Source organism: Saccharopolyspora sp. NPDC045941 (assembly GCF_056431445.1).
On record NZ_JBWKKU010000008.1, the window covers coordinates 172647 to 214667 of the forward strand.

39 protein-coding genes (1 of these 39 cut by a window edge) are annotated in these 42021 nt (G+C 68.1%); 23 read left to right on the forward strand and 16 right to left on the reverse strand.

Features of this window, described 5'->3' with window-relative positions:
- Together AC07FN_RS09030 and AC07FN_RS09035 are read left to right on the forward strand one after the other, a co-directional pair.
- Positions 1-510: the 3' portion of an EamA family transporter gene (locus AC07FN_RS09030; protein WP_478395133.1), read on the forward strand. The gene continues 360 nt to the left of window position 1, outside the view; the window shows 510 of its 870 coding nt (coding positions 361-870); its start codon lies beyond the left edge, outside the window; it ends in the stop codon at positions 508-510.
- A gap of 349 nt (positions 511-859) precedes the next feature.
- Positions 860-1945 (forward strand): DUF4185 domain-containing protein, encoded by a 1086-nt coding sequence (locus tag AC07FN_RS09035; RefSeq protein ID WP_478395134.1) that lies wholly within the window; start codon positions 860-862, stop codon positions 1943-1945.
- A 37-nt stretch (positions 1946-1982) separates the two neighbouring features.
- Here the strand turns inward: AC07FN_RS09035 and AC07FN_RS09040 are convergent, their stop codons facing one another.
- From AC07FN_RS09040 to AC07FN_RS09050, 3 genes are all read right to left on the reverse strand, one after another.
- A complete protein-coding gene (locus tag AC07FN_RS09040; RefSeq protein WP_478395135.1) occupies positions 1983-2642 on the reverse strand; it encodes a mechanosensitive ion channel family protein in 660 nt (219 codons plus the stop codon).
- Positions 2643-2892: 250 nt separating this feature from the next.
- On the reverse strand, positions 2893-3975 hold the full coding sequence (locus AC07FN_RS09045) for a M20 family metallopeptidase (RefSeq protein ID WP_478395136.1): 1083 nt from the start codon (positions 3973-3975) through the stop codon (positions 2893-2895).
- 13 nt (positions 3976-3988) lie between these two features.
- A complete protein-coding gene (locus tag AC07FN_RS09050; RefSeq protein WP_478395137.1) occupies positions 3989-5098 on the reverse strand; it encodes a LacI family DNA-binding transcriptional regulator in 1110 nt (369 codons plus the stop codon).
- A 52-nt stretch (positions 5099-5150) separates the two neighbouring features.
- Between AC07FN_RS09050 and AC07FN_RS09055 the strand changes: the two genes are divergently transcribed.
- The 5 genes from AC07FN_RS09055 to AC07FN_RS09075 all read left to right on the forward strand — a co-directional run bounded on the left by AC07FN_RS09055 (position 5151) and on the right by AC07FN_RS09075 (position 9154).
- A complete protein-coding gene (locus AC07FN_RS09055) occupies positions 5151-5891 on the forward strand; it encodes a glutamine amidotransferase (protein WP_478395171.1) in 741 nt (246 codons plus the stop codon).
- Positions 5892-6019: 128 nt separating this feature from the next.
- Entirely contained in the window at positions 6020-7027 is a 1008-nt protein-coding gene (locus AC07FN_RS09060) for a DMT family transporter (protein ID WP_452615418.1), read from the forward strand.
- Positions 7024-8067 (forward strand): phosphotriesterase family protein, encoded by a 1044-nt coding sequence (locus tag AC07FN_RS09065; protein ID WP_478395138.1) that lies wholly within the window; start codon positions 7024-7026, stop codon positions 8065-8067. Before AC07FN_RS09060 ends, AC07FN_RS09065 begins: the two co-directional genes overlap by 4 nt.
- A gap of 207 nt (positions 8068-8274) precedes the next feature.
- Positions 8275-8559: a hypothetical protein gene (locus AC07FN_RS09070; protein ID WP_478395139.1), complete on the forward strand. Its 285-nt coding sequence runs from the start codon at positions 8275-8277 to the stop codon at positions 8557-8559.
- Positions 8543-9154: a TIGR03086 family metal-binding protein gene (locus AC07FN_RS09075; protein WP_478395140.1), complete on the forward strand. Its 612-nt coding sequence runs from the start codon at positions 8543-8545 to the stop codon at positions 9152-9154. Before AC07FN_RS09070 ends, AC07FN_RS09075 begins: the two co-directional genes overlap by 17 nt.
- Before the next feature lie 161 nt (positions 9155-9315).
- Here the strand turns inward: AC07FN_RS09075 and AC07FN_RS09080 are convergent, their stop codons facing one another.
- The gene (locus AC07FN_RS09080; protein WP_478395141.1) at positions 9316-9537 is read right to left on the reverse strand and encodes a hypothetical protein; all 222 of its coding nucleotides are present in this window, start codon (positions 9535-9537) and stop codon (positions 9316-9318) included.
- Positions 9538-9639: 102 nt separating this feature from the next.
- Entirely contained in the window at positions 9640-10521 is an 882-nt protein-coding gene (locus AC07FN_RS09085; RefSeq protein WP_478395142.1) for a LysR family transcriptional regulator, read from the reverse strand.
- Positions 10522-10677: 156 nt separating this feature from the next.
- Here AC07FN_RS09085 and AC07FN_RS09090 point away from each other — a divergent pair, with 156 nt between their 5' ends.
- Positions 10678-11406, forward strand: a complete 729-nt coding sequence (locus tag AC07FN_RS09090) for an SDR family oxidoreductase (RefSeq protein ID WP_478395143.1) — start codon at positions 10678-10680, stop codon at positions 11404-11406.
- A 391-nt stretch (positions 11407-11797) separates the two neighbouring features.
- Here the strand turns inward: AC07FN_RS09090 and AC07FN_RS09095 are convergent, their stop codons facing one another.
- From AC07FN_RS09095 to AC07FN_RS09105, 3 genes are all read right to left on the reverse strand, one after another.
- Entirely contained in the window at positions 11798-12346 is a 549-nt protein-coding gene (locus AC07FN_RS09095) for a hypothetical protein (protein WP_478395144.1), read from the reverse strand.
- 158 nt (positions 12347-12504) lie between these two features.
- Positions 12505-12753: a hypothetical protein gene (locus tag AC07FN_RS09100; RefSeq protein WP_478395145.1), complete on the reverse strand. Its 249-nt coding sequence runs from the start codon at positions 12751-12753 to the stop codon at positions 12505-12507.
- A gap of 276 nt (positions 12754-13029) precedes the next feature.
- Positions 13030-14187, reverse strand: a complete 1158-nt coding sequence (locus tag AC07FN_RS09105) for a hypothetical protein (RefSeq protein WP_478395146.1) — start codon at positions 14185-14187, stop codon at positions 13030-13032.
- Between the two features lie 147 nt (positions 14188-14334).
- Here AC07FN_RS09105 and AC07FN_RS09110 point away from each other — a divergent pair, with 147 nt between their 5' ends.
- Positions 14335-16098 carry an outer membrane protein assembly factor BamB family protein gene (locus AC07FN_RS09110; protein ID WP_478395147.1) on the forward strand — a complete coding sequence of 588 codons (1764 nt, stop codon included), beginning with the start codon at positions 14335-14337 and terminating at the stop codon, positions 16096-16098.
- Between the two features lie 349 nt (positions 16099-16447).
- Positions 16448-18181, forward strand: coding sequence for an outer membrane protein assembly factor BamB family protein (locus AC07FN_RS09115; protein ID WP_478395148.1), 1734 nt, complete (start codon positions 16448-16450; stop codon positions 18179-18181).
- A gap of 57 nt (positions 18182-18238) precedes the next feature.
- Here AC07FN_RS09115 and AC07FN_RS09120 read toward each other — a convergent pair whose 3' ends face one another.
- Positions 18239-18676, reverse strand: a complete 438-nt coding sequence (locus tag AC07FN_RS09120) for a MerR family transcriptional regulator (RefSeq protein ID WP_478395149.1) — start codon at positions 18674-18676, stop codon at positions 18239-18241.
- Positions 18677-18701: 25 nt separating this feature from the next.
- On the opposite strand from AC07FN_RS09120, the gene AC07FN_RS09125 reads away from it, so the two are divergent.
- From AC07FN_RS09125 to AC07FN_RS09135, 3 genes are all read left to right on the forward strand, one after another.
- On the forward strand, positions 18702-20240 hold the full coding sequence (locus AC07FN_RS09125) for an MFS transporter (protein ID WP_478395150.1): 1539 nt from the start codon (positions 18702-18704) through the stop codon (positions 20238-20240).
- A 313-nt stretch (positions 20241-20553) separates the two neighbouring features.
- Positions 20554-20991 carry a cupin domain-containing protein gene (locus tag AC07FN_RS09130; protein ID WP_478395151.1) on the forward strand — a complete coding sequence of 146 codons (438 nt, stop codon included), beginning with the start codon at positions 20554-20556 and terminating at the stop codon, positions 20989-20991.
- A gap of 64 nt (positions 20992-21055) precedes the next feature.
- Entirely contained in the window at positions 21056-21790 is a 735-nt protein-coding gene (locus tag AC07FN_RS09135) for an SDR family oxidoreductase (protein ID WP_478395152.1), read from the forward strand.
- A 53-nt stretch (positions 21791-21843) separates the two neighbouring features.
- On the opposite strand, the gene AC07FN_RS09140 is transcribed toward AC07FN_RS09135, so the two are convergent.
- The 7 genes from AC07FN_RS09140 to AC07FN_RS09170 form a co-directional block, all read right to left on the reverse strand.
- A complete protein-coding gene (locus AC07FN_RS09140; RefSeq protein WP_478395153.1) occupies positions 21844-22404 on the reverse strand; it encodes a GNAT family N-acetyltransferase in 561 nt (186 codons plus the stop codon).
- Between the two features lie 137 nt (positions 22405-22541).
- Positions 22542-23306 carry an SDR family NAD(P)-dependent oxidoreductase gene (locus AC07FN_RS09145; RefSeq protein WP_478395154.1) on the reverse strand — a complete coding sequence of 255 codons (765 nt, stop codon included), beginning with the start codon at positions 23304-23306 and terminating at the stop codon, positions 22542-22544.
- A gap of 126 nt (positions 23307-23432) precedes the next feature.
- Positions 23433-24410 (reverse strand): alpha/beta hydrolase, encoded by a 978-nt coding sequence (locus AC07FN_RS09150; protein ID WP_478395155.1) that lies wholly within the window; start codon positions 24408-24410, stop codon positions 23433-23435.
- A gap of 409 nt (positions 24411-24819) precedes the next feature.
- Positions 24820-24963: a hypothetical protein gene (locus tag AC07FN_RS09155; RefSeq protein WP_478395156.1), complete on the reverse strand. Its 144-nt coding sequence runs from the start codon at positions 24961-24963 to the stop codon at positions 24820-24822.
- Between the two features lie 710 nt (positions 24964-25673).
- Positions 25674-26129, reverse strand: a complete 456-nt coding sequence (locus AC07FN_RS09160; RefSeq protein WP_358497382.1) for a VOC family protein — start codon at positions 26127-26129, stop codon at positions 25674-25676.
- Between the two features lie 184 nt (positions 26130-26313).
- Positions 26314-27678, reverse strand: coding sequence for a phenylacetate--CoA ligase family protein (locus tag AC07FN_RS09165; RefSeq protein ID WP_478395157.1), 1365 nt, complete (start codon positions 27676-27678; stop codon positions 26314-26316).
- 78 nt (positions 27679-27756) lie between these two features.
- On the reverse strand, positions 27757-28725 hold the full coding sequence (locus AC07FN_RS09170) for a chitinase (RefSeq protein ID WP_478395158.1): 969 nt from the start codon (positions 28723-28725) through the stop codon (positions 27757-27759).
- A gap of 629 nt (positions 28726-29354) precedes the next feature.
- Between AC07FN_RS09170 and AC07FN_RS09175 the strand changes: the two genes are divergently transcribed.
- The 10 genes from AC07FN_RS09175 to AC07FN_RS09220 all read left to right on the forward strand — a co-directional run bounded on the left by AC07FN_RS09175 (position 29355) and on the right by AC07FN_RS09220 (position 41872).
- Complete coding sequence (locus AC07FN_RS09175; protein WP_478395159.1) at positions 29355-30440, forward strand: Gfo/Idh/MocA family protein; 1086 nt, start codon at positions 29355-29357, stop codon at positions 30438-30440.
- A complete protein-coding gene (locus AC07FN_RS09180; protein ID WP_478395160.1) occupies positions 30437-31546 on the forward strand; it encodes a DegT/DnrJ/EryC1/StrS family aminotransferase in 1110 nt (369 codons plus the stop codon). Before AC07FN_RS09175 ends, AC07FN_RS09180 begins: the two co-directional genes overlap by 4 nt.
- Positions 31543-32454: a hypothetical protein gene (locus AC07FN_RS09185; RefSeq protein ID WP_478395161.1), complete on the forward strand. Its 912-nt coding sequence runs from the start codon at positions 31543-31545 to the stop codon at positions 32452-32454. The genes AC07FN_RS09180 and AC07FN_RS09185 overlap by 4 nt, the downstream gene beginning before the upstream one ends.
- On the forward strand, positions 32451-34061 hold the full coding sequence (locus AC07FN_RS09190; RefSeq protein ID WP_478395162.1) for a lipid II flippase MurJ: 1611 nt from the start codon (positions 32451-32453) through the stop codon (positions 34059-34061). Before AC07FN_RS09185 ends, AC07FN_RS09190 begins: the two co-directional genes overlap by 4 nt.
- On the forward strand, positions 34058-35506 hold the full coding sequence (locus AC07FN_RS09195) for a hypothetical protein (RefSeq protein ID WP_478395163.1): 1449 nt from the start codon (positions 34058-34060) through the stop codon (positions 35504-35506). The genes AC07FN_RS09190 and AC07FN_RS09195 overlap by 4 nt, the downstream gene beginning before the upstream one ends.
- Before the next feature lie 82 nt (positions 35507-35588).
- Complete coding sequence (locus tag AC07FN_RS09200) at positions 35589-36194, forward strand: sugar transferase (protein WP_478395164.1); 606 nt, start codon at positions 35589-35591, stop codon at positions 36192-36194.
- Positions 36191-38230: a GNAT family N-acetyltransferase gene (locus tag AC07FN_RS09205; RefSeq protein ID WP_478395165.1), complete on the forward strand. Its 2040-nt coding sequence runs from the start codon at positions 36191-36193 to the stop codon at positions 38228-38230. Before AC07FN_RS09200 ends, AC07FN_RS09205 begins: the two co-directional genes overlap by 4 nt.
- Before the next feature lie 104 nt (positions 38231-38334).
- Positions 38335-39597 (forward strand): nucleotide sugar dehydrogenase, encoded by a 1263-nt coding sequence (locus AC07FN_RS09210; RefSeq protein ID WP_478395166.1) that lies wholly within the window; start codon positions 38335-38337, stop codon positions 39595-39597.
- A 239-nt stretch (positions 39598-39836) separates the two neighbouring features.
- On the forward strand, positions 39837-40319 hold the full coding sequence (locus AC07FN_RS09215) for a cytidine deaminase family protein (protein ID WP_478395167.1): 483 nt from the start codon (positions 39837-39839) through the stop codon (positions 40317-40319).
- 650 nt (positions 40320-40969) lie between these two features.
- Positions 40970-41872, forward strand: a complete 903-nt coding sequence (locus AC07FN_RS09220; protein WP_478395168.1) for a S1 family peptidase — start codon at positions 40970-40972, stop codon at positions 41870-41872.
- Positions 41873-42021: the final 149 nt, after the last annotated feature.

Sequence of the window (42021 nt, forward strand, 5' to 3'; positions counted from 1 at the left end):
CGGGTGCGCCTCGTGGCGGGTTTCGGTGGCATCGTGGTCGTGGTTCTGACGGCGCCGGGTAGTGCGATCGGCGGGGCGCCGTGGGCGGTCGCGGCTTTCTGCGTTGCGCCGATCCTGTGGGCTGCGGGGAGCCTGTTGATGGCGAACGTCGCCGGGACGGTTGATCGAGTGGTCGCCAGCGCGGTTCAGCTGCTCGCCGGTGGGACCGTGTTGCTGCTGATTGCGTTGTCGCTCGGTGAATTCGCCCCGGCCCGGTGGTCGGACGTCAGCTGGGCCTCGGCTGGGGCGGCGGTGTTTCTGCTCGTCTTCGACTCGCTCGTCGGTTTCATGCTCTACACGCGCCTGTTGGAGAGCGCACCGGCCCCGCTGGTCAGCACCTACGCCTACATCACGCCGCTCGTCGGCGCCGCGATCGGCGCGACCGCGTTCGGCGAGTCGCTCTGGGCCGGTGCGTTCGTCGGGGGCGCCTTGGTGCTCGGCGCGGTCGCGCTCGAACTGCGCGGGAGATGAGCCGAGACCGTCGACCCGGGGCGCTCGGCGATCCAGTCGAGTGCGCCCACATGCGGCCATGCCGACGAGCGGGCGCCACAAGGCTTCGCCGACCTCGGCCTTTCACCGTCATGACGTCCTGACCGAACTACTCAGGCGTAGGCAGAACGCAGGCCCTTTCCGAGTCACTTGGCTCCCACGCAGCTGGCGCGTAGGTGTCATGCGCCGAATCCGGCAGTCGAGCACGCCGCGGCGGCCGTCGCACCCCTCGCGGTGTGGCACCTACAGTCGGAGGTGGGTGCGGCTGCCGCGGTGTCGCGGAGGTGCGCACGGATCGGCCGACGGACTGCGGGATGAGGTGCGAGCGCTGGTGCGCAAGGTGAAGGATCTGACCGGGCCGGGGCTCACGGACGGTTTCGGGATCGGGGGTACCGACCTCGGGGTCACCGCCGTCGCGCCGGACGGGCGGCTGGTGTCGGTGTTCGGCGACACGTTCGAGCGGGCGGGGGTGGGCGGGCCCGGCTGGCGGTCGCCAGTCGTGCTGTTCGGCGATCCGCGGACCGCCACGTCGGGGATCAGGTGGACCGGTTCGACCGGCGCGCACCCGTACGCCGAACAGGTGCTGCCGTACCGCCACGACTCGATGGTCCGCGGGCGGCGCGTGGGCACCGTGATCCCGACCGACGTCATCACCATCGGCGACGAGATGTACCTGCACGTGATGGTGTGCGAGGGGCTCGGCAACGTCCACTGGACCGAGGTGCACCGCTCGACCGATAACGGTGAGTCCTGGGCGCACACCGGTGCGTGGTGGCCCGGCGACCACCACGGCGGTCTGTTCCAGATGTTGACCTGGGAACTGGGCGACGACGGCTACGTCTACGCCTTCTCGACCGGGTTCCAGCGGGACAAGGGCCTGGTCCTGCAACGCGTCCCGGCCGACCGCCTCACCGATCCCCGTGCGTGGGAGGGCTGGGGTTTCCGCGATGGCGTCTGGGCGTGGGGAAATCCGCCGACCATCGCGCTCACCGGTGCCTACGGTGAACTGTGCCTGCGCCGTGTCGACGATCGTTGGTTGTTGTCGTTCTTCGATGCCGGCAACTACCGCATCGACGTGATGAACCTCGACGGGCCGACGTCGAATCTGTACGAAGCGGTCCGCAGCACTGTGCTGCAGGGCTGCTCGTGGCACGGCGAGAACCACGGCAGCGGGCATGTCGCGCAGCTCTACGGCGGTTACATCGTGCCCGGCTCGACGCTGGACGATCTGCACCTGGTCGTCAGCCAGTGGAACACCGAGCAGAACTGGCCGTACCGGGCGATGCAGTTCGCGGGTAGCGCTCCCCGCCCTGGGGCTCGCCCGCTCCCCGGGGCGGAGGAAACGGGCGGCGGTACCGGTCGCCGGATCCTGAGGGCAGCCCATGACCTCGTCCTGCGCCGATCTCCTCGCCGTTGAACGGCATCGGGGCCTCGCCGTTCTCGCCCTTCGCCGATCACGACGACTCCCCGCATCGGCACGGTTCCGATCTGCTTGCGCTTCGTTCGGTGTCGGTGGAGGCGTTCGGCCGGTCGGTTCGCGGCGCATGGATCCCGTTGTTGGGCGCGATGGCGGAGTTGAGGACGGCGGTGTTGGGCAGCTTGATCATGCCGTCGTCGCTTTCCAGCGTCAGGTAGACGAGGCCCACTTCGGCTACGCGGCCTTCCAAGGGCCCACCGAGCGTCCCCGAGTGGACGATCAGGTGGTCGCCGACGTTGAAAGGGCGCGCGGTGGCGAGCATCAGGCCGGCGAACACGTTGCCGAGCGACTGCTGTGCCGCGATTCCGATGATCACCCCGGTGACGGCGCCGCCGAGGAGGAGTTGGTCCACGCGCACGCCCAGCTCTCCCAGCGTCAGGACCGCGACGAGGGCATAACCGGCCAGGGAGATGACCAATCGGATCGCCCCGGCATGGCTTGCGCTGAGCCGAACCCTGGCGCGGCGGCCCGCTTCCCTCGCGAGGCTCTGCACGGCGACCGATCCCAGCGCGACGAACACGATCGCACCCCCGATCGCAGCGGCTTTGTACAGGGGCTGGCCGTCGCGGAACAACGCGGCAGGATCGATCAGGGTTGCCGCCACCAGCATCACCACGGCGAACAACGTCGCGCCCACGCCGCGTTTCGTGTCGGCGGTGAGCTGTCGTGGCTTCAGGGCCAGCCGGATGTTCCGCCGCCGGCTGCGGTTACCGGTGTCGGGGTCGCTGTTCGGGGAGTCCATGTGTTTCGATTCTCAGGGAGTCAGCCACAAGATCAAGGGTTCGGCCGCCCTGGATTGCGGAATCGACAATCCCAGCGAGCACTCGGCGACCACGGCGATGTCGTGCTCGGACGAGAAATTTCGCAGCCGCACGGTCCATCGCGACCTAGCGCCACGTGGTGAGCAGCCGGGTCAGCGCCTCGGTCGCTTCGCGGATCGCCGTGACGGAGCACGTCTCGTCGGTGACGTGCGCCTGATCGGGGTCGCCCGGGCCGTAGATGACGACCGCGGGCGAACCGAGGGCGGTGGCCAGCACCGAGGCGTCGGTGAAGTACGTGGCGTACTCGGGGCGTCGGCCGGAATCTGACGGGCGCAGGGCGTCGATGATGGTGCGCGCCAACGGGTTCTCGGGGTCGGTGGCGACGCCGGGCAGGTCCAGCTCGGTGGCGAAGTCCGTACCGGGCAGCGCGAGCTCGCCGATCGCGGCACGTGCTTCGGCGGCGGTGAACTCCGGCGTGGTGCGGATGTCGAGCACCAGCTCGGCCCGGTCCGGGACCAGGTTCGGCTGCACACCGGAGCGGAACGCGCCGACGTTGACCGTGGCGGGGCCGTGCGTCGGGCTGGTCGGCCAGCCCGCGTGCCGGTGGATGCGCACGGCCGTTTCGGCTAGTGCGGCGAGGGCGTTCTCGCCGAGTTCCGGGCGGGATCCGTGGGCGCTGCGGCCGTGCGCGGTCAGCCGCAGCCACAGGACTCCCTTGTGCCCGAGCACGATCCGGTTGGCGGTCGGCTCGGCGACCAGCAGCGCGGGGCTGGGCGCGAGCCCGGGGAGCAGCGCCGCGCCTTCGCAGCCGGTTTCCTCGCCGAAGGTGAACACCAGCTGCACGGCCAGGTCGTCGGGGCTGGTGCGGGCACAGTGCATCGCGGCGGCGGCGATCGCCGCCACGCCGGCCTTCATGTCGCTGCTGCCGCGGCCGCGCAGCCGGTCGCCGTGGATCTCGCCGCTGTGCGGGTCGAACGACCACGTCGCCGGGTCGGCCGGCACCGTGTCGAGGTGTCCGGTGAGGGTGATCGGGGTGCCGGTGCCGAACCTGGCGACCAGGTTGGCGCGGTCGGGGCGCGGTTCGTCGACCGCGACCTCGAAACCGGCCGACGTCAGCATCGGGGCGAGCAGGTCGGCGGCGGCCTTCTCGCCGGCCGCGCGGGTGTCGAGTCGGACGAGCTGCTGGGCGAGCGCGATCGGATCGGTCACGGGTCCTCCGTGGTCAGTGCTGGGGCGGGGTCGCGGAACCGCGGATGACAAGTTGCAGCGGGAGGGTCCGCCGCACGGTGCCGGTCTCCGGTTCGGCGATGCGGGCGTGGACCAGTTCCAGGGCCCCGTGGGCCAGGTCGGCGACGGGCTGCTGCAGGGTCGTGAGCTTCGGGCGCAGCCATTCGCCGACCCGGATGCCGTCGCAGCCGATCACCGACAGGTCCTCCGGGATGCGCAGGCCGTGCAGTTCGGCGGCGCCGAGGACGCCGACCGCGGCGATGTCGCTGCCGACGAACACTGCGGTGGGCGGCTGCGCGGCGCCGGTGAGGTACGGGAAGGTGCTCGCGCCGAACTGCTCGGTGTAGGGGCCGTGCAGGATCAGGTCCTCGTCGACCTCCAGGCCGGCGTGCAGCATCGCGTCGCGGTATCCGCGGAGGCGGTCACGGGTGGTGGAGAGCTCCCGCGGTCCGGCTATGTGCGCGATGCGCCGGTGTCCCAGCTGCGCCAGGTACGCCGTCGCCTGGTAGGCGCCGCCGTAGTTGTCGACCCCGATGGTGTCCACCCCGGCGGTGTCGGCGATCTCCTCGTCGAGCACGACCACCGGTAGCCCGTCGGCGATGGCCTGGAGCAGACGCGGGTTCTCCCGGTGCATCCCGACGTAGATCATCCCGTCGATGTCCTCGGCGCCGGCGACGAAATCGCTCACCTTGGCTTCGCGCTGCGCCTGTCGCCCGGTCACGCCGATGACGAGCGAGGCGCCGCTGACCGCGGCGGCCGTGGCGATCTCCTCGGCCAGCGCCGCGAAGAACGGGTTGACCAGTTCCGGGACGATCAGCGCGATGACCGGCCCGTGGTCGCGCGCGGCGTCCGGGGATGCCGACGGGCGCACCTCGTAGTGCAGCTCCCGGACTGCGGCGTCGATCCGGGCAGCGGTTTCGGACTGCACCTTCAGCTGGCCGCGCAGGTAGCGCGACGCCGTCGAGGTCGACACTTGCGCAAGTTGCGCAACGCGCGTCAACGTCATCGCCGCCCCTTTCGTCGAGTGCTCGACCGCAGTGTATCGGCAAGTCTTCGGGGGTCGCTCTTGACGCGCCGAACAGGCCCGCTTATGTTTGCGCAACATCGAGCGCAAAGTTTGCGCAACATACTTTCACCAGGAGGCGGAATTGAGTCGGGTGCTGTTGGCCGGGGAGTCCTGGGTCGCCCGGACGACCGACGTCAAGGGCTTCGATGCCATCGACCGGGCCCAGCTCGAGATCGGCGCCGAGGTGTTGCTCGCGGCGTTGCGCGCCGAGGGGCACGAGGTGGTGCACCTGCCGTCGCACGCCGTGGCGACCGATTTCCCCGCGTCGACGGCGGAACTGGACGAATACGACGTGGTGATCCTGTCGGACATCGGCGCGAACTCGCTGCTGCTGCACCCGCAGGTGTTCAACCAGGGACGCCCCTTCCCGAACCGGCTCAAGGTGCTGGCCGAGTGGGTGCGGGGCGGCGGCGGGCTGGCCATGGCCGGCGGCTACCTGAGCTTCCAGGGGTTCCAGGCCAAGGCGAACTTCCACGGCACGCCGATCGAGGACGTGCTGCCGGTCGAGATCCTGCCCTACGACGACCGGGTGGAATGCCCCGAAGGCGTCGCCGGTGAGCTCACCGGAACCGCGCACCCGGTCACCGAGGGCCTGGACGCGCAGTGGCCGATCCTGCTCGGTTACCAGCGGCTGATCGCCAAGTCCGACGCGACCGTGCTCGCCACGGTCGAATCCCGGCCGCTGCTGGCCGTGCGCGCCGAAGGAGCCGGCCGGACCCTCGCCTTCGCCTCGGACATCTCGCCGCACTGGGCGCCCACCGAGTTCATGGAGTGGCCGGGGTACCGTCGGCTGTTCCACCAGGCGGTCACCTGGTTGGCCGGCGACCGGTAGCCCGGTCCGCGCCCCGCCGGGCTGCCCACGTCACCCGCGGTGTGCCTCGGCGCGACAACGACGTCCAAGCCTTGCCCCCGTCTCACCTGATCCGGTGCACCACGGACAACTAGGGAGTGCGCACCGCCATGACCAATACACCCGCCCCTCCGGTGGCCCCGCCGGCGACGTCCGGCCGGGCGGCCCGCGGCGTCACCACGACCGCCCTGGTCATCGCCACGGTGCTGGCCGGCATGCTCAGCCCGCTGCAGTCAGCGGTCAACGGCGCGCTCGGCGAGACCGTCGGAGACGGCAACAGCGCGGCCGTGATCTCGTTCGGCAGCGGCTTGCTGCTGATGCTCGTCATCGTGTTCGCGCGGCCCGGCACGCGCCGGCAGGCGCTGGGCATCCCGCGCCTGATCCGCAGCCGCCGCATCGGCTGGTGGAACTACCTCGCCGGTCTCTGCGGCGGCGCGGTGGTGCTCTCCGAGGGCGTCTCGGTCGGGGTGCTCGGGGTGGCGGTCTTCCAGATCACCCTGATCGCGGGTCTGATCATCTCCGGGGTCATCTGCGACCGGATCGGCGTCACCGCCACGGTCAAGCAGCCGATCTCGGTCGCCCGCGGGCTCGGCGCCGCGCTGGCCGTCGCCGCCACCGCGGTCACGATCTCGCCGAACTTCCACGTGCCGCACGCGATCGCGCTCGCCGTCCTGCCGTTCGCCGCCGGGCTGCTCGCCGGGTGGCAGCCGGCGGGCAACGCGGCGGTGGCGCGGGAGAGCGGCTCGATGCTGGTGTCGATCACGTTCAACTTCCTGGTCGGCTTCGTCGTCCTGCTGGCGGGCCTGCTGGTCCGGCTGGCGATCGGGACGGCGCACTTCTCGCTGCCGCCGACCTGGTGGATGTACACCGGCGGGGTGCTGGGACTGCTGTCGATCGGATTCATGGCGCTGCTGGTGCGGGGTCTCGGCCTGCTCCTGCTCGGGCTGGGTTCGGTGGCCGGGCAGCTCGTCGGTTCGCTGCTGCTCGACCTCGTCGTGCCCGCGGTCGGCCACCCCATCCACCTCGTCACCGTGATCGGCACCGTGCTCGCGCTGGTCGCCGCCGGGATCGGGATGATCCCCTCCCGCCAGGCCGGCGAACCAGGAGCCGCGCGGTGACCGGCGGGTTCGTGCAGACCGTCACAGGTCCGGTGCCCGCGGGCGAACTGGGGCTCGTCCTGCCGCACGAGCACCTCTTCAACGACCTGTCCGGGGTGCTCGACCCGCCGAGCTACCGGTTCACCGAGTTCCTGCCCGGTCGCGCCGTCGACGCATCGGCGGCGTGGGCGCTCCGGCAGGACCCGTACTGCTGCGCGGACAACCTGGCCGCCAAGCCGGTCGACGGCGTGGTCGACGAAGTCGCGGCCTTCCAGGCGGTCGGCGGCCGGACCATCGTCGACGCCACGTGCAGCGCGGCCATCGGCCGCGACCCCGACAAGCTGGTGGAGGCGGCCCGCCGCACCGGCCTGAACATCGTCATGGGCTGCGGCGCCTACCTGGAGAAGTTCGAGGGCGAGCGCATCACGGCGAACTCGGTCGAGGCGCAGGCCGCGAGCATCGGCGACGAGCTCGCCCGCGGCGTCGGCGAGCACCGGGCGCGGCCGGGGATCATCGGCGAGATCGGTGTTTCCCCGGACTTCACCCCGGCGGAGTCGGCCTCGTTGCGGGCTGCCGCGCTCGCCCAGCGCGAGCATCCCGAGGTGGCGCTCATGATCCACCTGCCCGGCTGGCAGCGCCGTGGGCACGAGGTGCTCGACATCGTGCTCGACGAGATCGGCGTCGACCCCGGCCGGGTGGTGCTGTCGCACATGGACCCGTCGGCAGCGGACACCGCCTACCAGGTCGGCATCGCCGACCGCGGGGTCTGGCTGGAGTTCGACATGATCGGCATGGACATCACGTTCCCGAAGGAGGGCGAGGCCCCGGCGAGCCGGGTGAGCGCGGCGGCCGTCGCGGGGCTCGTCGAGGCCGGCCACGGCCACCGGGTGCTGCTCAGCCACGACGTCTTCCTGAAGCAGATGTGGACGCGCCACGGCGGGAACGGGTTCGCATTCGTGCCAACGGTTTTCGCCGAGATGCTGCGAGTGCTCGGAGTCGGCGACGACTGGATCGAGACGCTCACCCGGACCAATCCGGCCCACATGCTCAGCGGGCGGTAACAGGCCGAAACCACTGGGCATCGCTCGTGAGCTCACCGGGAAGGAGCAGCGGATCGCTTCGTCGATGAACTCGTCCTGACGGTTCTCTCCGAAGATCATCCCTTGTGGACTGTTGAGTGCATTGGCGCTGGAAACCTCAGCCCGGGCAAGGCCCTGCGGGGTTCGCCCGGGCTGTGGGCGTCGAGGACCTTGTGCGCGGATGCGGGATTGGCGTTGCTGTTCGGAGAAGAACTCCGCCGGTGGGAGGTCGGCGACGATCTTGCCGCCGTCGACGAAGACGGCTCGGTCGGCGACCTTGCGGGCGAAGCCATCTCGTGGGTGACGACGACCATGGTCAGATCAGGATGCCTGATGCTGCTCCGGCCGCACCCTGAGGTGATCACCCACAATAGTCAAGACCTGTGGATGAAGATCTTCTGGGCGCGGCGTCGGATTCCCGCCAGCGCTGACTGTCCGGCGAAGCCATTCTCGGGTCGTGGACGAGAACGTTGAATGGTTCGTCGTCGCTAGCGCGGCGTTTGAGTGGCGATTGCGACTGGTGAGGCCGCATCAATGGACATCTCCGACCCCGTGCCCGGAATGGGACGTGCTCGGACTGGTCAATCACATGACCCGCGGCAACCTCAACTACGTCGGCCTGCTGGCCGGCGGCACCGCCGCGGAATTTCTGCGGTTGCGCGACGTCGATGCGACAGGGGACGACCCGGTCGCCGCATACGTCGCGTCGGTTGCGGAGTGCGCTGCGGCGTTCGGCGCACCAGGAGCCTTGTCCCGCACGGTCGACTATCCATTGGGTCGGATCTCCGCAGCGCAGGCGCTCGCCGTGCGCACCACAGACACCGCCGTTCACGCCTGGGATCTTGCACGGGCGCTCGCCGTCGACGACCGCATCGACCCTGACGTGATCGCCTGGGTCGACGACAACCTTGAAGCGACCTACCGTGACCTGGCGGAGACGCCGCTGGCGGCCGGGTCGACACACCGGTTCTTCGCCCCTCCGCCGGGAGTGCTTCGTCCGGGGGCCAGCAGGCAAGACCGGCTGTTGCACCGCATGGGCAGGAACCTGTACCAGTACGACCTGCGGTAGTGGCAGCAGGCGACCGGTAGGAGCGGGCCTTGACGTCGACAGACGTGACTGTGCCCCCGGAGGAATCCTCATCGGGAGGCCGGGCATCTCCGTTCGCAGAGGAATGCTGGACGTGAATGGGTGGTCCCGGGGGGAGTACCCGAAGTCCGAGAGACTTCCGCTCATCGTGAAGAGGGGCTGCCATGCGAAGGCGAGAGCATGGGCAGGAAGGCGAACGCCAGCAGGGCCAGAGCGAGGTTGATCATCAGGCCGCCGACGAAGGAGTCGGTGGCGGCATGGACGGTGCCCAGCAGCGCCGGCCCCAGAGCAGACCCGACCTGGATGCCGGTCTCCAACACGCCGGAAGCGGAACCGGCGTCCCGTTCGGGCACACCGGTCAGCACGTCATGGCCATCTCCTGCGACCAGGGGTTGACCGTCGCCCCGACCTGCAGATCGGCCCTGCCGATTTGCTCTGAGCGCAGCAGTCCCGGTGAGTGTGCCGGGTCATGCGCTGGCGGCGTAGAGGACCTGGCGTAGTCGGTGGTCATCGGTGCGACCGGACCGCCAGATCAGGCGAAGCACGAGTGGCGGGATCTCGGCGGCGAGGTCGAGGCGGATCAGCCCGGCCGGAGCGAGCTCGGTGTCCAGGAGGAAGTCCGGGAGGACGGCGATGCCGAGTCCGTGGCCGGCCCATGCCCGCACGACCGTGATGCTGTCGAGTTCGGTTCGCGGTCCGTCGGGGCCGAACACGTGATCTGCGGCCATGCGGAACGAGCATCCGGGTGGTGCGACGAGCAACTGGTGGGCAGCGACCTCCGCGCGGGTGAGATCTCGTCGGCGGGCGAGCGGATGGTTCGTCGCGGCGGCCACGGCGAGCGGGACCGATTCCAGGTCGTAGTGCTCAAGTCCGAGCGGCGCGGCAAAGCCCAGTGCCCCCAGGGAATCGCCGGTGTCGAACAGCAAACCGGCGTCGAGTTCTCCCGTGTCGAGTCCGGCGAAGACCTCCTCCCGGGAACGCAGTGCACGGACGGTGACCGCGATGTCGGGTCGACGCGTGGCGAGTCGGGTCAGGATGCTCGGCAGGCGCGTGGCTGCCAGGGTTTCCAACGCACCAAGCCTTACCGCCTCCTGACCACCCGTGACCTCCCGGCGCGCCTGATCGGCTTGCTCGAGCAGACGTTCGGCCCACGGCCGCAAACGCTCACCTGCCTCCGTTGGCCGCATCCCGGCGGAGGTGCGTTCGAACAGCACCACCCCGAGGTCGCTTTCCAAGGCCCGGACCTGGGCCGACACCGAGGACGAGGCCAGATCGCGGGCCAGTGCCGCCGCGGTGACACCGCCGCCACGGCAAACGGCCAGGAAGGTCTCCAACTGACCGAGGTTCATCGTGTCAGCGTAAGCGGGCGGCGTTCGGCTTTCCCGAACGCCTCGTTCGGTGTCGCCGGTTGAGCCGGACGAACCTGCACGGCGATCGTGATCAAGAACCCGGCGATCGGCACATCGTCTTGATCGCCGAAGATCCCGCACACCGAGGACGAGACCATGAGGCTGAAGGATCAACGCGTCATCGTGGTGGGTGCGAGCTCCGGCATGGGGCGAGCCACCGCGGCATTGTTGCACCGCAACGGGGCACACGTGGTCCTGTCAGGACGGGACCACCAACGCCTGCAAGAGTCTGCCGCCGGTTTCTGCGCCGATGACGACCAGGTCACCTGCGTGGCAGCCGACATGACCCGGCCGGAGGGACGCGAACTGCTCTTCGCCTCGGCGGGCGGTGTTGATCACCTGGTCGTGACTGCGGCCGATCTGGTCTACCGCGATGTCCAGGACGTCACCGAACAGGACGTGGACACCGTCCTCCGCTCCAAGGTCGTCGCACCGTTCTTCCTCGCCCAGCGGGCCGCGGCGACGATGCCAGCGAACGGGAGCATCACATTCGTCTCCGGCATCGCCGCAGAGCGGCCCCTGTCTTCTGGAGTGCTCACAGGTACCGTCAACGGGGCTCTCAACGCCATGGTCCGAGGACTGGCGGTCGCGCTCGCCCCGATCCGGGTCAACACGGTCTCCCCGGGCTGGGTGGACACGCCCCTGTGGCGGCACATCACCGACGCCGAGGGCAAACGCGCCGCCTTCGAGGCCATGGCGGCCAAGATTCCGGTGCGCGGTATCGGTACGCCCGACGACGTCGCCGAAGCGATCCTCGCCGTCATCACCAACCGGTTCATCAGCGGATCCACGCTCTACGTCGATGGTGGCCAACAGTTGGTCTGATTCGGGTGCGGACACGGCCTTTCCAGTTCAGGAACACCGCTAGATGTCCATCGGCACGGCGATGAACGGAGGGTGTGTCGTATTCCAATGGCGCGCCCACGGCATCTGTGGGCCGGCGATGGATCGAATCCGGATATCCACTGTAGACCGACCCGGCGACACGCCGCGGCGGCAGTTCCGCTTCACGACGCGGCGGGATCGGCGCCATGTTCATCTGCCGATGTGATCGCGTTGCCGACGACTAGCCCACCGCGCGCGCCGTACCAGATCGGCGGCGATGGCGGTTATCGACGCGTGCCACTGGTCGAACAGGGGCGTGCGACGCCCGCTCGGGCCCTCGGTCGCGGCCAGGGCGAGCGGACGGATGGTGCCCGGCGGAATCAGGAGCTTGCTATTGCCATCGAATCGGGTTGTTGCCGTAGTGCTGTGCGGGCTGTGGTTCACCGGTGTTGAACTGCACGCCGCTGTACGTCGCCGTGACCGTCGCGGTCGGGCTGACCATGATCATCCTGCAGACCTCGTACTCGGCGCCCCGAACTGCGAATCCCGTGGCTCGTCCGGGGATGCACTTGCCTTCGATGACGCCGGAGTAGTGCGCGGTTTCGGAGTTGTCCGACGGCTGCGCGCCCAGGAAGGTCTCGGCGTCCATGTCCTCGAATGCGGCATCGCTTTCATTGCTGATCACGGCGTGCAGGTAGTACGGCACTCGGCCCGTCCGGCTCTCGGCACCCGGATCCGGTCCGAGGTCCGCACGGTCACCGCGGACGATGGAGGTGACGGTGATGCCGATCGTGCCGTGCTGGTCTCCGTCGGTGTAGTCGACGAGTGCTTTCGTGCCGATGGGAAGCACGGTCCCGGGTGGAGCCGGGCGCCCGGGCGTGTCGTCCTGTTCGGACGAGCACGCCGCCAGCATGCACGCGCCCAGCACAAAAACCGGCAATCGTCGCAAACCGTTCGAAGTCATCATTCCCCGTTCGTGGACAGGAACCTGCTCAGGTGCGACTCGTGGCCCGTGACCGGTCACGGTCGCCCGCGAGAGGGCGGTCTCGTTCCTGAAATCGTCATGGTTTCTGCAGCCCCTCCCGGGCTGTGCAAGCCTCAGCAGGAACTGGAACTGTCGCCGCTGGACGAACTGCTGCCGCCGCTATCGCTGCAGCTGAATCCGCCGAAGTCGGAGCCGCTGCCCGTATCGCCGTAGCTCGTCGAGCCGCTGCCGATGTCGCCGCCGAACGTCGAGGAATGCCCGGAGCGCCGGGTCTTTCTCCTGCGCGCCTGCACGATGTTGACGATCAGGATGAGCGCAACCCAGGCCACCCAGAACGTCTGGAACTCACCGTGATCAAACACTGGTCTTGCCCTCCTAGGCCGTCTATCCGCAGTCGCCGGTTGGACGTGGAGAATCCGCAAATCGTTCCGGGTCACGCCAAGGAGTGCACTGTTCGACATCGCAGCGGCAAGAACGCGTGTTTCGCTCGCATCGACGAACCGGAACGGGAACCCATCGGCGACGATGATGTCCAGGGCCGTAGCGCCGCATCGATGTCCAATATGGAGGCTGTCGTTCCTGGCTGGTGCGGGTGGACCGGGCGAAGGTGACCTGGCGCGCACAGATCTTGCCGGGCGTCAGGTGGGTGGAAGCTTGGCCTTCACCTGCTGCGCGAAGCCGACCGCGCTCGCGCAGGGGTCGATCTGGGCCGGACTGCGGTTGGTCGCGACCACCACGACCTTCTCGATCGCGAACCTGCTTTCGTCCGGTGGCTGCCGGTGTTCCCACTCGACCTGGCAGGAGGCATCCGGGGGGTCCGGGATGACCGATGCGGGCTTCCCGCCGATGTCGACAGGCAGCCCGCTGGGGTCCTTGGACCCGTCGTCGAACGACACGTCCATCCGGACACCGCTGGGCAGCTCCCAGCCGCACTCGTAAATTCCTCGCGGCTCGGGCTTGGCGGTCACGCCCACCTGCGGATCTTGGCCTGCGAGCGGATCGAACAGGACGCACGGATCGATCCCGGCCAGCTCGTCCGCCGACCGAATCGCGATCGGCGGGTCCGTCCGCAGCTGCTCCACCACCTCGGTCATGATCTGCACCGCCGGGGAGCAAGTCTCTGGGAGCTCTTGGCTTTCGACCCTCACCCGCACCGTCCGTGGCGTGTCCTCTGCTCCGCCGCCCTGATAAACGACGTGAACGTCGCATCCGCCCGAGTCGCTCCTGATCAATGCGGGCAGGCCGCCGATACGATTCCCGGCTTCCACGAACGCGGGATAGTCCATGGCCACCGCGATGTGCAACACCCCACCGCTGTGGGCTGTCATGCGAATCGAGCACGACCCGAGTTCGCCCCCGAACTCCTCGGTGATGGGAACGCCGTACCTCAAGAGGTTGGTGCCGTGCAGCAGCGGACATGGGTCCACCGTGCGCAACTTGGCCGCGGTGAAGCCGCCGAAGAACTCGTCGCCCTCCAAGTCGTACTTCGCCACCGGCGCAGTCCTGCGCGGCGAGAGTGACTTTTCCATCCCGGTCGAACAGCCGGCGACCAACAGGACGGCGAGCACAGTGACGATCAAACGCTTGAGCCGGTACACGATGATCACGCTATCCCAGCGAAAACCCGGTGTGGGCCGAAACCTCGGATCGGCGAAACGGCCGCTTGCGCGAGCAGACGAGATCCGAAGTTCGCAGTTACCTGGACATTTGCCGCCGCACGTACCGCACAGCGATCCAATAGCGATCAAAGCCTGCGCCGCGGCGGTGGCACTGCGGTATCCGCCCGAGTAGAGCATGGCTGAGGCTGCGTCGATCAGCCCGGGGGCGTTGCGATGGAGCCGCCGACAGTGATCGCAATCCGGTGGAACGGTTCGGCCCGGCGCGGCGTCGGATCATTGAATTCCCACGAGGAAGGCTGTTTTGCAGTGACCAATGGTTCGTCGGTGTCCCAGCCGGTTGTGCGGGATGGTTTGCAGGGACGGTCGGCGGGGCGAACGTCGATCGGCGTCGGGTTGCTCGTCGGCTCTGTCGTTCTGGTGCTCGTGACGTGGTTGTTCGGCGATCCGGGCGGGGTGCCCGTCAACGCGGGCGAGCCCGGCGGGGACCGCTTCGCCCCACCGTTGATCGTGGTCGTGGCTTGGATTTTCATCCCGGTGTGGACCGCGCTGCTGGCGCATGTCCAGTGGCGGGCGCGCCGTGGGAGTACGCCGGCGGGCGGTGGGCGTCGAGTCGATGCTGTGGGCCTGGTCGGGCTCGGCTGCTTGGCCGTGCTGGTCGTGCTGCTGGCGGTTTCCGGGCTGTACCGGGAGGGGCGCCCAGGAGACCAGTCGTTCCTGACGCTGGTCGCGACCGTGGGGGCCGCCGTGGGAACGTTCCTGGCCACGCGAGGCGACCGAGTGCCGAGGGTCGATCTCCGAACGCGGCGAGCGGCGGTGTCCATCGCCGGCGGACTCTTGGTGGTGGCGATCGCCGCGAGCTCGGTGGCGTTTGTGCTGTCCGAGGTGAAGCACGTCGACGCGACCACCGCCGAGCCCGGGGTCGCCGCGCCGCTGCCCACCTCGCACCTGACCGAGAAGTGGCGTTGGCGAACCGGGGACGAGCTCTTCGACGTGATGTCGGCCGGGGCCGGGCCAGTGCTGGTGACCGGTTCCGGGATCACCGCGCTGGACGGAGTCACCGGCGCCGAGAGATGGCACTACCGTCGCGACGACCTCGACGTCGTCTACGAGGTGTTCGCATTGGACCACGGTCGCACCGTCGTCGTGACGCTCCGGCTCGAATCGGGGGACGAGCACGTCGATCAGCACCGCGCCTTCGATGCCTTTACCGGCGAGGAGCTGTGGCAGTACGCCTCGGCCCCGTACGACGGCGGGCTGCCGCCGTTGAGCTCCAAGTCGACCGCCAGCGAGACGACTCTGATCAGCCGGGACGACAACGGCGACGAGGCGCCGCACGTGGTCAGGGACTCGCGCACCGGGAACGTCCGGTGGAGTTGGGCGCGGCCGCCGGAATGCCCGAACTCCGACGTTCGACCGCACGCGACCGCCGACGTCGTGTTCGTGCCACTGACATGCGGGAGCGACGGCAACGTCCGTGGAGTCCTGGCGCTGGATGCCCGCACCGGCACCGAGCTGTGGCGGCAGGACAATGCCAGGGCCGTCACGTCGAACGGCGCGGTCATCCTGTCCAGTCCAGATGATCTGTCGTTCGCCAGGGGCCGGTTCGTGGACGCCCGCACCGGGCGGGAAACGGGCCCCAACCCGGGTTTCACGGAGTTCTACGCGGACCCGAGCGGCCCAGCCGTGGCGGGCGAATTCGGGTACGAAGAACGTGGTGGGCTCGGTCTGTTCCAGCCCGGCGAGGGCTTGCGGTGGAAGGCCGACGGCCCGCGGTCCGGCTTGGCGTCCGTGCCCGAAGGCAAGCAGGCTCTGACATACCTGCCGGATGCCGTCGCCTTGGTCAACGACGAGTTCGCCTCGGGCAACGACGAATCCGGCGGGCGGTACCGTGAACGACTGGTGCTGCTCGACCGAAACACCGGCCTGGAACTGCGCGAGCTGCACAGCACGCCGTGGTACGACGTGGAGGGGAGAACGCCGGATCGAATTCGGCTCAGCGTCGTAGCCGCCCCGGGAACGCTGATCGTGATGCGATCCCCCCTCGCGAGCCTCACTCCCGGCACGACCGAGCTCATCGGGTTCGGATGAGCGCGAGCCCGCAGCGGCGGGCGGCGGAATCCATCGAGCACGACGGCAGACCGTCGAGCGCACGAGGATTGGCCGGGCATCTCGACCGCGTGTTGGTCTGGTGTGGACGGTGCGGTCGTGTCGTATCCCAGCCATTCTTCGAGGCGAGCGCTGAAGATGTTGGCGACGCGTCGAGCAGGCGGTGCGGCTTCGTCGGCTTCACCCGTGCGATTGGGTGGAACCAGAGCGTGGCGTTCCTGCGTCAGACCCGGCGATGGATCCGGCGAATGCGGGAGCTCGTGTGACGGATACGACCAAGCCAACGACGAGGGCCTGCGAGTCCTCGGCCCGGCGCACTTCTGGGGACCGGGTGCGGGGATGGCTGGCGCTGGTGGGTGCGGGGCTGCTGATCGGCGCGGCCGGGCTCATGCTGTTCGCGTGGCTGGGTGGCGATCCGGGCGGGCGTCTGCGCACCGCCGATTCCGGCGGTTCCGCCGATCTCGCCGCTCCGTCCGCGGCGCTGCTGGCAGGGTGGGTACTGGTGCCGCTGCTGGCGGTGCTGGTGACCGTCGCACTGCGGCGGTGGTCGCGCCTTCTTGCCGTGGCCGCTGTGGGAGGCGTGGTCTGCGTTGCTGTCGTGCTGATGCTGCTTCTGGTCTCCGGTCATACAGAGCCTGGTTATGCGCCGGGCAATCAGGCCGCGCTGGCGCTTCCCGCCTTGATCGGTGCGGGCCTGGGGACCGTGCTTGCGGGGATCGGCGCCTACAGCGCTCGGCCACGCCCGGTGTCCAGCATGACTTTGCCGGTCGCCGGGCTCGCGGTCGTGATCGCCGCCGGTGTGCTGGTGGATGTTCGCATCGGGGACTCCCGGCATGTTGACGCGACCACCGCTGCACCTACTGCGCCCGCCGCCCTGCCGACATCCCACCTGCGACCCGCATGGCAACGAACATTTCCAGGCGAGGAGGCGTACGAGATTCGTGCCGCCGGCGCCGGTGTCGTCGTCTGGCTTGATTCCGGGATCGTCGCGCTGGACGGCACAACCGGCGGCGAGCGTTGGCACTACCGACGCGATGACATCGAATCCGTCACCGGTGTGCACGTTTTCGATTCCGGCCGAACGGTGGCATTCGGCTTCACGACGTACACCGGCTTGGTGGACGACCAGCCCCACGATCGACCTGGGTACCACCATTCTCTCGTGGCCTTCGACGCCTTCACCGGCGAACAGCTCTGGCAATCCACCGACCCCGTATACGGCGTGGAAAGCCAGATCACGACGACCGAGACCGCACAGGCACTCATCATCGCGCGTGTGAACAATTATGAGCCAGCCAGTGTCGAGGCCCGTGACCCGCGCACGAACGCGCTGCTGTGGCAGCGACCGATCACTGCCAGTTCGTGCGAGAGCGGTGGGCATCCGGTGACGACCTCCGATGTGGTCGTGATGCGTTGCGACGCCGTCGCGGTCAAGGACTGGGCAGGCTCCAGCCAACAGGGGCCGACGCCCCCGGGCGTCACCGTCGCGGTCGATGCCCGGGACGGCCGCGAACTATGGCGGCTGATAGCAGCTCCCGGGAGCACAGTGATCACAGGAACGGAAAACGGGTTCATCGGGGTCCAAACCCCGCAGGGCGAGTTGCGTGCGTTCAACGCGCGAACCGGGATCGAGATCAGCGGCCCACCCCGCTTGGGAGCCGGCTACTCGGATCCGCACAGCTCGGACGTGCTCGTCGGCGACCAACGAGCAGACCAGAAAACTCTGAACCGGTTGGAATCGCAGGGGCCGTGGCATCTCGTCGATGTCAACGGCTCCGTGCGCTGGACGAACGAAACCCTTGAGTTGGCAGAGACCAGTGGCTCGCCCTTCGCCTTCCTTCCGGACGCCATCGCCGCGATCGCGGCAGGCGACGGCTACCACGACGGCGAACTCCTGCTGCTCGACCGCGCCACTGGCACCGTTGTGCCCAATCCTGAACTCGACGACTGGAACCGCGTACATGGGAAGCCGTGGCAACTCGCCCCGGTGGCGGCACCAGGCAGCCTTGTCGCCGCACAATTCGCCGACAGGTTCGACAGCACCACCATCACCGGCTTCCGCTGATGATCACGACCCTCGCTGGTCGTTGCGAAGTATGGCGATGACGGGATGGGTCGCTCGTCAGCGAGGCGCCCACAGCTTGTCGGCATCTCCGGCGTCGAGGCGGCCTCGGTAGACGTCGATCTTGTGGCCGATGAGCTCCAGATTCTCTTGGAGATCGGAGATCTGGGCGAGCACTTGGTCGCGGTGCGACTCGAGCAGGTCCAGGCGGTCGTGCTCGTTGCCCCTGCCGGCGGCCACGAGCTGGGCGTAGCGGCGGATGCCTCTGATGGGCATGCCGGTCGCGCGCAGCCTGGTGCAGATGGTGATCCACTCGAGGTCGAGCCTGTGGTATCGGCGGCGGCCTCCGCGGGTGCGGTCCACCGGAGTGACGACCAGGCCGGCTCGCTCGTAGTAGCGCAAGGTGTGCGCGCTGACGCCGCTACGACGCGCGGCTTCGGCGATGCTCAGTCCCGCCTCGGGGATCGGATCCGGCACGTCTCGGTTGACTTCGAGCACGCTCTAAATCGTAGCGTTCCTCCACATGAATCTCCCGACCCCGTTCTCGTCGCCGAAGAGGGGTACCGATCAACGGCGCCGACTGCTGGTTCTCGCGATCTGCTGCGCCAGCGTGATCGTCGTGGTGATGGACATCTCGATCGTCAATGTCGCGCTGCCGGCCATTCGACGCGACCTGGCTGCGTCGGCGGCTGGTCTTCAGTGGACGGTCGACGCCTACACCCTGGTGCTGGCGAGTTTTCTCGTTCTGGCGGGCTCGATGGCCGACCGCCTCGGCCGACGACGTGTATTCCTCGTCGGACTCGCTGTCTTCGGACTCGGGTCACTGTTGTGCGGGCTGGCGTCGACAATCGAGTGGCTGATCGCGGCGCGAGCGCTCCAGGCCGTCGGCGGCACCATGCTCAATCCGGTGGCGATGGCGATCGTGGCCAACACGTTCACGGAGCCGGCCGAGCGGGCGCGGGCGATCGGTGTGTTCGGTTCGACGACCGGCCTGTCCCTGGCTCTGGGGCCGGTCCTCGGTGGCGCGCTGGTCGATGTCTTCGGCTGGCGCTCGGTTTTCTTCGTCAACGTGCCGATCGTGGCCGCCGCGATCGTGTGCGCCGCGATCTTCATTCCCGAGTCCCGCGCTGCCCGTGCCCGCCGGCTCGACCCGATCGGCCAGATTCTGGTGGCGCTCCTGATGGGATGCGTCGTCTACGCGGTCATCGAGTCCAGGTCGCTGGGCTGGAGTTCACCGGCCATCCTCGGCCTGTTCGCCGTCGCCATCGCGAGTGCTCTGGGCATCGTCTGCTACGAACCACGTCGGGCAGATCCGCTGCTGGAGTTGCGCCTGTTCCGCAGTGTGCCGTTCAGCGCGGCGATCCTCATGGCGCTCTTCGCTCTGTGTGGGTTCAGCGCCTTCCTGTTCGTGACCACCCTGTATCTCCAGGACGTGCGCGGCATGTCGGCGTTGTCAGCGGGGTTGTGCCTGGTTCCGGTCGGGGCCCTGGTCGTGGTGCTCTCGCCCTTCACCGGACGGCTGGTCGGGGCACGTGGTTCGCGGATTCCGCTCGTGATCGCTGGGGCGGCCCTTGCCTTGGGCGGAGGGGCATCGATGTGGCTGTCACCCGAGACGCCGCTGCCATTCGTACTCGCGGTCTGCCTGCTGATCGGCATCTTCCTGGGCATGGTCAACCCACCCATCACCAACACGGCTGTCGCCGGCATGCCGCGGTCGATGGCCGGGGTGGCCGGATCGCTGGCCTCCGCCGGCCGGCAAACCGGCACCACGCTGGGCGTCGCGATCGCCGGCACGATCGTCGGCCCAGCCCTGACGGCTGGGTCGGCCAGCTACACCGAAGTAGCGCAAGGCGTGTGGTGGATGGTGCTCTGCCTCGGCCTGGGCGTCCTGATGTTGGCCCTGCTCAGCACTGGATCATGGGCCAAGTCCACCGCAGTGAATGCGGCGGCGCTGTTCGGGGAGCTCGACCACGGCCCGGATAGCCCGCAGCGGTCTCGCCGTGCCCGAGGAGCGTTCGATGTCCCGCACGATCCGGACCGGACGAGTGATTCCCGGTGCTGACGGTACGTCCGGGTGTGACTGAGTGCGCCACTTGCCGCACGCACGGGCGAGATCACCTTCAGTCGTAGAGCGTTGCCGTGGTCCGTGCCGACGCGGCGATATGCTCCCGAAGCTCCGGCGATGCGAGCACCTCCACCTCGAACTCGAGCTCGGCTACAGGACCAAAGCCCCACGTCGATGCCCCGCCGCCAACGGCATGCTGGAGCCGGTCATGGCGTCAGCGGCTTCTTCCTGATCCTTGCCGTACGGCCGGTCATGCCCCGCTAGGGGCTGAGCGGATCCTCCGCATCCCGTTCCTCGGGGAGGTCTTTTCATGCCAGGCATCGAGTCGACGAACGACAGGGAGAAGCCACGATCGAACGCGTGGCAGTCGGCGGTCACCGTGGTGCAGGAGGCGGAGCCTCCCTTCATCCCGGCGGGTGCGCACGTGACGACCATCGTCGTCGAGTTCCCACCGGGCGACCCCGGCACCCCTCCGCATCGGCACCCCGGACCGGCCTTCGGCTACGTGCTGGACGGCGAGATGGTGTTCGAGCTCGAAGGTCAGCCGGCGCGCGTCGTCCGGGCCGGTGAGGCGTTCTGGGAGCCAGGTGGCGACGTCATCCACTACCAGGACGGCAACAACCGCGACGACATCCCGGTGCGCTTCACCGTCACCATGTTCTGCGAACCGGGCAAACCCATGCTCACCTTGGTGGACGAGGAAGAGCTCGTCCGGCGCACGAGCCGCCGGGCCCCGCGCACGAGCTGACCGCGAGACCCGTCGTGTTCAAGGCTCGGACATCTCATCGCCGGGAACACGGAAGGTCGACGAAATGAAGATCGCTGTCATCGGTGGCACCGGGCTCATCGGCTCGCAGGTGGTCAAGATCCTGAACGCGAGCGGGCAGCAGGCGGTGCCGCACTCGCCGTCCACCGGTCTGGACCTGCTCAGCAGGCAGGGCCTGCCGGAAGCGCTGGACGAGGCCGACGTCGTCGTCAACTTGACGAACTCGCCGACCTTCGACGAAGCCTCGCTCGAGTTCTTCCAGAAAACGATGGACAACCTGCTGACGGCAGCCGAGGCCGCGGGCGTCGGCCACGCGGTCATCCTCTCGATCGTGGGCGCCGACCAGGTGCCGGACCTGGTCTACTACCGCGCGAAGGTGCTGCAGGAGGACATCCTCAAGGCCGGCCCCCTGCCGTACTCGATCGTCCGCGCCACGCAGTTCTTCGAGTTCATCGACGCGGTGCTGTCCTGGACAGCCGACGAGAAGACCGTCCGCCTGCCCGCCACTCTCGTCCAGCCCATGGCCGCGGCCGACGTCGCCCGTGCCGTGGCCGACGTCAGCCTGGGCGACCCGCTGCAGGGCACCCGCAACGTCGCCGGCCCCGAGGTCTTCGCACTCGACGAGCTGGGCAAGATCACCCTCGCCGCCCGTGGTGACCATCGCACCGTCGTCACCGACAACAGCGCCGGCATGTTCGCCGCCGCCCCGCGCGACGTCCTCATCGCCAAGGGCGACGCCGTCATCTCCAAGACCACCTATCGGGAGTGGCTCGCGCGCTGACTCGGCTCGGCGACGACGCAGGTGCTGCGCTCGCTCGTGGACGGGGTCGTTGTCTAACGGAGCTGTTCCCATTCGGTCCGGGTGAGTTCGTACTCGACTTCGCCGTGCTCGGAGCCCTCGATCGCCTCCGGCCAGTCCCCGGTGAAGTTCCGGACGAACGACAGGCCCGACTTCTCCATGACACGACGGGAACGAGAGTTGACGGCCATCGTGTTCGCCGTGACGCGCTCGACCTCCAGGTGCGTGAACCCCTTGTGGATCAGGGCCCGGGAACCTTCGGTGGCGTAGCCTTTCTCCCATGCCGCCTGGTTCAACCGGTAGCCGAGTTCGACCGCAGTAGGGGTGTTCTCCTCCAGCGGCCGGAACTCGAACCAACCCAGGAAGGTACCGCTGCTCTTCTCCTGCGCGGCCCAGTATCCGCGAGTCTCCCAGCACGGGTAGTCGTGCAGGAGCCGCGGCAGGGTACGCGTCTCGATCGTCTCGCGGCTGGTGGGGCGGCCACCGTTGATGAAGCGCATGACCTCGGGATCGTTGTCCAGGGCGAGCAGGTGGTCGGTGTCGGCCGCTGTGAACGCGCGCAGGACGAGCCGGCCGGTTTCCAGGAAGTTGGGCATGCCGCGATCTTCACCAGGGCCGTCCGGGCCTGCCACCGGTTTTCCGGCCGGCGACAGCCTTCGGCGTTCGTGCCGCGCGGGCCGCGGATCGCGCGTTCGCGTGCCGGAGTGGACTCGGGCGAGGAGCGGGATTGCCGTCAGGCCTGGGCAAGTCCTCCGTCGACGAAGAGCTCGGCACCGGTGGTGAAACTGCTGGCATCAGTTGCCAGGAAGAGCGCGGCTGCGGCTACCTCGTCCGGGTCTCCCAGCCGGCCGAGGGGCATGCCGGCCAGGAGAGCCTCCTTGAAGTCGGTCTCCCGAGCCGGACCGGCCGTGATGCCGGAGAACATCGGAGTCTCGATCGGACCTGGGCTGACCGCATTGACCCGGATGCGGCGCCCCGCCAGCTCCACCGCCCAGGTCCGCGCGAAGTTGCGAACGGCGGCCTTGGCGGCGCTGTAGACGCTCGACGCCTCGACGCCCTTGGACGCGGCGATGGACGACGTCAGGATGACCGATGCGCCATCCGACAGCAGCGGCAGCGCCTTCTGCACCGTGAACAGCAACCCCCGGACGTTGACGCCGAAGATGCGGTCGAAATGCTCCTCGCTGACGTCTTCCAGCCGCGCGAGCTCGGCCACGCCTGCGTTCGCGAAAAGCACGTCGATGCGGCCGCTGTGGTCACCGACCTGGGCGTAGATGCGGTCGAGATCTTCGAGCGAGGACACGTCGCTCCGCACGGCGATGGCTTGTCCGCGGTCGTTCTGCGCGTTGATCGCCTTCGCGGTGGTGTCCAACTCGGCCTGTCGCCGACCGGTGACGAACACGGTCGCACGTTCCAAGGCGAAACGCCGAGCGGTGGCCGCTCCAATACCCTCGGAACCGCCGGTGATCACGGCGACCTTCCCCTCGAGCTGCCCCATGAGACGTCCCTCCCCGCCCGCCGATGAAGCCCCGGTCACATGGCCGTTCGCCCTCAGAGCGCATGCGCATACCTCGTTCGTCCACTATGGATTATTCGTGCCGTTGCGAGGAATGCGCCGAGGTTCCTAGGTGTCCAGGTGCTGGCGTAGGAATTGACCGGCTTGCGCGATCGCGGCGCGGGGCGCCGGTGTGTCCGCGATCGGGTTGAGGAGCGCGAAGTCGTGGATCGTCCCGCCATAGCGCACCTGGGTCACCGGCACGCCCGCCTGCGCGAGCTTGCTCGCGTATGCCTCGCCCTCGTCGCGGAGCACATCATCGTCGGTGACCACCAGCGCCGGCGGCAGTCCGCGCAACTGGTCGATCGACGCCTCCAGCGGCGAGACCGTCGGCTCCCAGCGCTGCTTCTCATCGGGCAGATACGCATTCCAGAACCACTGCATCGCGGCACGCGTCAGCCAGGGGCCCTCCGCGTACTGCCGGTAGGAGTCGGTATCCAGATCGGCGTCGGTGACCGGGTAGAACAGCACCTGTGCCGCGATCCGCGGACCACTGCGCTGCTTGGCCATCAGCGTCAGCGCCGCCGTCATGTTGCCGCCGACGCTGTCGCCGAACAGCGCGATCCGCCTCGGGTCGGCACCGAAGTCCGCAGCGTTGGCCGCCACCCACTCAAGCGCGGTGTAGGCCTGCTCGTTCTGCACCGGGTAGTGCGCCTCGGGTGCCGGGGTGTAGTCGACGAAAACGACTGCCGCCCGGGCCACGTTCGCCAGCTCCCGCACGAGGCGATCGTGGGTGTCCTTGTCCCCGAGAATCCAACCGCCGCCGTGCGAGTGGACGATCACCGGCAGCGGGCCGGTGGTGTTCTGGGGCTTGACGATGCGAATGCTCACCTCGTCGGTCGGTCCACCCGGGATCACGCGATCCTCGACATCGGCGGGCATCACCTCGACCGGAACGCTGGTCTGGGCTCCCCGCAGCACGTCGCGCGCGTCCTGCGGCGACAGCTCGTAAAGCGGCGTGCCCCCGGCAGCGGCAAGCTGGTCCAGCCATTCCTGCGTGCGAGGCTCGACGAGCGTTGTCCCGACGGGCTTGGCGCCACTGCTCATCGTGATCTTCTCCAAGGGGTTTTCGGGCTTACCGCCCGCTACCGACGTCGATCCGGAACCGGCAAGCCCAGCACGTACCCGACGAGGCAGCATTCGACGGCTGACCGTGGACCGCCGATCGGCGGCTGACGACTGACCCGTCGAGAGTGGATCGATGCAGCTCGCGCTTATAGAGCAGAAGGTCCTTGCGCCTCGTGATGGAGCGCTGGCTGTGCTAGGGCGGCGGCCGGCTTTGAGGCACGAAAGCGGCGGTTGTGCTGTCCAGTAGAAACGGCAGCACAACCGCCCATATCTGTTTGCTTCCAGTCGGCAGCAGGGTGTGACACCTTCTGGGTGGGAGCAACCGGTTGAGCACGCTAGCTAGGAATTGGCTGATCTGGATGTGGTCTCTGGGAGTACTAGGGCGGGGTTACCAGCCACCCCAGCGGCCCCAGCCGCCCCAGCCACCCCAGCCGCCCCAACCCCAGCCGCCCCAACCCCAGCCGCCCCAGCCCCAGCCGCCCCAACCTCCCCAGTTGGTGCGCTGACGACCGAAGACATTGCTGATCTTCATGGCGGTTCCTCATCATCGCTGTTGGGTGCAATGAATGGTTTCAGCGGGTCTCTGGTTGAAAATCGTGCTGTGCGCAATGACAACACCAGGCGCGCTCCTCTGATGGCGAATGGCGGGAGTACGCGATTATTCCCCGAGCCATCGGCGGAAAGACATCACCGATGGCTTTCATGTACTGCGTTTTCGACGGTAGTGCCGGACTTCGGTGAGGAAAAGGGGACTTTTGTCCCGCCCACGTTCCGTGGCCACTGAGCAGCCGGCGGACCCGCTGATTCACCGACGCGAAGGAAGGAGCGTTGCACTACGAACAGTCGGTCACCAGAGGCGACATCGACGACGAGGTTGCCGAACCAAAGCCCAGGTCAGGCCCAGCGCGGTGTTGCAGATGTTGTTCCGGTCAGCTCGTGGGCCCACAGAATCCTTCGCCCGCTTCTGATTTCCTGTCTTGGAAGAGGTTTCTGTGTGGTTTCGGTGATGGCGTGGCTGAGTGGAACACGAAATCTCCTTCCGCCTGTTGCATTCCCTGCCGGCAGCTCGCCATGCTGTCCCTGCATGCGCCGCCGATTTCGCGAACAGGGGCGTCTGCGCCTGGTGAGGTGTCGGGGACGTCACCGGGAATCGGGGAAAGGGGGCGTGGGTGGCCGTCGGGGGGCCACCCACGTCACCCCGGATGTTGCGAGGCGCGTGCATGCTTGGTCGCAGCAAGAGGATCAGCTTGAAGGGGCGGGCCGGTCGGCGAAGACACCGTGCAGCATTCCGGTGGCCTGTCCGATCTCGATGAGGTACCCGTCCGGGTCGCGGAGGTAGCACCGCAACTCCGCCTTGCGGTCCTTGGGCTCTGTCAGGAATTGCGCGCCCTTCGCGCGGGCGTCGGCGTAGAACGCGGCGATATCGGCGACTCGGATGTTCAGGAACGCCGAGACCGGGTCCCCGGGCTGGGGCGGGGTCAGGCTGATGTCCGGCTTGTCCGGTGTGGGTCCGCCTCCGGGGTTCATGATGATCCAGCTGTTGGCGATCCGGACGGTGGTCGGGTTCTCGGCCAGCACGACCTGCCCGCCGAAGATGTCGACGTAGAATTCTCGCGAGACGCTGACGTCACGCACGGTCAGGAAGTGCGTCACGACCAACCCCTGCTGCGGTGCGGGGAAATCGTCATGGTCCGTCACTGGTGTCTCCTAACGATCGTTTGGCCGCGACCGCCGGCGCGGCGCTTGTAGAGCAATGACCGTCCCGCCGGTCCCGAGCCGCTGCCCGCCGCCTTTTCATCTTGGGCTGCATTGCCGGGGCGTGCGACTGCTCTCGGACGTCTGACGTCGCAGATGACGAAGTGGGACGCAGTGCGCGACGGAGTCACGCCGAGTCGAAGGTCCGCACGACTACGCGGTGTTTGCCGCCCCGAGTGCGTTCCATCGGCTCGTCGGTCGTCAGGTCGATGTCGACTGCGCCGCCCACCAAGCGTCGAACTTCGCCGAGTATCATCGAGCGCTCATCCGCCTCGAAACCCGGTTCGACATCGAGGCGCACCAAGACGCGACCGGGCTCCGGCTGGACGAGCTGGTAGCGACGCACGTGACGGGCATCGAAGAAGCACTTCCCGAGCGGGTGCATGGAAACGTGTTTGCCGTCCGGCAGATGCAAGCTGTCGCCCTGCCGGCCGACCACCCGCTCCAGGAATGTGCCCTCTGTGCCACATGGACATGTCGCCGCACCGAGCACAGCCCGATCCCCGATCCGGTATCGCAGGAAGGGCAGCGCCCGGGCGTGCAGGTTCGTCACGACCACGTCACCCTCCTCGCCCGGTCGACACCGGCGGCCGGCGTCGTCGAGGATCTCGACGATCGATACGTTCTCGGCGAGGTGAAGCCGACCGAGCGAACATTCTTGCGACATGATGCCGCCGTCGTTGCACCCGTACTGGTCGCGCAGTGGCGCTTCGAAGGCTTGCTCGATGCGCTCGCGCCAGGTCGGGAACAACAGCTCGGCCGTCGTGACGATCGCCTTCGGCGGCGACACGCGCACACCGGCTTCCAGCACGGCGTCGGCCATCGCTGCGACATGGCTCGCGTACCCGTACCAGAGCACACCCCGCGCGCGCCCGGCCGTGAGCGCGCGTTCCAGGCTCGTCTCCGGGTCGATGTGGCATCCCGCTGCGGAGACCACGCGCCCCTCCAGGAGCGAGCGCAAGCGAGACTTCAAACCCTCGCTCGCGGACTGCAACGAGGGCGGAGAACCCACCATTACCAGGCGGTCTCCGTAGCGGTAGCCGGTGCGTTCCCAGAAGTACAGGTTAGCCGCGTAGATGTGCGTCCAGGCGCGCTTGTCGAGCGGGTACTGGAACGGGTCGCCGGTACTCCCACCGGTCTTCTTGGCGATGTGCGGAATGTCCCGCCAGCCCCGGCTCAAGAAATCGTCCATGCAGGACCGCATCATCGCCTTGTCGATCACGGGGAGCTCGGTGAGGTCCATCCCGTCCATGTCCCGCCCGGCCAGCACGTCGCGGTAGTACGGCACCTCTTGCTGGGCGTGCCGCAAGACAGCGCGCAACCGGTCCCGTTGCCAAGATCGCCGCTTTTGCTCGGGCCACGTGAAAAACTCCGGCAACCATCGGGCGGTGCTCAGATAAGGCGCCCGCACAACGGGCTCCACAACGCTGCGTGTAACGGCAGAGACCAAACGCGGGCGCAAGGCGGTGTGCAGACGGAGCAAAGACATCATCTGGCCTCCCGGGCTGTTCGATAAGCAAGTCTTCGTGACACGGGCAGATTCGGCCCTCTGGTTCTCGGAGCGGACCGATCAGGGCTCCGTGGAGCGGTAGCGCGCTACGACCCTGGTGAAGTCCCAGTCGCGCTGGGGGATCCCGCTCCCCGCGTCATGACTCGGGTCGCCGGGACGGTCGCGGTTGACCGCCCAGAAGGTGAATCGGCCGAGGCGTCGGTCGTTGGCGTAGTCCAGGAAGTTGTGGAAGTCCGTCAACCGCACGGTTTCCTCAAGACCACCGTTCTTGGACGATATGCCGGACTTGTGGTACGCCTCTTCGATCGGCATTGCGAAGGCGTCGGCGATCTCCGACGCGAGCCCTTCGGTGGCCGAGATCGTATCGCGGGTCATGTCGGTGCCCCCGAAGTTGAACGGCATGATCGTGAAGACGTCGACGTTGGCGCCGAGCTCGTGCGCTCGTCGGATGAGCCGTTTGCCGAGGTCGCTCGGGCCGGTGCGTTCCGTGGGGAACGTCAGGATCGTCTTCAGCCCGGGGTTCCGCTGCTTGAGGATCTTCAGCGCGCCGAGTTCGCGGTCTTGCGCTTCAGGGGATTTGAACTCGCCCTTCTCGATGTCGACGTCGATCGCTTTGAGCTGGTAGGCGTCGATGACCTTCTGGTACGCGTTCGCCAGGGACTGCTCGTCCGGGCACACCTCGCCCAGCTTCCGCCCCTCCTGGGCGCTGCCCCCCATGGAGACGACGACGTCACCACCCGCGTCGCGGATTCTCTTGATCTGAGTGGCATCGTCTCCGTCCAGCGGCCGTTCGCCGTCCCATGCGGGGTCGCAGCCATTGCCGGAGAGGATGAAAGAAAGGGTGAACGCCTTGACGCCGGTTTCCTTCATCACCGCAACCGGATCAGGAGGGTTGCCCCACCCGAAGAAAAGATAGGGTGATGAAGTCACCGTGGCCGTGGTCCGGGGCACGTTGTCGCTGTGCGTTCCGCACGAGATGAACGCCCAACCGATCACGAGGGTCAGGAAAAGCGCGCGCATCTTCGGCATGATTCGATTCTCTCCTGTCGTCATGGGGGTCGCCTGCCGCGTCACCGCATGGACGGTCCGGTAATCGGGGGTACTCATTCGGTGGTTCCGCCAACAAGCCAGCCAGTGGATGTGCCGCGCTAGCGTTCGCGGAAGTCGAGGTCGAACGAACGTGCGCCGTGCGGGATCGGCGAGATGCCCGGCCTGCGCGCGGCGGCGTCCACCAGCAATCTGCATCACCAACCGGAGACCCGGATGTGAAGCTCTGGAGGGTCGGCCAAGATCCTTGTTCTGCCTGCGGCAGCTCGATGTAACTCGATCAGGCTGCGATTTTCATTTTCCAGAAAGTAGATCTAGTTCGCCCACGCAGGATGTGCGCACCGATTCCGTGAAGATGGCTCGTCTTCCGTCGTCGTGGTCACTTTGCGCGCCCGCAGTCAGGCATACAGGTGACGGCGCTGCGTCCCAATCAGAGGTTCGCCTGCTCGTGGGCAGACAGAACCGCGCTGACGCTGTGCGACAGATCGGCGGAGCATCCACTTTGGTATTGCCAGCCAAGCAGATCTCCACATGACGTTCAACGATGGCTCACCGGATCCCTGTTGCGTCCCAACTGGTTTCTGGAGGCTTGCATGGATCGAACGGACAGCATGAGCGTTGCAGTAGTGGGTTACGGCTACTGGGGTTCCAAGCACGTGCGCGTTCTCAGCACGTTGCCCGGCGTGGAGGTGGTGGTCGTCGACCGGGATCTCGGGCGGCTGGCCGAGGCCCACCGCAACTTCCCGGCGGCGGGCACGGCGTGCGAGCTGGACGAGGTTCTCCCCGACGTGCACGCGGTGGTGGTGGCAACTCCACCGTGCTCGCACGCGCAGATCGCGCTGCGCTCCGTGCTCTCGGGAAAGCACACCCTCGTCGAGAAGCCGCTGGCGACCTCGATCGAGGACGCCCGAAGACTCGTCGATGTCGCCGATGAACGTGGCGTGGTGCTCATGGCCGGCCACACCTTCGAATACAACGCCGCGGTGTGGAAGCTCAAGGAGATCATCGATTCCGGCGAGCTGGGGCGGGTGCTCTACATCGACACCGCGCGGCTGAACCTCGGTCTCTACCAACGGGACGTGAACGTCATCTGGGACCTCGCGCCGCACGACCTCTCGATCATCTCGTTCCTGATGGGCGAAACTCCGGCGGCGGTCACCACGTGGGCCCATCATCACGTCGACGGGCGACACGCGGACGTTGCGCACGTGCGCCTGGAACTGGAGAAGTCCGGGACCTACGCCTTCGTCCACGTCAGCTGGCTCAATCCGCAGAAGGTCCGCCGCGTGACGGTCGTCGGCGACCGGAAGATGGCGGTCTACGACGACACTTCCGATGAGGACCGGATCCGCGTCTACGACATCGGCGTCGACTCGCACGGCCTCGACGATCCGGCGGACGCGTACGCGATGCCGATCACCTACCGCTCCGGCGACATCGTCTCGCCGCACGTGGCGTTCCGCGAGCCGCTGCTCGTGCAGGACACCCATTTCATCGAATGCGCACAAAACGGCCGAGTTCCCAACACCTCCGGTCGGCGCGGCCTGGAGATCGTCCGGGTGCTCAGCGCGTCGGACCTGGCACAGGTCACCGGTCGGCCGGTACGGGTTCTGGACGTTCCGGCACAGCGCTCCGCCGATGACGTGGAACCCCCTCAGCTGCTCGCAGAGCCTGCTTGCGGGGAGGTCATGCAATGAACGGGAACACCGGTGCGGTCCCCTTCCTGGACCTCGTGGACGTCAACGCCGACCTGCAGACGGATCTGGAGGTGGCGTGGAAGGCGGTCCTCCAACACGGCCGGTTCGTCGGCGGGCCGGAAGTCGAACGGTTCGAGGCGCAGTTCGCCGCGTACTGCGAGTCGCGCAGTTGCGTCGGTGTCGCCAACGGCACCGACGCCATCGAACTGATCTTGACCGCGCTGGGCATCGGAGGCGGCGACGAGGTCATCGTCCCGGCGAACACCTTCGTCGCCACCGCGGAAGCGGTGCGTGCGGCCGGGGCGCGACCGGTATTCGTCGATGTCCGTCCCGACACGCTGCTGATCGATCCCGCGGCGGCAGCCGCAGCGGTGAACCGGCGTACTGCTGCGATCATCGGGGTTCACCTGTTCGGCCAAATGGTCGCAGTGCCGGCGCTGAGCTCGCTCGCTGACCGCTGCGGTCTCGCGTTCATCGAGGATGCGGCACAGGCGCACGGAGCGCGCTACAGCGGGCACGCCGCCGGAAGTGTCGGCCGCGCCGCCGCTTTCAGCTTCTACCCCGGGAAGAACCTCGGCGCACTGGGCGACGGCGGCGCCGTCGTCACCAGCGACGTCGAGTTGGCCGACCGGGTGCGGCGCCTCGCGAACCACGGTCGAGCCGCGCACGACCGGCACTGCCACGAGCTGCCAGGCCGGAACAGCAGGCTCGACAGCATCCAGGCCGCAGCGCTGTCCTTGAAACTCCCGCGGCTGGACTCCGACAACGCGCGTCGGCGCGAACTCATGCGCCGGTACCGGGAATCGCTGCCGGTGTCCTTCGAGCCGGTCGCAGTGGACCCCGCGGCCGAGCAGGTGCACCACCTCGCGGTGGTGCGGACGTTGCGGCGGGAACAGGCGGGTGCGGCGCTCTCCGCGGCCGGTGTGGGGTGGGGCGTGCACTACCCGGTTCCCTGCCACCTGCAACCGGCTTTCGCCGGATGCGGCGAACGGCTTCCCGTCGCCGAGGAGGCGGCCACGCAGATCTTGTCCCTGCCCATCTCCCCGACGCTCGACGACGGCGACGTCGTACGGGTTTGCGACGCATTGCGAGGTGTCTGGCCTTGACCGAAACCCAACACACCAACAGCGAACCGGTCAACGCTCAGCGCTTGGACGCCGCACAGGTGAGAACCGGTGCCGAGCCCACCAGTCCGCTCCACGGCGCTCGGGAAGACCGGCGAACCCCGCCGCCCGGGCCGGAAAGCCGGGCGTGGTCCGCACTGCTGGCCAACAAGCGGCGACTGCTGGGCGTATTTCTGCTGATCGTGCTGCTCGGCGCCGGCACCGCATTCATCGGGGCCCTGGTGTGGCCGCCGGTGTACGCGGCGCGCGCGCAGATCCTCTACGAGATCGGAGAGGAGAAGTCGACCGGATTCCTGCGCGAGGACCGGAGTCTGACGACCCAACTGGTGCTGCTGCGCAGCAGGCAGGTGCTGGGGCCGGTCGCCGCCCAGGAGCGGCTTCCGGTGGAGGAATTGGAGAAGGCGGTGACGATGTCGCTGCTGGACAGCAGCGAGGTCCTGCAGGTGGAGGCCAGGGCCGGTGCCCCCGACGTCGCCCTGCGCCGGACCCGGGAGATCGTCGATCGCTACCGGGACGTGGCGCGAACCAACAGCGAGTCCGGAGTGGACGGTTACGTGCTCGGGAACCTCGCCGATGTCCGGGCGCAGCTCGCCGAGGCGAACGCGCAGGTCTCGCGAGAGCACGCAGTACCCGGCTCGTCCTCGCTGGCCGCCGCCGAAGCTCTGGCGCAAGGCCTGCAGCAACGCGAGCAGCAGTTGCAGTCGCAGCTCGACCAGCTCAGCATGACCCAACTCGCGCGGTCCGAACCCAAGGTCGTGGTGCCGGCCTACTCGGTCACCGACCCCGTCAGCCCCCGCCCCATGTTCGCCACGGCAGCCGGAGCGGTCGCCGGACTCCTGGTCGCAGCCATCACCGCTGTGCTCCTGGTCCGCCGGTGGAGCACTCGGTGAGTGCTCGCTCCGTGCTGCGCGCCGGCCTGTCCCGGCCAGCCGCCAGGAGAACGGTGCGGCGTTCTGCCGTCGTCTCCGGCGGAATCCTCATCAGCCGACTGACCGGGCTGGTCCGGGTCGTCGTGGTTGGCGCGGTGCTCGGCCCGACCTACTTCGCGAACGCGTTCGTCGCCACGAACATGGTCCCCAACCTGACCTACAGCGTGATCGCGGGGCCCGCGCTCGCTCTCGTGATCGTCCCGACCGTGGTGCAGGTGCTCGCGCGCGGCGGACCAGACGCGGCGACCAGGCTGCTCGGCCGGGTCAGCGGATTCCTGCTGATCGCTTCAGCAGTGCTGGCCGGCATCGTGGCGCTCTCCGCGCCAGTGCTCGGATGGTGCCTGAGCCTCGGCATCCCGCAGCCCTCGCTCCGGGAACAAACCGAGCAGACGGCAACAGTGCTCGTCCTGCTGGTCGCCCCACAGGTCATGCTCTACACCGCGGCAGCGCTGGGAGCCGCTGCTCAGCAGGCCCGCGAACGCTTCACGCTGGCGGCCGTGGCTCCCGCAGCGGAGAACGTGGTGCTCATCGCCGCCGTGGTCGTGGTAGGTGTGCACTGGGGGCCGGGCCTCGATGTCGCGGAGATCACGGCTGGCCCGTTGATCGTTCTCGGGCTGGGCAGCACCCTTGCCGTGGCGGTGCACGCTTGCCTACAGCTGTTCGGGGCGTCCCGGGCGGGGCTGCCGCTGCGCCCGTCGTTGCGCTGGCGACCGGACCCGGAGGTGGCGTCCGTCCTGCGACGGCTGCGCAATTCGATCAGCCTGCCCCTCACGCGATCGGTCGCGCTATACGTCCTCCTGGCCGCCGCGTCGACTGTGCCTGGCGGAGTCATCGTGGTGCAGAGCGCCTACACGGTCATGCAGGTCCCGACCGCGTTGGGGGCACGGGCGGTGTCGACCGTCGTCCTGCCCGGGATGTCAGCCGCAGTCGCACGCGACGACCACAGCGGTTTCGCCGCGTCGTGGCGGCAAGCCCTGACGCTCGCGTCGATCACCAGCCTGCCTCCGCTGCTCCTGCTCGCCGCGCTCGCACACCCGGTTGCGAGCATGCTGGCGAACGGGCAGTTGCACTCGGACAAGCTGATCGACCAGCTCGCGGCCTGCCTCGCGGTGATCGCAGTCGCCCAGTTCGCGGCGAGCGTGCACATGGTCGGCCTCGATGCGCTTTTCGCGCAGCTGAACACCCGCTGCCCGCGGCTGGCCAGCTACGCACTCCTGGCCGCGTCGCTCACCGTCACCGTCGCCGCACTGCTCGTGCCGGACGACCAATCCCGCTTGGTGGTGCTGTGCGCGGGCCTGCTGGCGGGTGAGCTGGCCGGAGCGGTGACCGTGCTCGTCGGTCTGCGAGCCGCGTTGCGGCCCGAACGCTGGATCGACCACGCACAGATCGCGCGGGCTCTTCTCGCTTGCGTCTCGATGGTGCCGATCGTCGCTTTCGGCCGCTGGTTTCTGAGCACCGGCGAGATCAGCCGGGCTGGAGGCGTGATCGCCCTCGGCGCGTGCGGACTGGTGGCGATCGCGGTCTACGCCGGGGCGGTGCGCATCAGCTGGATCGGACGATGCCCATGAGCGTTCTGCTGCGCCGACGCGACGAGATCTCCGGCGGGATTCCGGACCGCGCGGAAAGCCTGCTGATAACCCAGGCCGCCCTGTGCGCATCGCTGGCGGGACTGGCCATCGCCGTGGCCGGGCCGCTGGGCGCCGGACTGCTGGTGGCCGCAGCGCTCTTCGCCGCGGCGGCGTACCGCCCCGTGTTCGCGACCTATGCCTACCTGCTGACCTTGCCGTTCCTCGCGGGTATCGACAGGGGCACGCTGGTTCCCGGAGCCCGGCCGAACGAGGCGTTGTTCGCCGTGCTGGCGGCCGGGGCGTGTCTTGGTGGCTGGCTGCGATTGCTACGTGGTGACCCGATCCCGCTGCGCCTCCGGCCGCTGGACGTTCCGCTAGCCGGTTTCGTGGTGCTCAGCACGGCGTGGCCGATCGCGTCGATGATGCTGCGCGGTGCCGAACCACACGGCTCCGATCTGGTGGCACTGCTGCCGGTGTGCAAACTCGTGGCGCTGTTCCTGCTCGTCCGGTTGACCGTGCACACCGAGCAACAGCGGCTCCGCTGCATCCGCCTGGTGGTCTGGCCGACCGCCGGGCTGTCGGTAGTGGCGATCTTGCAGACGCTGGGTGTCGAACCGGTGCTGACGTTGCTGAGCGCGTTCTGGCATGCGAGCGCGAGCGAGGCCAGCGACCGCGGCACGGCGACACTGGGGTCCTCGATCGCGACCGGCGATTACATCACCGTCGGGCTGGTACTCCTGCTGTACTGCGGCACTCGCGGAATCCTCGGCAAGTGGGAGCGGATCGGGCTCGGTGTCCTGCTCGGTGCCGGCGTCCTCGCAAGCGGGCAGTTCTCGACCTGGATCTCCGCACTCGTGGCCGGGGTGCTGATCCTGCGCCGCTACCCGCAGGTCCGGCAGCAGGTGGCCAGGTTCCTGCCGATCGTGGGGATCGCAGCGCTCGTCGGCGCGCCCGCGTTCCTCGGCCGCTTGGCGGACTTCACGCAGGGCTACACCGTGCCCCGCAGCTGGCTCGGCCGGTGGGACAACCTCACCACCTTCTACGTGCCGCAGCTGGCGGACGGGCACTTCGTCCTCGGAATCTCGCCTGACTCGGTGCTCACTGCCCCGGAGACCTGGCGGGACTTCATCTACCTCGAATCCGGTTACCTGTTCTTCCTCTGGGTCGGCGGGATTCCACTGCTGATCGGGTTCGTCTGGCTGTCGGTCGCGGTGCTGCGCGGGGCCAGGCGGCTGGCCCCGCGTCCCGGCTCGGTAGGGGCGTGCGCGGCAACGCTCGAGGTCGCTTGGTGGATGGTCCTGATCCTGTCGCTGATCGACATCCACCTGGTGGTCCGCGGGTTCGGCGATCTGCTGTTCGTTCTGCTGGCGATCATGTCTGGGAGGCTTGGTGATGACGAGCACGGCACTCAAGATCCTGCTCTCGATCGGTCTCGCACAACATAGGAGACCGACACCGGCGGTGCGGGCGCAGCGCTCACCGGAACCGTTGACGCCGTGCGGTCGGCGACCTCGGTGGGAGCGGTCCGTGGTGCGCGGGATCGACGTGGTCGGTGCGGCCGTCGGGTTGGCTGTTCTCGCGCCGCCGATGCTCATCGTCGCCGGCATCATCCGCCTCGCCAGCCGGGGCCCAGCGCTGTTCCGGCAACGCAGGGTCGGGCAGGGCGGAAAGCCGTTCACGCTCTACAAGTTCCGCACCATGCGCTTGGGGTGCAGCGACGAACCGCTGCGCGACATGATCGCACGCGAGTTGCGCGGCGAGGACACTTCCGCCGACGGCAGCTTCAAGCTGGACCGCGATCCGCGCATCACCGCGGTTGGTTCTTGGCTGCGGCGCACCAGCCTCGACGAGTTGCCGCAGCTGCTCAACGTGCTGCGCGGTGACATGGCGCTGGTCGGACCCCGTCCGTGCCTGGAGTGGGAGGCCGCGATGTTCCCACCGGAGTTCGCCGAACGGAGCGCGGTGAAGCCCGGGCTGACCGGGCTGTGGCAGGTCAGCGGTCGCAGCACCATGAGCACCTTGGACATGCTCCGCCTGGACGTGGTCTACGTGCGGTCTCGCAGCCTGCAGACCGACCTCGGCATCCTGGCCCGAACCCTGCCGTCGATGCTGCGCGGGGACGGTGCCCGATGACGACGCTCTTCGTGGCGACCACGGGCGGTCACCTGGCCCAGCTGCACAGCCTGTCCGAGCGGATTCCCGCGGACGGTCCGGCGGTGTGGGTGACCAGCCGCAACGAGCAGAGCACGTCGATGCTGGCAGATCGGGACGTCGTATACGTCCCGCCGGTCGGATGCCGCAGCGTGCGGGGAGTTCTGCGGTGCCTGCCGATCGCGCACCGGCTGTGGCGTACCCGGGGCATCACCCGGGCCATCTCCACCGGTTCCGGTATCGCACTCGGTTTCCTGCCCTACCTGGCCGCGCGCGGCGTGGAGTGCCACTACATCGAAAGCGCCGCACGGGTGAACAGCCCGTCGTTGACCGGAAAACTGCTCCGCTGGGTTCCCCGGGTCCGGGTGTACACCCAGTACCCGCACGCCGCCGGCCACGGCTGGCGCCACGGCGGCAGCCAGTTCGACGTCTACCGGGCAACGACCGCAGACCGCCCGCGGGGAGACCGGTTGCGCGTGGTGGTCACGGTCGGCGCATCGACGTACCCGTTCCGCCGGATGATCGAATCTCTGGTGCCGCTGCTGGAGCCCGACGGTGCGCTGCACCAGGCGACCGGTCTGCCGGTCGAAGTTCTCTGGCAGACCGGTCCGGCGCCGGTGGACGACCTGCCGATCCAAACCAAGCCGTACCTGCCGATCACCCAGCTCGCGGAGGCGCTTTCGTCGGCCGACGTGGTGATCAGCCACTCCGGCACCGGGTCCGTGCTGCTGGCGTTCGATGCGGGGAAGGCGCCGGTGGTGGTCACCAGGGAGCGCCGGTTCGGCGAGGCGATCGACGACCACCAGCGCCAGCTCGCGACCGAACTCGGTCGCCGCGGCCTGGTACTGCACCGGGAACTCGGCTCCATCACCGTCGATGACCTGCTGGCAGCTCGGTCCACGGCGGTGGGAACGCTGCGGGAGCCACCGCCGTTCCAGCTCTCCCGGACTCCTGCGAAGGCCCTGATGCGCAGCGCGACGCCCGAAATCGTCACCGTCGACCCGCGGAAAGACCCGCGATGGGCCGAACTCGCCGCTGGTCCGCAGGGCAGCGTGTTCACCTCCCCGCCGTGGCTGGAGGCACTGTGCCGGACGTACGGTTTCACCCCTGAAGCCCGCATCGCGGTGGACGCATCGGGAGCGGTGGTCGGCGGCTTCGCCTGGGTCCGCGTCCACGACATCCGCGGCGAACGGCTGTGCAGCCTGCCGTTCTCGGATTGGGCGGACCCGTTCGCACCCGACGAGGCTGTCTGGCGCCGGCTTACCAACGGGATCGTCGACCAGGGCCTCCCCATTGCGTTGCGGTGCTTGCACTCCGAAGCCCCCTTGCGGGATCCGCGGCTGCGGGAAGCGGGCCGGCTCGCCTGGCACTCGACGCGGTTGGACGCCCCCCTGCCCGAAATCCACCGACGGATCTCCGCCAACGCCCGCCGCAACATAGCCGCAGCGGAGCGGAACGGCGTCCGGATCTCCGCCGACACCGGGGTGGAAGCGCTGCGGAACTTCCACCGGATGCAGGTCCGGCTGCGCAAGCACAAGTACCGAATGCTGGCCCAGCCGATGGAGTTCTTCGAGAACATCTGGGAGCAGTTCCACTCCGAGGACTCGGTCGTGACCATGACGGCGCGCGCGGGCGATGAACCCGTCGCCGCCGCGGTGTTCCTGCAGTGGAACGGCGTGCTGCACTTCAAGTTCGGCTCGTCATTGCAGGACCGGCTGCAACTGCGCCCCAACGACGCGATCTACTGGGCCGCGATCCGCTGGGCCGCGGATCGCGGGCTGCGGCTGGTCGACTGGGGTGTCAGCGACCTCGACCAGCCTGGGCTGCTGCGCTTCAAGCGGAAGTACGCCGACGACGAGAAGCAGGTCGTGACCTTGCGCTCACAGCGCGGATCATCGACTGCACGTTCTGAAGTGGACGATCTGCTCGGCGAGATCACCGGTCTGCTCACCGACGAATCCGTCTCCGATGACATCACCGGGAAAGCCGGCTCCCTGCTCTACCGGTACTTCTGCTAGGAGGCTTCATGCAGCGCGATGACCGATCAGCCGTGAACACGCAGCGTGCCGTCGCACCTCCGCGGACGAACGCAGCCAGGAGAAGCCCGGGGGAGGTGATCGGAATGACCGGTGCACGAGTGGTCATCGTGGGCCAGGGCTACGTGGGCCTTCCCGTCGCCATGCGCGCCTGCGAGGCCGGATTCGACGTCGTCGGTCTTGACGTCGACGAGGACCGCATCGATCTGCTCCAGAGGGGCAAGTCCTTCATCGACGACGTGGACGACGAGCGACTCGCGGCCGCTCTGGCGACGGGCCGGTACCTACCGACCACCGAGCACGCGGAATTGCGCGGTTTCGAGTTCGCTTCGGTCTGCGTTCCTACCCCACTTCACGACGGCGCGCCGGACCTGCGTTACATCGAAGATGCCGCCCGTGCGTTGTCCACGCACATCTCGCCCGGCTGCTGCGTAGTGCTCGAGTCCACCACCTATCCCGGGACCACGGAGGAGATCTTCGTGCCGATCCTGGAGTCCGGTTCAGGACTGCGAGCAGGAACCGACTTCTACGTCGGTTACAGCCCGGAACGCATCGACCCGAGCAACCCGACCTGGAAGTTCCACAACACGCCCAAGATCGTGTCCGGTGTGGACCCGGGATCGCTGCGCGTCGTCCGCGACTTCTACGACCAGCTGGTGGAAGTGACCGTTCCGGTGCCGGGAACTCGGGAGGCGGAACTGGCAAAACTCCTGGAGAACACCTTCCGGCACATCAACATCGCGTTGGTCAACGAACTCGCGGTGTTCTCGCACGGACTCGGGGTGGACTTGTGGTCGGTCCTCGATGCGGCGGCCAGCAAACCGTTCGGGTTCATGCGCTTCTCACCCGGCCCCGGAGTCGGCGGGCACTGCCTGCCGATCGACGCCTCGTACCTGTCTTGGCAGGTGCGACGTTCCCTCGGACGGGAGTTCCGATTGGTCGACGTCGCCAACGACGTCAACAAGCACATGCCCGACTACGTCGTCGCACGTGCCACGGAACACCTGAACCGGCGCCGCAAATCCGTGAACAGCAGCGCGATCCTGCTGATCGGGCTGACCTACAAGGCGAACTCCGGCGACGCACGCAACTCCCCGTCGATGGCCGTGGCCGAGCGCCTCGACCGGCTCGGCGCCGACCTGCGCGCGGTCGACCCCCTCATCGACCCGGACGAAGTTCCGCCCCACGTGCGGATGGTGGGGTTCGATGCCGACCAGATCTCCCAGTCCGACCTGATCATCGTGCTGGCCGACCACGACATGCTCGACTGGGCGCTGCTGGAGCGCTACGCCGACCGCGTGCTGGACACCCGCAACCGGCTCCGCTCACCGCAGGCGGAGCGCTTTTGACGAGCTGGGCGTCGGCGCAGGTTCAAATCCTCTCGGTCCGACGTTCTTCGTGCAGGTCGCGGGATCGGCGTTCGAGGGAGCGCCGATCCCATGGCTTTCTTTCCGCCTGTTGTGCGAGCAACTGGGCGACTATTCCGCTGTTGCCGGCGTGACTGGTCTTCGACAGGACCGCGAATTTCGCCGGCGGTCGGCTACGCCCTTGACGAAGGTGGTGTCCGGACTGTCAGGAGGAAGTCAGCATGTACGTACCGCCTTCGGCGCGACCGCTCAACGCGGAGGAAGGCGAACTGGTCGAGCTCGCCCGCCGAACGATCGACGCCAACGCGGATTCCGGTCCTGACGAGGACGGCATCCACACGATGGGCGCCGCTGTGATGGCGGCCGATTCCCGCATGTTCAGCGGCGTGAACCTCTTCCACTTCACCGGCGGCCCATGCGCCGAGCTGGTCGCACTCGGCGCGGCTCGGGCCCAGGGCGCGCGGCAGATGAAGTGCATCGTCGCGGTCGGCAGCGACGGGCGCGGTGTCACGGGCCCGTGTGGGCGTGACCGGCAGGTGTTCGCGGACTACTACCCGATGATGCGTGTCGTCGTGCCCACTCCGGACGGGTTGCGCTCTGTAGTGGCAGCCGATCTGCTGCCGCTGTTCCAGAGGTGGACCCCGGAAGCCGGCACGGCCGCCTTCGACGCGTCGAGCTGCAACGATCCCGAGCGCCGAACCTGACATCACCACCGGGGTGGCCGCACCGCTTCGCATCCGGCCTCGTCCGCCGGTCGACTGCACGAGCCAACCGGCGACCTCCAGAACGGCCTGCCCGAACGGGCTCAGCGATCCACTGTGGACTTCCGGAGCAGGATCCGGCCTCGAACACGACACCACCGCGTTGCGGACCCGCACCGAGATCCTTCGACATCCACGTCGAGGCGACGGTGTTCCCGGCAGGGCTGGCGGGTCGGGATCGCTCGCCGACCGCGGTCAGGGCTTTCGCGGGTCGCACGGCGTTGTGCCTGACCCACTGCGCTTCCCGGCGGGTCGACCGGGCTGCCCCCGGGGCTGTGAGCGTTGAAGAGAGCTTCCGGCTCGCAGTGGGACCGGAATGCGGTCCGCCGGTCGGTCTCGCGCCCCATCCGTGCCCACCGGTCTCGTGAACCCTTCATGGCCCATGCGGCGCCGCATTCACATGAGGCACCGCGTTCAACGGGTGTCCCTTTGTACTCTCGATAGCCGAGTGAGCACCCGCGGTGAACCCCCCATTCGGGTTAACGCGATTAGTCGTCGTAACAGGCAGTATCGCCCGGAAATTGCACACGAACCCCCAGCTCCTGGCGTTGCTCATCCCCCGGGGCGCCAGCTGGGGCGGGAGGAGAGAGAACATGCCCCGAGGTTCTCTGGTCCGAGGCGTTCTTGCGGTCGCCGTGACGATCCTGGCCAGCCTTTCGCTTGCGGCGACGACCGCCGCGGCTGCGCCCTTCGTCATCGGCGGTGGCCAAGCGACTCAGACCTACGGCTTCATGGCGTCCATGCAGTCCACCGACGGCAAGCACCACTGCGGCGCCTCGCTGATCGACAAGGAGTGGCTGGTCACCGCCGCGCATTGCGTGGACGGGCAGCAGCCCGGCAACGTCCAGTACCGGATCGGGACGACCGACCGCACCAGCGGTGGCGAGGTGGTCAAGCCGGACAAGTTCGTGGCCCACCCCAAGTCGAAGCAGAAGCAGGCCGGCAGCGACGTCTCCGCCGGCTACGACGTGGCCCTGGTCCACCTGTCGAACCCGGTGCAGGAGCAGCCGATCAAGATCGCCACCACCGCACCGGAGTCCGGCACCGCGCTGCAGCTGCTCGGTTGGGGCCAGACGTGCGGGACGCCCAAGTGCGGCGAGCCGCCGGTGAAGTTGAAGGAGCTGGACACCAAGACGCTCGCCCCGGCGAACTGCAGCAGCTCGCAGGACGGGTTCGATTCGGCACGGGAGCTGTGCATCGACAATCAGGAGGGCAAGGTGAACGCCTGTTACGGCGACTCCGGTGGCCCGGCCGTAGTGCAGGACGGCAGCGAATTTGAACTGGTCGGAGCGACCAGCCGCGGCATGGCCGAGAATTGCGCGGAGAAGCCGGGCATCTACAGCAACGTCGTGGCGCACGCCGACTGGATCAACCAGACCATGAGTTCTGGCGGCTCCGACGGTTCGTCCGAGGTGCCCGGCAAGTCCTCCGGCGGAGGCTCCGACATGCCTTCTGGCAAGCCGTCGTTCCCGCCGGGGACGACGCGCCACCGGTGAACCCATCGCCTGCGGCGGACACCCTCGCCGTCCCGGGGGGGGGGGGGGGGGGGGGAGGATGGGGGGGGGGGGGGTGGGGTGGTTGTTGTTTTTTGTTTTGTTTTTTTTTTGGTTGTTTTTTTGAGGGAGAGCTGAGCCGCCAACCCACC

Coding starts and splice junctions, on each gene's coding strand:
- AC07FN_RS09050 (WP_478395137.1), bottom strand. CDS start 5,098: ATGTTGCGCAAACATAAGCGGGCCTGTTCGGCGCGTCAAGAGCGACCC.
- AC07FN_RS09060 (WP_452615418.1), top strand. CDS start 6,020: ATGACCAATACACCCGCCCCTCCGGTGGCCCCGCCGGCGACGTCCGGC.
- AC07FN_RS09085 (WP_478395142.1), bottom strand. CDS start 10,521: ATGAACCTCGGTCAGTTGGAGACCTTCCTGGCCGTTTGCCGTGGCGGC.
- AC07FN_RS09090 (WP_478395143.1), top strand. CDS start 10,678: ATGAGGCTGAAGGATCAACGCGTCATCGTGGTGGGTGCGAGCTCCGGC.
- AC07FN_RS09105 (WP_478395146.1), bottom strand. CDS start 14,187: ATGCTCTACTCGGGCGGATACCGCAGTGCCACCGCCGCGGCGCAGGCT.
- AC07FN_RS09125 (WP_478395150.1), top strand. CDS start 18,702: ATGAATCTCCCGACCCCGTTCTCGTCGCCGAAGAGGGGTACCGATCAA.
- AC07FN_RS09130 (WP_478395151.1), top strand. CDS start 20,554: ATGCCAGGCATCGAGTCGACGAACGACAGGGAGAAGCCACGATCGAAC.
- AC07FN_RS09135 (WP_478395152.1), top strand. CDS start 21,056: ATGAAGATCGCTGTCATCGGTGGCACCGGGCTCATCGGCTCGCAGGTG.
- AC07FN_RS09140 (WP_478395153.1), bottom strand. CDS start 22,404: ATGCCCAACTTCCTGGAAACCGGCCGGCTCGTCCTGCGCGCGTTCACA.
- AC07FN_RS09145 (WP_478395154.1), bottom strand. CDS start 23,306: ATGGGGCAGCTCGAGGGGAAGGTCGCCGTGATCACCGGCGGTTCCGAG.
- AC07FN_RS09150 (WP_478395155.1), bottom strand. CDS start 24,410: ATGAGCAGTGGCGCCAAGCCCGTCGGGACAACGCTCGTCGAGCCTCGC.
- AC07FN_RS09155 (WP_478395156.1), bottom strand. CDS start 24,963: ATGAAGATCAGCAATGTCTTCGGTCGTCAGCGCACCAACTGGGGAGGT.
- AC07FN_RS09165 (WP_478395157.1), bottom strand. CDS start 27,678: ATGATGTCTTTGCTCCGTCTGCACACCGCCTTGCGCCCGCGTTTGGTC.
- AC07FN_RS09170 (WP_478395158.1), bottom strand. CDS start 28,725: ATGCCGAAGATGCGCGCGCTTTTCCTGACCCTCGTGATCGGTTGGGCG.
- AC07FN_RS09175 (WP_478395159.1), top strand. CDS start 29,355: ATGAGCGTTGCAGTAGTGGGTTACGGCTACTGGGGTTCCAAGCACGTG.
- AC07FN_RS09180 (WP_478395160.1), top strand. CDS start 30,437: ATGAACGGGAACACCGGTGCGGTCCCCTTCCTGGACCTCGTGGACGTC.
- AC07FN_RS09195 (WP_478395163.1), top strand. CDS start 34,058: ATGAGCGTTCTGCTGCGCCGACGCGACGAGATCTCCGGCGGGATTCCG.
- AC07FN_RS09205 (WP_478395165.1), top strand. CDS start 36,191: ATGACGACGCTCTTCGTGGCGACCACGGGCGGTCACCTGGCCCAGCTG.
- AC07FN_RS09210 (WP_478395166.1), top strand. CDS start 38,335: ATGACCGGTGCACGAGTGGTCATCGTGGGCCAGGGCTACGTGGGCCTT.
- AC07FN_RS09215 (WP_478395167.1), top strand. CDS start 39,837: ATGTACGTACCGCCTTCGGCGCGACCGCTCAACGCGGAGGAAGGCGAA.
- AC07FN_RS09220 (WP_478395168.1), top strand. CDS start 40,970: ATGCCCCGAGGTTCTCTGGTCCGAGGCGTTCTTGCGGTCGCCGTGACG.